This window comes from Wenjunlia tyrosinilytica (assembly GCF_014646055.1).
GTDB lineage: Bacteria > Actinomycetota > Actinomycetes > Streptomycetales > Streptomycetaceae > Wenjunlia > Wenjunlia tyrosinilytica.
In genome coordinates this window covers 1-52,850 of the sequence record NZ_BMMS01000040.1, presented here as the reverse complement: position 1 = coordinate 52,850, position 52,850 = coordinate 1, and the positions used below count along the sequence as shown (strand labels likewise).

Below are 52,850 nucleotides of genomic sequence, written 5' to 3'. Positions count from 1 at the left end.
ACCGACGCAGCCTTCGTGGGCTCGACGGTCTCGGACTCGGACACGTTCTCACTGGTCATCGATGCATCTTCCATGATCGGGAGCTACACCGAACGATTTACAGTCCCACATTCGGCAACCGTGCCGGCCTCTGCTCATCATGTAGGCGCCCGCTCCGATTGGCGGTCGGGTTTCGACTGATAGACCTTGGCCTGGTGAGCTGACACACCTCTCGCCTACACCAGCGACACCTCGCCGTCGGGCAGCCACCCCTCCCAGTACCCGTCCACGAGATCGAGCATCTGGGGCGGCTCGACCGTGGCCCGCTCCGACCTGAGCTCGGACACGGCCCACCAGCGGGCTTCGGGCCCCAGCATCCGGCCGGGCCTGTCCTTCCAGCTGCCGTCGGCGGGCAGTACGAGTACCACGTAACCGCGTTTGTCCACGTCGTCGACGGCGAACAACCGCCCAACCACTGGAGCGATACGAACCGGGGGCAGTTGCCGTCGGCGACGCAGAAACTGCATCGCGGCACGGCGAAACGTCGCGCCGGCCCGCATGGGCACTTTCGGTACGGTCCAGCAGGGGCCCGCCGGCTCCCGGCGCCGCACCAGCAGGATTCGTCCCGTCAGCGGGTCCAGGATGACCGGGAATACGAAGTTGTACGGTCCGGGGCGCCGGGCGGTCGTCATAGGTCCACCCTGCGGATAAGTTATTCGAATCGCACCCCGTCGGTGCCATACGGGTGGCACGAGGCGTGCAGCCGTACGTAAACGGCGGCATTGCGACCGTCACTCACATCGGTGGTATGGCGCCGATCGGCGATTCGACAGCGCCGGCGCATCCAAGATCTGCTGCATGGGAGCAACCCCTTCACGGACGCGACGCGCGGCCGTCCCCGGGCCGCGCGTGATGGATGCCGTCTTGCAGCCACTCGACGGCGAGTCGCTGGCCAGCTGGGTCAACGCCATGGCCAGGCACCGCGAGGTTGAGACTGCGGCGCTGCTTCGAGACCTTCATCTCCATCGGGACGGTGCGCTGTCCATGGCACAGACACGGTTGTCCGAGCCGGTGGCTCGCCGGGTGCACAGGAGGACGGGAGTGGGCGAAGCCGTCCTCTACGAGATGACACTCGCTCGCTACGCCGGCAACGCCCTCCCTCATCTGCCTCTCACCCCGTGGACAGACTCAGCAGCCGTCGCGCAGTGGAGCTCATCGGCCTGGCTTTCGGATCACCGAGCACGCTGGTGTGCCCCATGCCTGCGCAAGAATGACTTCCGCTGGCCACTGCGCTGGATGCTGCCGTGGACCTTCGCGTGCCTCGAGCATCGCCTCTTCCTGGCCACCGAATGCATTCGATGCCTCTCCCCGGTCCACTACGGACGGCACTCCACGCTTCCGCGGGTGTGCGATGCCAGGGTGGACGAGCGGCGGCACACGTAGGAGAGTTGCGAGTACCCGATCGCCCTCCACAGGCCCCTCCCGGTCACCGATGATTCTGTGCTCCTCCATCAGGAGAGGATCAACTCCTGGCTCGACGGGCGTCCGACGGCTGGCGAGAGGCAGTTCGCTTCCCTCACTGCCGAGATGATCATGCTCGTGACCCCGGCCATGATGCGGCGTCGCGGCGAAGACCCGGCACTCCTGTGCCATCTCCGGTCACGCTGCGGGCTGGGCCTGGCACAGGAACGCGCCCCGTGGACCAATCCTCTGAGAGTTGCCGCGGCAGCCTCCGTTGCAAATCGGCTACTGGGCTCCAACGCGTCGGCTTCCGAAGTGGCCAGGAGAATCGAGGACATGAGGTCCCTCGACTACCGAGAATCACCGTGGCGGCTGGACGTCATGGAGTGGGCTTACGGATCGGCACTCCGCCCGAATCCCTACGTCGACGAACTCGTGCGCCTAGGAGTGATCACTGTCGGCGCGTATCGACGTTACTGATCCAAGGCGAGTTCGTGGCCGGAAGCTCACGGTCGTCAGCCGAGGAATCCGTGATCGCTACCGGCCTCGTCGCGGGGCCTCACCGTCCCCAGCAGTTCCTGGCCGCCGTCCTGGGCCCCCGGGGCTGCGGCAAGACCACCTGCTGCGCAGCCGTCGGCTTACTACGCGCCGACGCGGGCACCGTACGGCAGGAGCGCCATCTCCCGGGCGTTCTTGATCGCTGCAGCGATCTGCCGCTGCTGCTGGGCGGTGACGCCAGTGACCCGCCGACTGCGGATCTTCCCGCGGTCGGAGATGAACTTCCGCAGCAGGTCGGTGTCCTTGTAGTCGATGTACGTGATATCGGCCGCGTCGAGGGGGTTGGGGCGGGACTTGAGCGGCTTGCGGGGGTCGTGTCGGCGGGCCATGAGTGTTCCTTCGTCAGTTCTGATTTCGGCTTGGTGTCTGATGCCAGGGCTACGAGACGGGGTCGAGGAGGGAGTCGAACACGGCCGCCAGGTGCTTCCACGCCTCGGGGCCCGCGGCGTGCTCGTCGTCGGTGAGCAGGCAGGACTCGAGAAGCTGTGCCAGGCCGTCGCGGTCGAGGCCGGGAGAGGTGAAGACGAGGTGCTGGCAGCAGTCGCCGTGCTCGGGGTGCCAGTCCAGGGCGGCAGCGGCTCGGCGCATGGGCGGCACCATGTCCCAGGCGGCGTCCGGCAGGGAGGCCAGCCAGGGTCCGGCGTTCTCCACGCACAGCGCGCCGCCGGCGGCATCCCAGGCGAGCAGGGTGTCGGGGCGGTCGGCGAGCCAGAACCGGCCGCGGCTGCGGGCGGCGGCGCAGCAGAGGTCTTCCAGTGCCTGGTAGAGGCGTTCGGGGTGGAAGGGGCGGCGGCGGTGCCAGACGAGGGTGGCGACTCCAGCTTCGTCTGCCTCTTGGGGCAGCAGGGCGCAGGCCGGGTGCTGGGCGGCGGCCGCCGCTTCCACGTCGAAGCCGTCGAAGGCCAGTTGGGCGAGTTCGCCTGATCCGGCGGGCACCCGGCGGGCGGTCGGGTGGAGCTGGGTAAGGAGTGCGCGGTCCTCGTCGTCGGCGTCATCGCTGTCGACGAGAGCGAGCACGGGCGCGTACTCCAGCTGACGGGCCCAGGTGTCGCCGACCGTGCGCTGGTCGGTGGCGGCAGCGGCGAGACCGACCTCGGCCAGGTCGTCGCCGTTAGCGAGGTAAGGCAGCACCAGCGCGGGGTCGACGGCGGTCATCACGTTGGTGAGATCGAGGGCGTCTCCGCCGTGCGCGACGACGACCTCTGCCATCGCTTTGGGTTCGACGGAGTCCCACAGCTCGACGATCGCGAGCCGGGTCAGACCGCCGGCGGCCAGGCGCTCCAGCTCTGGGACCAGGTCTTCGCGCAGCGCGCAGCAGGCGCAGTCGTTGACGAGCGGGGCATCGCCGTAGGACAGCTGGCCCGAGGAGTCGCGCACCAGGCGCCGCAACGTGCCTTCGGCCGCTGAGGCCAGGTCATGGTGGAGGGCGACGCTGCCGGGGACGGTTCGCAGGAGGCGGTCCACAACCTCCTTGCGGGCGTCGGAATGGAGCCCGCCGACGATCACGACGGGCAGCCGGGGCTGGTTCTGCATCAGTTCGCCCCGCGTCCGCCGTAGCGGCGCTCGAATCGCTCGACGCGGCCGGCGGTGTCCAGGACGCGGGCGGCGCCTGTGTAGAAGGGGTGGCTCACGTTCGAGATCTCGACGTCGACGACGGGGTACGTGTTGCCGTCCTCCCACTCGATGGTCTTGTCGCTGGTGGCGGTGGAGCGGGTGAGGAAGGCGGAGCCGGCGGCTTTGTCGCGGAAGACAACGGGGCCGTACGGGGGGTGGATTCCGGGCTTCATGGCGTGGTCCTTCAAGGCAGGGGTGATGGGGTCAGCGTTCTTCGCGGAAGTCGACGTGCTTGCGTGCGATCGGGTCGAACTTGCGCAGGACCATGCGGTCAGGATCATTCCGCCGGTTCTTGCGGGTGACGTACGTGTAGCCGGTCCCGGCGGTGGAGCGGAGCTTGACGATCGGGCGTACTTCGTTGCGAGCCATGGGCGCTAGTATATGACAATGGTTTCCATTTCCAAAAGGAAGCCGCTTGAAGAGAGGCAGGTAACACCTTGTCCGCCCAATGCCAACTGACCGGCGCCCAGCCGGGCTTCGGCAACAACATCTCCCACTCGCACCGGCGTACCTCCCGGCGCTTCGACCCCAACATCCAGCGCAAGCGGTACTGGCTGCCCAGCGAGGGCAGGCATGTACGCCTGACGCTCAGCGCCAAAGCGATCAAGACGATCGACAGCATCGGTGTCGAGGCGGCCGTGGCCCGTATCCGCGCCCGCGGGGTGAAGCTCTGATGGCCAAGCAGAGCAAGATCGCGAAGAACGACAAGCGCAAGGCAATGGTCGAGCAGTACGCGGCCCGTCGGGCCGAGTTGAAGGAGATCATCCGCCGCCCGCGCACCCCGGAGCCGGAGCGGGCTGCTGCTCTGGCAGAGCTCCGGCGGCAGCCACGCGATGCCAGCGCGACCCGGGTACGCAACCGGGACAGCGTGGACGGCCGGCCGCGGGGACACCTGCGGCGGTTCGGGTTGTCTCGCGTCCGTATGCGCGAGCAGGCCCACGCCGGATTCCTCCCCGGAGTCACCAAGTCGTCGTGGTGATTGTCCCGCCCTGGCGGGGGGATTGGCTGCTGCTGGCCGTGACTCGGCGGAGTCACGGCCACCAGCCCATCGGCTCGCAGTGGATGAGGGCGTGTCCGGCCACGGTTCAGATCTCGCGGAAGGTGGTCGCCGCAGGTCGCTTGTCCGTGTGGGCGGGCGTCACGAGCCTTCAGTCGACGGGTGGGGCCCTGTCGATGTACGGGATGGGCGGCTCAGCGATTCTCTGGACTGTTGCGACGTCCAGTGCCAGGGCTGCGGAGGTGGTGCCCAGGGCGCCGCGTGGGTGCCAGGTACCCGTAACTTTCACCCAGGTGTCGGCAGGTGGTGCCTTCACAGCGTGCATCTTTACGGTCAACGACTGCGAGTCGGCCGCACAGCAGGACACAAGGAGCCGGGTCAGATCCCAGGTCCCGTCCTTGCCCGGCGTGACAAACCCCTGCATGAGTACGGTTCGGCCCTTGAGGCTCTGCTCGTCGTCCTGTTGCGCCCGGGCGATGAATTCGGTCAGGGACAGCGGGGCGGGGCCGTGAGCGGGGAGTGGCTCGAAGCGGTCGTAGTCCTCCACGATTTTCGGGTTGTTGCGTGTCGCGGTGTAGGAGCCCAGGGCCGGTGGGGCGAAGAGGAGCAGTGCGAGCGCGGGCGGTAGGAGAAGCCAGGCGATACGAGGGCCATGGGAGTGGTCGTGCCCATGCGATGACTGGATGACGGCGTCGCTGTGGGCCCCGTCGTGACCTTGGCCCCGTTCGAAAAGAGCCAGACCATCGCGTCGAACGCCGATGAGCCCCAGCGCGCACAGGGCGAGGCCGGAGGCGACGAGGAAGGGTTGCAGCCCTTCTTTTACGTAGCGCAGGCCGATGTCGCTGAACAGGGATACGCGCAGGACCCCGGCGCCGGTCAGCAGGAGCAGCAGGGCCTGGAAGGGGCGTCTCACAGCAGCCACCACCCGACGAGGGCACTGCACACGATGGCGACCACCGTGGTGGCCGCCGAGAACCGGACGGCGAAGGCCCGGCCGAACGTTCCTGCCTGCAGGGCGATCAGCTTCACGTCGACCATGGGACCGACGACCATGAACGTCAGGCGGGCGGTGGGCGAGAAGCCGGTCAGCGAGGCGGCGACGAAGGCGTCGGCCTCCGAGCAGACGGCGAGGACGACCGCGAGCCCGGCGAGGAACAGCACCGACATCCAGGGCGAGCCGGAGAAGGTGTCCAGCACCGATCGTGGCACGGTGACATTGAAGGTGGCAGCGGCCATGGCACCGAGTACGAGGAACCCGCCGGCGTGCAGGAAGTCGTGCTGGAAGCCGAGCCGGAACTCCTCCCACCGGCTGTGCCCCTGCTGGTGGCCGGTGTGCCGGGCCGGCATCCGCAGCCACTCCGAACGCCCGAGCCTCAGCCACAGCCAGCCCATCGCCGCGGAGACGGCAAGTGAGGCGATGAGCCGGGCAGCCACCACCTCCGGCTTGCCCGGGAAGGCAACGGCGGTCGCGGTCAGCACGATCGGGTTCACGGCCGGAGCGGACAGGAGGAACGCAAACGCGGCAGCCGGTGTCACCCCCCGCCGGATCAGACTCCCGGCCACGGGCACCGAGGCGCACTCACAGCCCGGCAGCACGATCCCGGCCGCGCTCGCCACCGGCACCGCGAGGACGGGGTTGCGCGGGAGCGCCTTACTGAACGCATGCGCCGGTACGAAGGCGTTGACCGCTCCGGAGATCAGCGTTCCCAGGATGAGGAACGGAAGGGCCTGAACGGTGATGGCCACACAGACGGTCTGCCACGCACGGAAGCCGGGGTGAGACAGCCAATCCGCCGCTCCCGCGACCCAGGCGAGCCCGCCGATGATCAGTGCCGAGGCAGCGCCTGCGGCAAGGATGGACGTCGGCGCGGGGCGATCCGGGCCGGTGCCTGTCCCCGGCTGTCTGCTGGTGTCGACCCGCAGGTCTTTCACCAACCCGTCCGCTTCGTTCACGTCGGCTCCGGTCGTCTGAGAGAGGCATCACGATAACCGCGAGATGCGCTCATCCCGGAGATTGGCTGATGCTCGCCATCGTCGGACACACGGTCGAGCCGGCATGGTTCACCGCGCTCGTAGGGCGGGTGGGCGTACCGGGTTGGGCAGTGCCGTGGCTGCGACCACTGCCCAACCCGGTGGCTTCACATTTGCGGTACGAGTTCGGGGTGCTCGTGCTCGCAGGCGTCGTCGATGCTGTAGGTGTCCCACGCGGGGAACGGATCGGCGGCCTGGAGGCTTTCGCCATCCTCCATGAGGCAGTCGGCAACGGCGGCCTGAAGTGCCTCGGTGCGCAGGCCGGTACCGATGAAGACCAGTTCCTGGCCCTGTGCGCTGTCCGCGTCCCGGGCGCCGGAGGGTTCGAAGCGGGCGACGGAGCCGGCCTGTGACCACAGGCCGGTCACGCCCGGGCGGCTGGCCAGCCAGAAGAACCCCTTGGAGCGCAGGATCTGACCGAAGGTCCCGCTGTCGAGTCCCTCGGTGACGAACGTCCACAGGCGGCCCGGGTGGAAAGGCACCTGGGAGCGGAAGACCGTGCTGGAGATGCCATACTCCTCGGTCTCCGGGACGTGGTCGCCGTTGAGTTCCATGACCCAGCCGGGGGCCTGCTGGGCCCGCCCCAGGTCGAACAGCCCGGTACCGAGAACATCGCCGAGTTCCACGCGCCCGCTGGTGGCGGCCACGATCCGGGCCACCGGGTTGAGGCGGGTCAGGGCTGCGCGCAGCCGGTCGGCGCTCTCCGCATCAACGAGGTCAAGCTTGTTGACGACGATGACGTCGGCGAACTCGATCTGGTCCATCAACAGATCGCTGACGGTGCGCTCGTCGTCCTCGTGCTGGTCGAGTCCGCGCTCGGCGAGCCCGTCCCCGCCTTCCAGTTCCGGCAGGAAGTTGGCGGCGTCGACGACCGTGACCATGGTGTCGAGGCGGGCCAGGTCGCCGAGGGTGGCGCCGTCGTCGCGGGGGAAGGCGAAGGTCGCTGCGACGGGCCACGGTTCGGAGATGCCGCTGGACTCGATGAGGAGGTAGTCGAAGCGGTCCTCGCGGGCGAGGCGGTCGACCTCCTCGAGCAGGTCGTCGCGCAGGGTGCAGCAGATGCATCCGTTGGTCATCTCGACCAGGCGTTCCTCGGTCCGCGACAGTGCGGCCTCGCCGCCGCGCACCAGTGCGGCGTCGATGTTGATCTCGCTCATGTCGTTGACGATGACCGCGACACGCAGGCCCTCGCGGTTGCTCAGAACATGGTTGAGCAGAGTGGTCTTGCCCGCTCCGAGGAAGCCGGACAGGACGGTGACGGGCAGTCGTTCGGCCATGCCCGTCAGCCTTCGGGGCGCAGCAGACCGCGCTCGTACGCCTTGGCCAGCCGCTGCGGCACCAGATAGGCGACGCCGTCGACCGTGATCGGCACGAGCTGCGGCGTGCTCGCCTTCCACTGAGCGCGGCGGTGACGGGTGTTGCTGCGGGACATCTTCCGCTTGGGTACAGCCATGGTTCGGGTCCTCTCTGGGCGGCGCGACGCAGACGCTACATGAAAATGGATTCCATTTCTAATGCAGGCTTTGCGTCACTGAGGCATCGGGATCTCGAAGTGCACCGTGCCGACACCGGGACCGTGCTCACCGGTCGTCCGGGCGTCGAAGACCTCCTTGGCCAGGCTCCGCCAGAAGGCTTCGGCTCCCTCCACCTGGACATTGGTGTGCAGATAGATGCTGTCGTAGCCCGGGGTGGTGGCGGCGAAGTCGCATGCCCTGCGCACCAGGGTCCGCGCCAGACCGTGCCGCCGGTGCTCGGCTTTGACGTAGACCCGGACGATCTGCGCGGTCGTGCCCGGCGGGTAGCGCTCGGCGAGCCAGCGCGGGTGCGGCGGATGAGCGGGACCGACCGATCGCACGCCGGTCGTGGCCACCACCTCGCCGCCGTGCACCGCCACCAGCAGCAGATGCCGGGGGTCGTCCAGGTAGGTGCCCACGATGTCGACGACGTCGCGGTGCCATTCGGGTACGTAGCCGTAGCCGAACTCCCGGTAGAAGGTATCGAGCATCACGCGGCGCGCTCCCTCCATGTCGGCGACCGTGGCGGGGCGCACGGTGTACGCGGTGTGCGGGGGGTTCTGCTGGGCGTCGGTCATCGCGTAACTCCTTTTCGCTGAGAACTCATTCGTTGGGGACTCGGGGTGTCGGCAGGCCGGGGCCGTCGCAGTGCACATCCGTCACCGGGACGGTCCCGTCGACCAGGTACGCGGCGGCGGCGCTGTCCACGCACGCGTTGCCCCGGCTGGCGAACACGCCGTGCGAGTAGTCGTCGTGGAGGGTGACCAGGCGCGAGCCGGGCAGCCGCTGCCGTAGCTGCCGGGCTTCCTCGACGGGTGTGATGGGGTCGCGTTCGGAGGCGATCAGCAGCACCGGGGGCGCCTCGGGGCTGCCGAGCCGGGTGCGGTGGGCGGGTATGTGGTGCCAGTACGCGCAGGCCGAGGCTTCGATTCCGGTGACGACCGGCTGTGGGTCGAGTCGCCGCATTCGCCGGAGGTCGGCCGTGACGCGTCGCTGCTTGGGGCCGGGCCCGTCCGCGCACTTCACGACGCGGTTCGCGGACTCATAGGTGCGTGACGCAGCGCCGCCGAAGGGAGCGGCGGGGCGCAGGAGTTCGGTGCTGCCGTCGTGCAGGTACGCACGGATGCCTGCCGCGAGGCCCTCCCAGCGTTCCGTGCGGCCAAGCGCTCGGTACACGGCACGGTCGAACTCGGCAGGACCGAAGCCGTTCACGGGGCGGGCTGCGAGTCCTTGACGCGCCCGCCTGTAGGCGGAACGGACCTGACCGGTGCTGCCGCCGAGGCCGAAGCGCCTGTCGTACTGCGCGACCCAGGCGAAGAACACCTCGCGCTGGCGCAGCAATGCCCGGCTCTGCCTCAGGTCGAAGTCGTACCACCCCCCGGGGCCGACGACGCTGTCGAGCACCATGCGCCCCACGTGCTGCGGGAACAGGGCGGCATAGGCGGCGCCGTGGTAGCTGCCGTAGGAGACGCCCAGGAAGCCGATTCGCCGTTCGCTGAGTGCGGAGCGTATGGCGTCCACGTCCCGGGCGGTCTGAGTGGTCGACAGATGCTCCAGCGCGTCGCCGACGCCGGCCGCGCAGTCGTCTGCCATACGCCTCAATGAGTCGAGGTACGCCTTTTCCGCGGTGTGGCCGGACGGTACGGGCTCCGCTCCGGGGCTGTCGAAAAGGCCGCCCATCGGGCCACAGTCCGCGGGCGCGCTCTGTCCCGTGCCGCGCGGGTCGAAGCCGATGACGTCGTACGAGCGGCGCACGCTCTCGGGCAGCTTGGCTCGTTTGGTGACGGCGTACGCCAGCCCAGGGCCACCAGGCCCGCCCGGGTTCACCAACAGAATGCCGCGCCGCTCCTCGGGTGGCCCCGAAGCGCGTACGCGCGAGACGGCGATGCTGATGCGCTCGCCGTCCGGGTGTTCCCGGTCGAGCGGGACGCTCAGCCATCCGCACTCCACCCGGTCGGGGGCAGCCGGGACCGGCATGGACTCCGGGCAGGGACGAAAACGCAGAGATGGATCGGGGGTGGTGGTGGCGTGGACCGGGGCGGCAGGGATCAGGGCGGCGGCGGCCACGAGGGCGAAGAGCACGCCCCGGTGGCATACAGCGGGAGTCACGGGTCTCGCATTCAGAGAATCGACACTGGATCAGATGACAATGAAAACGATTGTCGATAACGTGTGGCCGCGTCAAGGCGGACCATCCCCGGACGGGTGCCGCCAACGCGTCATGCATCCAACCCGCGTTCTGAGAAGAGGAAGCCGTGGCCCACCTACTGTTGGTCGAGAGCTGGGTCGGATCGATGAGCAGGCTGCTGCCAAGAGCGATCCGCGAGGGCGGGCACGGGTTCACCTTCCTCACCCGCGATCTGCACCACTACCTGCGCTCCGCCCCTGAGGGCACCGGGCACCCGCTGCTCGCGGCACACAACGTGCTGTCTGCCGACACCAACGACATCGAGGCGTTGCTGCCCTTCGTCGAGCGCGCCCACGGTGCACTGGGTTTCGACGGGGTGATCACCTCCTGCGACTACTACCTCCCGACGGCCGCGCGGATCGCCGGACGCCTGGGGCTGCCGGGCCCCTCCTCCGCAGCGGTCGAGAACGCCTGCCGCAAGGACGCGACCCGCCGTGTCCTGGCCGATGCCGCAGTGCCGGGGCCGCGCTTCGCGGTCTGCGCGGACTGGGCCGAGGCCGCCGACGCGGCGCGGGAGATCGGCTACCCGCTGGTGCTCAAGCCCGTGGACCTGTGCGCCGGGATGTTCGTCCGACGCGTCGACGACGAGTCGGAGCTGACCCGCGCCTACAGGGCGCTCGCGGACTTCCCCGTCAACGCGCGAGGCCAGCGCCGCGAGCCCGTGGTCCTGCTCGAAGAGCTGCTCCGGGGGCCGGAAGTCAGCGTCGAGACCGTGTCGTTCGCCGGAACGGCGCAGGTGGTCGGGGTGACCGACAAGAGCATCGGCGGGGCGCCGGCCTTCATCGAGACCGGCCACATGTTCCCCGCGGCACTCGCTGCCGCTGACGCCCTGGCCGCTGCGGAGACGGCAGTTCAGGCACTGAAGGCCCTCGGACTGGACGAGGTCGTGGCGCACACCGAGATCAAACTGACAGCCGACGGCCCGCGGGTGGTCGAGGTCAACCCCCGCCCCGCCGGTAACCGCATCACCGAACTGATCCGTCATGTGACGGGGATCGACCTCGCCGCCGCCTGCGTCGACGTGGCCCTCGGCCGCGAACCGGACCTGCGCCGACGAGCCACCGGCCTGCGCAGCGCCGCCATCGGATTCCTGGTGCCGGACACCGGGGGAGTACTCGAGGCCATCGACGGCGCCGACGACGTCCGCACGGCAGCCGGCCTGCTGGAGCTCCAGCTTGCCGAGCCCGGCAAGGTCGTCAAGGCAGCGGGCAGCAACAACGAGTACCTGGGCCACGTCATGGCCGCCGACGCCGAGGGCCTCGGGGCCCGCGACCGGGTCGAGACCCTGCTCTCGGCACTCTGTCCGAAGGTGGTCGGCCGATGACACCCCCTGTGTCAACCTCACACCGCCTGAAGCCTCGGTGGTGGGGTTGTGAGACGTTGAAGTCCGCCGTGCCGGTCGGGCTGGTAGGGCTCGTGGTCGAGCCAGCAGCGGTGAATCACACGTATCCAGGCGCGGGCCAGGACGCGGACGGCGTGCGGGTGGTCCATGCCGCGGCCCCGGGCCCGCTGGTAGATGTCCGCCGCCCACGTGCTTTCGTGGCGGCTGTTGTCGGCGAACGTGGTCACCGCCTGGCGGAGGCGTTTGTTGCAGGCCCAGCGGTAGGACACCCCGCGCATGCGTCCGGACGCCTTGGTGACCGGGGCGACGCCGGCGAACGCGGCGACGGCGTCCGGGCCGTCGTAGGCGGTGCGGGAGTCTCCCCACTCGGCCAGGATCTGGGCGGCGTTGACCTGCCCGGCCCGCGGCAGCGAGGTGAAGATCCGTCCGTCGGGATGCTGGCCGAGGTGGGCGGCGACGGACCGGTCGAGGTCCTTCTTCACCGTGCCGAGGGTCCGCAGCACCGTGACCAGCGCGACGACCGCGTCACGGTCGGCCTCGGTCTCGGCTTCGCCCGTGACGCCGGCAGGGGCCGAACGCAGGCGTTTGACCAGGTCGGCGGGGCTGCGCCGGCCGCAGTAGGAGTGCTTGACGCAGAACGCGGCCATGCGTTTCTCACCGAGTGCGGCGGCGGAGGCCGGGGTCGGGTAACGGGTCAGGAAGTCCAGGGCGATCGGCGACTCCACGTCGGCGGACAGCGCCTTGGCGCCGGGCCAGAAGGCGTCCAGCAGCGAGCCGAGCATGTTGGTGGCCATGACCCGCAGCCGCACCACGTCGTCGCGGCTGCGGACCACGGTGCGCAGGGCCTTGGTCTGCGGGGTGAACGGGCGGGCCGGGCTGAGCTTGTGGTGGCGCAGCCGCAGGTACTCGGCGATGACCATGGCGTCGCCGGGGTCGGACTTCGCGCCGGACAGGACCTCGGCGTCCCGCCATGCCTTGATGGCGTTGGACTTCACCGGCACCACCGGATGGCCGGCCTCCAGCAACTGGTCGACGAGCCGTCCGTCGGGCCGTTCGATCGCCACGGGTATGTTCTCGGCCTGGCCGAGCCTGGCGAGCCGGCGGACCAGGTCGGCGAACCCGACGGCGGTGTGGGTGACGGCGAACTCGGTCTTCACGCGGCCGGCTTCGGTCAGGACGCACACCGCGTGCTCGGCCGATCCCCAGTCGATCCCGACGTAGTACGCGCTCTCGGGCAGTGCCACAGCTCTCCTCGTGCCTATCAGCGACAGGCCGGTGACGGAGCTGGTTCCCGGGCGGTCACTGACCGGCGCTCTGCGGCGCGTGCCTCTGTTGCCGGTCGACAGCTCCGGAAGAGCCGGGGGCGGCAGTGTCATCGGGGCCCTCACGAGGCGACCGCCACGGGCCGTCACCCCGGCTTTCACCGGCATCTAACCACGAGCACCCAACTGGCGCCCGTAGAAAGGATGGTGGACCAGTGACCGCCATCACCCACACGAACATCACCGCGGCCTCGTACGACGAACTCGTCGACCGCGTACTCCGCGGAGGTTTCGGACCCGACCCGAAGACCCAGCGGATCGCCGTGGCGTTCACCACGCGCCAGGCCGTACAGCATGCCGGGCGCAGCGGCGGCTACCGGAACGAAGTGCTCAGCCTGCGCCTGGCCGAAGCCGTGGGCTCGTGCGCGGTCGAGCCCGGTGGGCTCCCCGACAGCGCCGTCGACGACTGCGTCGGCGCGGACATCGCCCAGCTGCTGGCGCACGAACTGCTGCCGGTACGGGTGGCCGCACTGGACGCCTACCTGATGCACGTGCTTCCCCATGGTTCCGCGAGCGGCGCATGGCCGTGTCCGCTCCCCGCCGGGAGCTCACTGGAGAAGTCCCGGGCGAGAGCCGCGGCCGTCACCGGTCTGCTCGATGTCCCCCCGGGGGGCACCGTGCTCGTCGTCGGCGTGGTCAATTCGCTGCTGGAGGCGCTGCGCGAACGCGGTCTGGCGTACATACCCTGCGACCTCAAGGGCGGCACAACGGAGTGGGGCGAGCCGGTACGCACCGACGCACTCACGGAACTGGAACGCTGTGACGCCATCCTCGCCTCGGGCATGACACTCGGCAACGGCAGCTTCGAGCCGTTGCGGGAGCACGCACTGCGGCACGGCAAGCCGCTGGTGATGTTCGCCCAGACCGGCAGCGCGGTGCTGCCGCGCCTCATCGGCGCCGGAGTCAGCGCGGTGTCCGCCGAGCCGTATCCCTTCTTCTGGCTCGACGGCGGGCCCGGAGTTGTCCACCGCTACGGCGGCAGCGAGCGCTCCGGAGCCGCCCTGTGACCACAGCCGTCCTCAGCCCCGCGGGCAACCGGGAGCTGCTCGCCCTGCTCGGCCGGACACCCCTCGCCCGTGTCACCGTCGATCTACCCTGCCCGCAGCCCGGCTTCTGGGCCAAGCTGGAAGGTCTCGGCGTCGGCGGCATGAAGGCGCGAGCAGCCGTCTCCATGCTGCTCGGAGCCAAGGAGCGCGGCGAACTGCGCCCCGGTGCCCCGGTGGTGGAGTCCACCTCCGGAACACTCGGCATCGGGCTGGCCTTCGCCGGCCAGGCCCTGGGGCATCCGATCGTGCTGGTCGGCGACACGGAGCTGGAGCCCTCGATGCGACAGCTGCTGCGTGCATACGGCGCCCGGCTGGAGCTGGTCGACCGCCCGGCGGCCGAGGGCGGATGGCAGGCCGCCCGGCTGGCCCGGTTGCGCGAACTGCTGACATCGCTGCCGGAGGCCTACTGGCCCGATCAGTACAACAACCCCGACAACATCGCCGGTTACGCCTCCCTCGCCGCCGAGCTGGCCGTACAGCTCGACCACCTGGACGTGCTGGTGTGCAGCGTCGGTACCGGCGGCCACAGCGCCGGTGTGGTCGGACCGCTGCGCCGTCACTGGCCCGGGCTCCGGCTGATCGGCGTGGACGCCACCGGCTCGACGATCTTCGGCCAGCCAGCCAGACCGCGTCTGATGCGCGGCCTGGGCAGCAGCATCCATCCGCGCAACGTCGCCTACGACGCCTTCGACGAGGTCCATTGGGTCGGCCCGGCCGAGGCCGCGGACGCCTGCCGACGGCTGGCCGTCGGCAACTTCGTCAGCGGCGGCTGGAGCACCGGAGCCGTAGCGCTTGTGGCGGCCTGGGCCGCTCGTGTCCACCCAGGAGCCGTCGTCGCCACCGTCTTCCCCGACGGGCCGCACCGCTACCTCGGCACCGTCTACGACGACGACTTCGCCGCCGCCCACGGGCTCGACCCGGCCACCGTGGCCACCCGACCCGTCGAGATCCCCCATCCGCGGGCCGTGGAGGCCACCGGCTGGGCCCGCTGCCGGTCCGTCACCGACCCGCTGGAGCGCCGAACCCCACGTCTGGAAGAGAGCCCGTGAAGGTCAGTCAGCGCACCGTGCACTTCGAACTCACCGAGCCGCTGCGCATATCCCGCTCGACGATGGCGGCCCGCGACGCCGTCTGGCTGTTCATCGAATACGAAGGCCAGCTCGGCCGCGGAGAAGCTGTCACCAGCGTGTACTACGGCCTCGATGCCGACACACTCGGGCGACTGCTGCACTCGGAGTCCCAGTGGCTGGCACGCTTCGCCGAACCGGAGAGCGCCTTGGAGGCCCTGCGCACCGGAGGCCGGGAGAGCTCTCCGCCAGCCGTGACCGCGGCCGTCGAGTCCGCTCTGCTCGATCTCTTGGGCAAGCGCGCAGGCATCCCCGTCCACGCACTGCTCGGCGCCTCCGTCGCGCCTTCCGCCCCGACTGCCCGCACCATCGGCATCACGTCGCCGAGGCAAGCCGAAGCCCAGGCCGCCCGCCTGGTACGGGCCGGTTTCTCGGTCCTCAAGATCAAGGCCGGTTCCCCGGACCCCGCCGACGACCTGGAACGCGTGCGGGCAGTGCGCGCTGCGGCTCCCCACGCCCGGCTGCTCCTGGACCCCAATGGAGCCTGGACCGTTGACACGACGGAGAGGCTGCTGCCCCGCCTCGCGGAGCTGGGAATCGATGCCGTGGAGCAGCCGATCGCACCCGGCGACCCCGAGGCGCTAGCGAGCCTCGCTGAACGCTCGCCGCTGCCGGTCATCGCCGACGAGGACGCGGTCGGATTCGAGGACGCCCGCCGTCTCGCCGGGCGGGTGCAGGGCATCAACGTCAAGCTCGCCAAGTGCGGCGGCATCACCGCGGCCCTGCGGATCGCCGAACTGATCGCCGGCACCGGCACCGAGCTGATGCTCGGCTGTCTGACCGCCAGCACGCTCGGCATCGCCCCCGCCGTCCATCTCGCCGACCGAGCCCGGTGGATCGACCTCGACGGGCATCTGCTGCTCGCCCACGACCCGTGGACCGGCATCGGCGGCGCCGACGGCACCGTACGGGTAAGCCGCCACCCCGGCCTCGGCGTGCGCCCGCGCACCGAAGCGGAGGGTGAACGCGCGTGAGGACGTGGCACGAGATACGCGGCTTCCCCCTCGCGATACGGCTCCTCCTGGTCAACCAGCTTGGCGTCAACACCGGCTTCTACCTGCTCATCCCGTACCTCGCCGTGCATCTGAGCGAGGACCTCGGGCTGTCGGCCGCTGTCGTCGGCATCGTGCTCGGCGTACGCAACCTCAGCCAGCAGGGCCTGTTCCTCATCGGCGGATCGGCATCGGACCGGCTGGGAGCGCGCGGGGTCATCATCGCCGGATGCGCGCTGCGCACCGTCGGCTTCGGGCTCTTCGCCCTCGGCGACGGACTGACGGTGCTGCTGGCCGCGTCCGTACTCAGCGGGCTGGCCGGGGCGCTGTTCAACCCGGCCATACGTGCCTATCTCGCCCAGGAGGCAGGGGAGCGCAAGGCCGAGGCATTCGCCCTGTTCAACGTCTTCGCGACCACCGGCGCCCTGATAGGGCCGCTGCTCGGCAGCGCCCTGCTGATGGTCGATTTCCGCGCCTCCGCGCTCACCGCGGCCGGGATCTTCGCGGTGCTCACGATCGCCCAGGCCGTGGTCCTTCCGGCACGCCAGGTCACTCCGTCCGCGAACAGCGTCCTCGGGGACTGGCGAGAGGTGATCGGCAACCGCGGCTTCGTGGCGTTCGCCATTGCCATGGTCGGCATGTTCACCATGGAGAACCAGCTGTATCTGCTGCTGCCGGACGGCGCGCGCCGGGCGACCGGCTGGGACGGCGCGGCCGGCATCGTCTTCCTCGTCGGCACCCTCACCAACCTCTGGCTGCAACTGCGCATCACGCGGGCGCTGAAGAGCCGCGGCACCCGGACGAGATGGATCGGCGCGGGGCTCATGCTGATGGGGCTGGCCTTCATACCGCCGATGACGGTGGCGGGGGCCGGGACAGCGCACGGCGGTGTCGGCAACACGGTGCTCGGCGCGCTGCCTGTCCTGGCCGGGGCGCTGCTGCTCTACCTGGGCGCCATGATCGCCCAGCCCTTCGTGATGGAGCTGATCCCCCGCTTCGGCCGGCCGGAGCTCACCGGCACGTACTTCGGGCTGTTCTACGTGGTCTCGGGCATCGCCGCGGCCGTCGGCAACACAGTTGTCGGCTGGTCGATGGACGCCGGTGAGCGCGCGGGGGCGCAGTGGCTGCCCTGGGCATGCTGCCTGGCCTTCGGACTCGCCTCGGCCGCCAGCGTCGCTTGGCTGCACCGCCGACGAGTGCTTCCCGCCCACGTGGCGCCCGTACCGGTGCCGGTGTGAGGAGACCGAGATGAGAAACGCAAACCTGCTGACCGACAACCCGGTCCTGTACGAGGCCCGTTTCCCCGACGAGGTACGCCTGGCGGGGCGCTGGGCGGAGGACTGTCTGCGGCGGTACGGGGCCGGTCCGCGGGTCCTGGACATCGGCTGCGGCACCGGCCGTGACGCCGCGTATCTGCACGGGGCCGGCCGTACGGTCGTCGGCGCGGATCTGTCCGAGGCGATGCTGGAGCACGCTCGCGCGCACCATCCCGGTCCGGAGTACATCCGGGCAGACCTGCGCGGATTCGACCTCGCAGAACGGTCCTTCGACGCCGTGGTATGCCTGGACAGCGCCCTGCTGTACTGCCACACCAACGACGAACTCGACGGCTTCCTGACCTCCTGCCGCAACTCGCTGGCACCCGGCGGACTGCTCGTCGCGGAGATGCGCAACGGGGCCTTCTTCCTGGGCCGTACCGAACTCCTCGACACCACGTCCGTCAACGAATTGAGCTGGCAGGGCATCACCTACCGGTCCACCACCACCCTGCGCGTCGACCGAGCCGCGCAACTGCTGCGCCGCACCCGTGTATGGACCGCCGACGACGGTTCGCCCCCCGTCGAGCAGCGCTCCGCGTGGCGGCTGGTCTTCCCCCAGGAACTGCGCCATCTCCTCGCCGTGCACGGCTTCGAGGTGCTCGCCCTGTACGACGGGCCCGGTCCTCGTACGGAGCCGCCGTGGCGTGAGGGCGACCTGCCGGGCGCTACGGCCGATGCCGACCGGCTCCATCTCGTCGCCCGCCTCACGCGCGCCCACTGAAACCCACACGCCGTCGCCCCCCACGCCGATATCCGCTCACACAGCAAGGACACCCACATGAACCACGTCCCCGTCAACGACTCCCGGTTCCCCGGCCTGCGCCGCCGGGGCTTCCTCGCCGCAGCCGGAGGCGCGGCCGGACTCGGCGCGCTCGCCCTCGCCGGCTGCGCCGGCTCCGGCACCGCCGCCGACCCCGCCAAGGCAGACGGCAAGCCCAAGCGCGGCGGCCGGCTGCGCGCCGCCTTCGCCGGTGGCGGTGCGAGCGAGACCCTCGACCCGCACCTGGCCAACCTGTTCGCCGATGCCGCCCGCGCCAAGGCCCTCTTCGACAAGCTCGCCGACTACGGACCCGACCTCTCCGCACAGCCCCGGCTCGCCTCGGCCTGGGAGCCGAACGCGGGCCTGGACCGCTGGAAGGTCACCCTGCGCAAGGCCGCCTTCCACGACGGCAAGCCGGTAACCGCCCAGGACGTCCTCTACAGCTATCGCCGCATCGCCGACCCGGCGAAGGCGTTCCGGGCCAAGGCCTCGCTGGAGCCCATCGACCTGAAGGCCAGCCGCGCTCTGGACGAACGCACCATCGAGTTCGTCCTCAAGCGCCCGACCGCCGAATTCCCCAACGTGCTCGCCGCGTTCGGCGCCTACATCGTCCCCGCAGGCGCTCAGGACTTCGACAAGAAGCCGGTCGGCAGCGGCCCGTTCCGCTTTGTGTCCTTCGCGCCCGGCAAGTCCGCCGTCTTCAAGCGCAACGACGCCTACTGGGACGGTGCTCCCTACCTCGACGAGCTGGAGTTCGTCGTCGCCAACGAGGAATCGGCACGCGCCAACGCCCTGCTCGGCGGGCAGGTCGAGTACGCCCACGAACTCAACCCCGCCACCGCCCGCGCCCACGAGAACAAGGGGCAGATCCAGATCGTCCGGCTCCGCAACAGCGCCATGCAGGGCTTCGTCATGAAGACCGACCGGCCGCCGTTCGACGACAAGCGGGTCCGCGAAGCCTTCTTCCTGATCGCCGACCGCAAGGAACTGGTCGACGGCGCCCTCTCCGGCGCGGGCGAGATCGGCAACGACCTGTTCGGCAAGGGCTACGAGTACTACGCCGGCAGCCTGCCGCAGCGCGAACAGGACCTCGACCGGGCCCGCAAGCTGCTGAAGGAGGCCGGCGCCGAGAAGCTCAAGGTCACCCTCGACACCTCACCCGTCGCCTCTGGCTTCACCGAGGCCGCGGCGATCTTCCGCGACCAGGCCGCCAAGGCCGGAGTGAGAATCGAGATCAAAACCGGCAGCAAGGACAGCTACTGGAAGGACATCCTCGACTCCGGGACCCTGGCCTCCTACCGCTCCGGCGCCATGCCCATCGAGTCCCACATCTCCCAGCGCCTGCTCACCGGTTCGACCACCAACGCAACTCACTGGAGGCACAAGAACTTCGACGCCCTGTACCAGCAGGCACAGTCCACCAAGGACAAAAAGGACCGCGCCGCCGTCTACGAGCGCATGCAGCGCCGACTGCACGCCGAGGGCGGCTTCCTGATCTGGGGCTTCGCCGACTGGATCCTCGGCACCGCCCGCAGCGTCCGGGGCGTCGAGCAGAAGGCACCCGCCAACTCCCTCGACTGGGCGCGCTTCGACAAGGTCTGGCTGGCGTGATCGGACTACGGTCCTGGGTCGCCCGGCGGCTGCTGCTCGGCGTGGCGCAGACGGCAGCCGTCGTGCTGCTCGTCTTCGCCCTCACCGAGGCGCTGCCGGGCGACGCCGCCGTGGCGCTCGCCGGCGACCAGCCCGACCCGGAGCGGATCACGGCCATCCGCGAGGCGCTGCACCTGGACCGGCCGGCGTACGAACGCCTGGCGGACTGGGCGGCCGGGCTGCTGCACGGCGACTTCGGCACGTCCCTGGCCTCGGGGCGGCCCGTCAGCTCGTACATCGCGGACGGCTTCGGGCCGACCGTGCTGCTCGCCGTGCTCACAATGGGCCTGCTGGTGCCGGCCGGGGTCGGCCTCGGGGTGCTGGCCGCCCGCCACGAGGGCCGGCTCGCGGACCGACTCGTCAGCTCGGTGACGCTCGGCGTGTACGCGGTCCCGGAATTCGCCTTCGGCGTGCTGCTGATCACCGTGTTCGCCCTGCGTCTCGGCTGGCTGCCGCCGACCGCCGTCGGCTACGGCACCGATCTGCTCGCCCACCCCGCGGCGCTGGTCCTCCCCGTCCTCGTCCTACTGTCGCGGCCGGTGTGCTCACTGGCCCGCCTGGTGCGAGCCGGCATGATCGATGCGCTGGCTTCGCCGTATGTCGCCCAGGCCCGCCGCTACGGAATCTCCGGCGCCCGCATCCGTTACGCGCATGCACTGCCCAACGCCATCGCGCCTGCCGCCCAGCAACTCGCCCGGACGATCGACTGGTTGCTGTGCGGGGTGATCGTCGTGGAGGCGCTGTATGTGATCCCCGGGCTGGGAACGGTGCTGATGAATGCTGTCGCGGAAAGGGACGTTCCCGTGGTGCAGGGCCTCGCGGTCGTCTTCGGACTGACCGCCGTCGTCCTCAATCTGGGCGCCGACCTGGTCGTCCACCGCTTCTCGCCCCGGGCGGGGGTGGCGGCATGAAAACGCTCGCAGGCATCCGGCCGGGACGCTTCACGCTAGGCCTGGTGATCGTTGCCGTACCGCTCGCCCTCGCGCTGCTCGGGCCGCTGTTCGCGGGCGGGTCCTCCGGGCCACGAGCGCCCTCCTTCACGCTCGGCGGCGGACATTGGCTCGGCACCGACTTCGTCGGCCGGGATGTATGGCAGCAGGTACTGCTCGGTGGGCAGTCCGTGGTCCTCGTCGCTCTGGCCGCGACGGCTCTGGCCTACCTGGTGGCCCTGCCGCTCGGACTCATCAGCGCGCTCACCCACCGGACATGGCTCGAAGAGCTGCTGATGCGGCCCGTGGACGTGCTGCTCGCCGTGCCGTCGCTGCTGTTGATCCTGCTGGTGGCCGCCGTCTTCTCGCCGGGGGCGGTGGGCCTCTCACTGCTGGTGGCCCTGGTCAACTTCCCGGACGCCGCGCGGATCGTCCGGGCGGCCGCGGCCGAGGCGGCCTCTCGCCCGGCCGTCGAGGCGCTGCGTATGCAGGGAGAGACGTGGTGGCGCATGGCCGTCGGCTATGTCGGCAGGTCGATCGCGCGCACACTCGCCGCCGACGCGGGCGTACGGCTCACAGGTGTGCTCTACCTGGTGGCCACGGCGGCGTTCCTCGGCGTCGGCGTCGAGCCGGACGCCGCCGACTGGGCGGTGATGGTGGACCGCAACCGTACGGGGCTGTTCGTCCAGCCCTGGGCCGTGGTGGTGCCTGCCCTGCTGATCGTCGCCCTGACCATGGGGAGCAACCTGCTCTTCGACGCGGTACTGCAACGGAGGAAGCGGACGTGAACGCGGTCGCTGAGATCAAGGACCTTCACGTCGAGATCGACGGCCGGCCGATCGTCGACGGGGTCAGCCTTCAGGTCCGGCCCGGGAAAATCACGGCACTCGTCGGCGCGTCCGGCAGCGGCAAGACGACCACCGGCCTCGCGCTGCTCGGCGAGTACCCGGCGGGCGCCCGAGTGACCGGCGACGTACGCATACCCAACGGCCTCGTGGGATACGTACCCCAGCACCCCGGCGCCGTCCTCAACCCCGCACGCCGGGTCGGCGCACTGCTGCGGGACATCGCCCGCGACCAGGTGCGGAGCCTGCCCAGGCCCGAGCGCCGGGCTGCCGCCCGGACGCGTATCCTGCACGCCCTCTCCGCCGCACAGCTCCCGGAGGGCGAGTCCCTGCTTCGGCGCTATCCGCACCAGCTCTCGGGTGGCCAGCAGCAGCGCGCCGTCCTGGCACAGGCACTGCTGCTCGGCGCCAGGGTGGTGGTCGCGGACGAGCCGACCACAGGTCAGGACGCGCTGACGAAGCGGCGCATCGTCGACCAGCTGGCTGCGGTCGCCCGGCAGGGCATCGCCGTGGTCCTGCTGAGCCACGACCTGGACGTCGTCCGGGCCCTGGCCGACGAGGTTCTGGTCATGCGCGGCGGCCAAGTGGTGGAGGCGGCTCCCGCGGAGCAACTGTGGCTCGCCCCGCGACATCCCTGGACCGCCGAACTCCTGGCAGCGGACGGGAAGACGTATGACAGCCCGCCGACGCGCGAAGGACACACGGCACTCCAGGTACGTGGCCTCACCGCGCGGCACCGCGACGGCGCCGGTATCAAGGAGGTGGTGCGCATCCCCGAACTCACCCTCCGCGCCGGCGAGTGCCTGGCCGTCGTCGGCCGCTCCGGCAGCGGAAAGACCACGCTCGCCCGCTGTCTGGCCGGACTCCACCGGGACTACGCAGGCGACGTCCTGCTCGACGGCACCCCGCTCCCGCGCAGCCTGCGCGCCCGGACTCGTGAACAACTGGCCGCGGTCCAGTACGTCTTCCAGGACGCGAAGGCCGCGTTCGACGAACACCGACCGGTCCTGGACCAGGTGGCACGCACGGCGGTGCGGCTGCGTGGAACGGGCCCGCGAGAGGCTCTTGCCGAGGCCCTGAACACCCTGACCGGCCTCGGCCTCACGGAGGAGCTGGTGCGGCGCAGGCCCGGCCGGCTGTCCGGCGGCGAACTCCAACGGACCGCGCTCGCCCGGGCCCTGCTCGCCCGGCCGAGGGTGCTGATCTGCGACGAGATCACCTCCGGCCTCGACACGGTTACCCGACGCGGCCTCCTGGACACGCTCGCCGTCCTGCTGCGTGACCGACCCGAACTGGCCCTGGTCCTGATCACCCACGACCTCGACACCGCAGCGACTGCCGCGCGGATCGCCGTACTGGACGCCGGTGAGCTCATCGAGCAGGGACCGGCACAGCAGGTGCTCACCGCGCCGCGGCACGAGTTCACCGCTTCACTCGTGGCAGGCTCGACCCGCCTGGCACCGGATCTGCGTGGCAGCGCTTCTGGCCCTGTCGTCGGGACGCCCTACCTGGCATGAGTGACAGGTAGGCGCGAGTGGCATGTGTCCCAGCCGACTGCTGTCTCTCGCTCGTGTGGGAGCCAGGGCTGTGCGCCCGCCCGGGGGTACCCTGAGCGGCAACTGACTACCTCCGGTACTGATGCACGAAGGTAGGAGCCGGAGCCCCCTGCACCAGAGAAGTTCGCAGGCGCGCCCATATCGAGCCCTCCCCCCTGCATCCCTGTGCCTGGCTGTACCTGTCCTCGCCCCTGCGTCCTGGCAGGTACAGCCAGGCACAGGGATGCAGGGAATTGTGCGGTACCGTTCCGCCCCTTGCTCACTGGCGAGCGGCTGAGCGCCGCCGGTAGCGCACGACGAAATATGGTCCCGCCCTTCGCTCGAAGGGATGACCTAAGCGTGTTCAGTCTTGAACAATCAGTCCGCAGCCAGATTCCAACCGCCGTCGGCGTTTCCTGGCTCCCGGCTTCATACGTCCCGTCCGGGCCAGAGATCACAGTCCAGCGCCTTTTCCAGATTGGCAATGGTCAGAAGATCGGGCCAGGCATCCCCAGCGATCGCCTTGGCAATCGTGTAGCGGGCGACGCCGCTGATCCGCGACAGCTGGGCGACCGACCAGCCCTTGTCGTCAAGCGCGGCCTTGAGCCTGGCAGCCATGGCCTGGGCGACCCGCGCCCCGTGATGCTCCTCCATGACGGCCTCAGGCCACACGCCGCTGGCGCAGTAAGCGCGCGGCGGCAGTCGGCGGGCATCTCCTTGAGGCATGAGGTGAAGTCTGACCCATCCGGTCCTCCCCGGTCGCACGCAGTCGCCACTGCAGATACATGTTATTCGAATAGCATCCCGCCTGCTGGGGTGCTGGTCTGGCGACATGTGATGACTCAACGGATCAACTCGTATCGACCGAACAGTTCCCCCGCGGGGTGGAGCCGCGTCGGCGACGAGGTGCGTCGCGTGGTCCTGAAGGCCGATCCCCTGACGACCCTGAAGGCCCGCGAACTCATGGGAGCCCTGGCCCAGTTGGCACTCTTCTGCGACGGCGAGGGGCTGCCCGCGTCTGCTGACGTGTGGCTGTCGCGCGAGGTGATCGAGCGGTTCATCGCCGTCGGCTGTCCCCAGGTCAAGGAGTCGACCCGCGGGAACTACCGTTCCCGGCTCCTGCGCCTGCGTGAACTCGTCATCGGCGGCGAGTGCCGGACCGGCAAGCCCGCGGAGCTGTCCGCGTCCGGCGCGAACCCACCCTATGGCCCAAAGGAGCTCGCCGACCTGTGGGGTTGGGCCGGCGGGCAGCCCACGGACGAGCTCCGCTGGGGCTGCAAAACTCTGCTCGCGCTGGGCGCCGGTGTCGGGCTGGACTCACCGGAAGTCATCCCCCTGCGCGCACACGACGTCCGGCACTCCCCACGCATGCGCGGCCCGGTCGTCGTCAAGACCCGAGGCCCCAGACAACGGAGGATCCTCTGCCGCCGCCCCTGGGAAGCTGTCCTGGCCTCAGCCGCCGAGCGCCTGGAGACGCCGGGGGCCGCGAGCTATCTGTTCCGTCCCAACTGCCACAGCCGCGGCACCAACACGGTCACGAACTTCCTCGCCCGGACCAAACCCAGCCCGGGCAGCCCTCGGCTGCTCATGGGAAGGCTGCGCTCCACCTGGCTGGTCGACCTCTTTGAGTCCCACGTCCCGATCACGGTGATCGTCGCGGCGGCAGGCGTCGACTCCCTCCATGGCCTCTCCCGCATCCTTCCCTTCCTCAGCGGCATTCCGGCCGACGAAGCAGCTGCACTCCTGCGAGGCGACTGATGGGCGCCGACACCTCCGCGGGCACGGTCAAGGACCGACACGAGCGGCTGCTCGCTATGCGCGCCGAGCGCAAGCTCCTCAACGACGAGGAGGTCGAACCGGCGATCGAGGACGTGGACAACAGCAGCCTCGTCGCTCTGCTTCAGGAGTTCGTGCACCTGGACCGCGGCCGCCCCCGGAAACTCACTCCGCGCACGCTGCTGATCGGCCTGTACCTGAGTACCCAAATCACGGGAGGAAAGGTCATCTTGGAGCTCGTCACGGACATCCTGTTCTTCCGTCTCAGCCCACAGATGCGCCAGCGCCTGACCGTGCCCGACTATCCGGACCACGACCAGGGCTTCGAGGCGGCTTACGCCGTCGTGCGCCGCCTCTTCCACGCGATGCGTGCAGCCATAGACCCCTCTCCACTCCCGGCCAACAAGCGACTCTCCCGAGAAGAGGCACAGCGCCTGGCCGCAGATGGGGACCCAGAGCTCTTGGCCGCGCGGGAGCACAGGCTCGCGCTGTTCACGGAGTTCGTCCTGGATGCATCAGTACGCCCGCTGAGGGGCCTGATGAACGAGCTGTCCGACGGCTCACTGGCCGTGGACGCCACCCCGATCCGCACCTTCGCACGCGGCCGCAAGACCAACGGCCCCGAGCTCTCGACCGACCCTGACGCCGGCTGGTACGTCCGCGAAGGTGACCATCGCGACCCGGACACCGTCCCCGTAGCCGAGGCCATGCGCCCCGCTGCCAAAGGCAAGAAGGGACCCAAGCCGAAGAAAGGGCGGCGGAAGAAGCCCTTGCTCAAGAAGAGGGCAAAGTACCTCTTCGGCTACGACGCGGCCTTCGCCGTCACCAGGGACGCCCGCCATGACGGTGTACTCCTCGAAGACAACACCCCCAACCCGGATGTCCTGCCCGCTCTCGTACTCGGCGTCGCCCTGGACAAGCCCGGCCAGCGCCCCGCCTACAACGGGCTCAAGATCCTCAGCAGGCTGCGGGAACGCGGCTACAAACCCGGCTATCTTGCCGGGGACCTCGCCTACAACAACTCCGAGCCCAACGAGTGGCAACTACCCGTCCGCGCCCTCGGCTACAAGCCTGTCTACGACTACCGGGTCGACCAGCTCGGCCAACAGGCCGGGGCACACGGCGCGATCATGGTCGAGGGCACCTGGTACTGCCCCTCCATGCCGCAGCCCCTCATCGACGCCACCAAAGAGCTGTGCGACGAGCGCATCGACCGGGAAAACTGGCTCCAGCGCATTGAAGCCCGCAAGCCATACCGCCTCATGCCCAAGGAGCACGAGGACGCCGACGGCTACCAGCGCATGATGTGCCCGGCAGAGGCCGGGAAAGCACAGTGCCTCATCAAGCCGCACACTCTCGGCCGCGGTATCCACCTGCCCCTGGTGGACCCCGAGCCGAGCCCCGCAGGCCCCCTCAAGGTCTGCCGCCAGGGCAGCGTCACCCTCGCGCCAATCTCCGGTGCCAAGGACTGGCAGGCGCTCGAGTACGGGGACGAGGAATGGCAGAAGGTCTACTTCCGGCTCCGGAACAGCGTCGAGGGCTTCAACGGCTACGCGAAGAACCCCCTCGGCGAGGGCATCGAGGCGGCCGACTCCCGGCGTATCCGCGGCATCGCTGCCCAGACGATCCTCCTGGCCTTCCAGCTGGCACATGTCAACCGCCGGAAGATCAAGGAATGGGTGGAGACCCTCGCCCTCGACGGGCAGCGGCCACGCAAGCGCACCCATCACCGGCGCAGAACCAAGCCGCTGGGCAGGTGGACCCCCACCGGTTACCTCGCACCGACCGCCTAGCGATCAGCGCGAGCCACACCAGCTGAAGATCAACAGAAGATCAGGGCCCGCATCGTGATGAATGCCACGGTGTGGGTCCTTTCACGTAAAAACGCCCTCAGCGGCATCCCAGACGAGGCCGACGCCCGTCCGGACAACGAGAAACGGGCCCCACCAGGACTTTCGTCACTGGTCGAGACCCGTTTCATCGGTTTCTCGTGACTTGCTCCAGGAGCGCGGACGGCGCCGGAACGCCCCGCCGCCTCGTCCAGGACTCGCAGGCACACCCGGGCCGCGGATCGTGCTGCGCCGGGACTGGCGCGATGAGCCCCGGCTGATCGTACTGACTCTCCTGTTCGTGGTCCTCGTGCTGTTTAACGTCGCCGTGTTCTTCGGCAGCCACCCGGGCATCCACATGACGGTGAGACAGCATCATGCGGTGGAGATCGCCAGCGTGGGGTACACGGCGGTCTTCGGCACGATGGCTGCCTGGCTACTCGTCAGCCGCCGGCCCGGCATCATCATGTCCACGGAAGAGGTGGTGGTGCTCGACCAGCGCGGAACCCGCATCGTCTGGTGGCTGCAGCGCGGCTGAGCGCGACGCACTCAGCCGCCGTTGAATTGGACTGTCCGCTTCCTGGCGCCGCCGGCATAACTGGTGCGCGAAGCGCGGCGCCGGGCCGTCATCCGGTTCCAGCGGTGCACACGCGGCGGCGGGTGACCGAGCGACTGCCTCCCCAGGCCCAGGTCAGCGGGGCTGTTCCGGCGCAGGCGCGCAGGCCCCGGGCGGTGAAGCGGGCGGGGTCGTCACCGATCTCGGCGAACAGGCGTGCCGCGACCAGGGAGCCGCAGGCCGGAAAGGATCGGTAGATCTCGTGGTGGGGGTGGCGGGCGAAGGCCTGTGCGGTCTGCTCGGCGAGTGGCTCGGTGTGGGTGCAGGCGTGGCTGAGCGCGGCGAGGTGGGTGAGTGCGCGCTGCCCCATCGCGTCCTCGGTGACCGGGCGCTGCCGCAGACGGCGGGCGGCGAACAGATCCCGCAAGCGGGCGTCCTCGGCGCTGTCCTGCTGGGCGCGGGCCAGGATCGCCACCGCGGTCGCCTCGTCGGAGGTCTCGGGCAGCACCGGATGCCCGGGATTCATACGGATGATGTCGGCCAGCAACGCTGCGTCGGTGCGGTCCGATTTAGTCGCGGCGGCCGCGGTGACGCGCTACGACACCCGGCTGATGACACTCTTTGAATTCCAGGAAGCCTCATCAACCGCTGCGGCCTTCCAGACCGCCCTCGCCCTGCTCCTGCCCGGCCGGGTCAACGCCTTGGCGCGCTACAGGGCCCGCGTGGAAGGCCTCCTACGCCCGGGCACGACCGGCTGATGACGATCTGTGCATTTGGCTCTCTTCCGCAGTTTTTGATGACCGCGATCATGATGGGAATCCCGGCCGCCCCGGGAGTCAGCGCCTGATCGTGGGGCGGCCGCTCTCCAACGCGTTCCGTGCCACCTCCATGAAGGCGTAGCGGTATTCGCGTTTGGCGGGGCTTTGTTCGGACGCAGCGGTGTTGCGCATGCGGGTGTGCAGCGCCCTGGTGTAGTCATGGGCGGCCTGGGCTGTCTCATGTGCACAGGTCAACTCGACGGCTTTCTTCGCCAGCCACAGGTCGTGGAGCTTCTCGTCTGCGGGGTCTTCAGTAGTCGGGAGGCCAAGTTCTTGGCGATCCAGTATCAACTCGACGCGTTGCGCGGCAGCGAGGAATGCCAAGATGGCTTCTTTGCGCTCAGCGCGTTCTGTGTCCGTGCGTTGCCGCCGATCACGTTGCACCTCGACATGTGTCGCCAGGTACTGCCCTACGAGTGTCCCGGCAGTCCCGAGGAGAACACCGATCAGGGCGAGAACTGTGCTTCCAGTAACTCCGTCCATGACATACAGCCTGGTAGATGACTGCTGTGCCACAGGCGGGGTTCTTGCAAGCCGGCGTCTGCTTGAGCTCGGGGGCATGGGCGATGACTCCCCCGCCGTGGTGGGGCGCTCCGCCTCCGGGATGGGTACCGCTCGGGCCGCCGTCAACCATCCGCCCACCCCAGGGATGCCGACGTGAGTGGAGGCCGTTGGGCTGCCCCTGGCCAGGCTGGGCTACGGCGTGACGGAGGTCGTGGCGAGGCCGTGTTGTGAGCGGGGTGTTTTGGTTCCGGGCTTTTGGGGTTGGACGGTGCGGGGGTCGACGGCTTCGCCGGGGGCGCCTTCGCGGTAGAGGGCCCTCGGGGAGGCTGTCGCGGTCGTGGGGCAGGAGGAAGAACACGCGCCGCTTGTACAGGCCGCTGTCTGGGTCGGGCTCGGCCGTCTGGTCGAGGAGGGCGTAGCCGATCATGCGGCCGTCGCGGGCGTAGGGGGGCGGGTGCTGCGGCGTTTGGTCTTGTCCAGGGCCTGGCCGCGCAGATCCTCACCGACGACCACGAGGACGTCGCGAAAGTCCTGGAGCAGCCGGCGGCCGTCGCAGTAGGCCAGGCCCTCGATGCGCACCCCGCACCGGCCGGTGCGCACCCAGTGCGCACCACCACCCGTGTAGTGCGCACCGTGGCCGACGACGGTGCGCACCCGATGCGCGCCACGACGCACGATGCAGCGCACCGCGCACCCCACCGCATCGGATGCGCACCGGATACGGGCGGGCGCCGCTATCACACACCCTCTTGTCCACGGCCTGTTCAGCAGGCGCAGCGGGGCGGTTCAGGGGAAACGTGCCGGGTAGCGAACCTGGTCAAGGGGTCGGCCGGTCACTCAGTGCACAGGTGCGGGCGGTGCGCACCGACGCGATGCGGTTTGGTGGGCAACCACCGTGGCGCGCACGATGATGCGGCGCATCGTGGGGCGGTGCGCATCGGGTGCAGCGGGTGCGCGGGCATCGGGTGCGGCTGGTCGTTCACCACAGCCACGCGGTGGAGTGGCGCATGCGGGACAGGGCGCGCGCGTCGCGGCGCGCTGCCGCGCTGCCGATGCGGCTCTGCCGGGGGCGGGGCCGGCGGGACTGCCCGGAAGTCAGACGGCGGCGCCCTGCCGCCCTGAGCCGGTCGCGCTGCTCGCGCAGCTCCTTCTGCGCCTGTGCCTTCGGCTTTTGGGCCTTGCCCTCGGAGGGCTGGGGGCGCGGCCCAAACGCGGCATCCCGCTCGCGGATGCCCTCCCTCACCCGGGCGGCGAGGGCCTCGATCCTCTGCTCGTGCGGCGGCGTGGTCATACGGTCCTTCCTGGTGTGCTCCCCCGGCCCGGTACGGGCCCCGGGGACTGCTGGGTGTGCGGCGGCTTCGTCGGGGCAGCGGGTCGGGCAGGCGGGTCCGAGGCGGCGCGCTCTTTCACCCCGCCGCGGAGTCTGGCGGCAGTGAGGATGAACCGGCGGGTGTCCTCGGCTGCGGCAAGGTCGGTCGTCTGCTGCTTCTCCCGGCCGTGGTGCGATCCTTCGCGCGGCGGGGCGGCGGGAATTGCGACGGCGTGCGGCAGGGAACGGCTGGCCAGGCGGCGCGAGCGGCGAGAGGCCCGGACTCGGGTGGTGAGGGCGTCACCGGCGAGCCGGGCGCGCTCGTAGCGGGAGGCCGTGCGGTGCCGGGTCAGCGGGCGCACGACGGCCCGGCCGTCACTCTCGCGCGGGTACAGGTAGCGGAAGTCGGCGGTGAGCGCCCTGCCGACGGGGCGGGTGCAGCCGTCGACGGCGGCCCGCACGATCGCTTCGTCCAGGCCCGGTTCATGGCGGCGGCCTCGCAGCACGTACGTGAGGTGCCGACGGGCCTCGGCGAGCAGGTGCCGGTGCTGGAACGCCCCGCGCATCACGTACACCACGGCCACGGTCTCGACGGCGGCCAGGGCCAGGTCGACCACCGGCCGGACCCGGGCCCACACGGCGGTGGCCGCCGCCCGCGCCGTCTCCAGAAGCCGGTCGACGACGTCGGCGCCCACCGCGTGGACGGCGGACCTGCGCCACCGCTCCCGCAGCTCCGGCAGCGTGCGCGGGATCCCTTTGGGCGGCCGGGTCCTGTCCGCGGCGATCAGGGCCAGCTTGTAGCGGGCACGCTCCCCCGGCTCGTGCCCGTGGTCGCTCCGGTACTGCTGGAGCTGGTCCTCGTAGGCGTGCTCGATCTGCTGGCGGCGGGTGGACTGCCAGCCGATCAGCTCATGTGGGACACCGGCGATCTCCATGACCGGGCGCTTGCCGGGGGTGACCTCGCGCGGCTCCCACGCCACCCCGAGCCGGGCGGAGACCTCCTCCATGAACAGCAGGGTGTACAAGGCGTCGGCCGCGACGACATTCTCGAAAAGGTCGGCAGTCGCGAGGTTGCCCCAGGTCCCGTCCGGGCGGCGGACTTTGACGGACAGCACGGCGTGATCGTGAAGGAGCGGCCGTCCGGACCGGGATTCGTGGTGGCGGAACACGGCGACGACCAGCCCGTCCTTGACCGGCGCCTGGTGGCCGCCGCCGCTGCCCCACCGCACCCGGGCCACCGACTCCTCCAACCGGGCGAGCGTTCCGTCCCGGGCGATCTCGTGGCATTCCTCCAGCACGCGGCGGGTGGCGTCATCGGCCAGCGCCCACAGCGCATGGGCGGTCGGCGGCGCCCGGAACACCAGGTCCACCGCCAGCACCGGGGAGTCGATGTGCTCGATCGGCCGCGCCAGCACGGTCGCCCGCCGCACAGCCGCCGGGTCCGCTCCTGCTGCCTGGAGCTCACGCTCGATCCGGTCCGCGTCCGGGTGCCGGCCCTCCCCCAGCAGCAGCTCGGCCTGCCGCTCGGTCACGGTCTCGCCGGACGCCAGCCCGAGCGCGGCCGGGCCCCGCCCCGTCCAGCGCCCGGGCGGCACACCGGCCTCCTCCTGCGCGGCGCGCAGCGCCTTGCCCGCCGGACGGGGACCGTCACCGGCCATCACCCCGCGGAAGTAGTACCGCCACCCCGCACCCGCAGCCACCTTCGCAATACTGATCACCCGCCCAGCAGACACCTCCCATGCCCCGTCGAAGGCCGCCAACGGCGGCGCCTCCCGCCGGGCGGGAGGAAAACACCGAACCGTTACACTCCTCCCCCCGTCACGCGGTCCCCGGAGACAGCGTGCAAATGCTGCGCGACGACGCACCCGCCTCCGCCCGCCGGTCGAGCGGTCCACAGGGAGTGTCTGCCTGCCAGTCGAACCGGTCGCCGGTCTTCGCTCCTTCGATCCGTACAGCGTCCGCCCATCGGCCCCCTACCGACCCGTCTCTGCACAGAGCCGCGCCCCCCTCGAGCAGTTGGTCGGGCATCCAGCCGGTGACATCAAGGGGCGCGCCAGCCAGCGGACCAGGAAGAGCTCGAGGTAGTCGGCGGACCAGGCCGGGCCCGCCGGGCACCACGGGGCGAAGCGGTCGCAGAAGGTGACACCGAAGGCGCGCACTGCCGAGGCACATGCGTGCCGGCCCTGCTAGTCGTTGTTGCCTGAATTGCGGAGCCGGGCTTCGCGCTCCCGGATCCCCGCCGCGTCGTCATGCGGCCTGCGCGTCGTCGTGCCCATGGTCGTCTCGTGTGGGCCGGGGGTGGCGGCGCGCAGTTCTTCGCCGTAGTCGTCGTCGGCGGCCAGGCCAGGATCAGGTACCACTCGACGATGTCGTCCGGTGCGCCGTCGACCGCGGTGTCGCGTCCTCTCGCGCGCACTCTGATCCGGTAGTCCCCCGGGCCGTTGAAGGACAGCGGCGGGAAGTCGCGCTCCAGGTCGGCGCCCATCGCGCGTAGCTGGAGTTCGCCGGTGGTGAAGTGCAGGGAGACCTCGACCACCTCCTGCCAGTGGCGCAGGTCGGGGGCGGGTTCGCCGCGGTGGAGGCTGAGGGTGACTTCCACATCCGCGGTGTGGACGCCGGTGTAGACGGTGGCACGGTCGTCCTCGATCTGCTGGATCACGTCGGCAGGGAGGGTGTGGATCCCGTCTGCCGCTGGCGGTGGGGTTGGTGTGGTGGGCGAGGCGCTGGGAGAGTTGGGGCGAGCTGAGTGGGCAGGCGGGGTGAGGAGTTGGCGATGCCATCGGTGCGGAGCAGGCTGGGAGTGGACGTGTCCGTCGACTACTACGCGCTGTGCCTGGAGGAGGCAGATGACGAGCTGGTGCCTGTGCCGTGGCCGGATGACTGGGAAGGTGTGGGCGGCGGCGGCCCGTTCCTGACTGCCCGGGAGTGCAGGCTGGACATCGTCAGCGGCGGCCACACGCATACGGCGCGGGTGGAAGCCGAGATCTGGGACGCCCAACCTGATCCGGATGTGAGCACGCTCTGGGAGGCGCAGGCCGAGGCGGAGATCTTCTGCCCATCGGGGGAGTTGACGTTGAGTGGGCTTACCCGCCCGATGCAGAAGGTGCTGCACCTGGGTACCCCGGGCAGACGGTGGGGAGTTCGGGTGCACTGCGCCGGACGTGAAAATGTACACTGGGAGGCTCAGCTGGATGTGCCCCGGGGGGTGGAACAGTACCTGGTGCAGTTCTGGCCCCTCGGTGCCTGACGCGGGGTACGGTCCCGAGCGGGACCGCACCCCGCCTTCCGCTTCTCCTTGATGATCGCTTCTACTTGATGATCACGATGAAGGCGTCGTTGTCCTTCCCGTCGACGATCCTGGTCTTGCCGTAGAAGCTCGAGAGAAGTGCCCCTGCGGCACCGTTGTCCTTGCCGGCCAGGGGCATCGCCGAGAAGTGTCCTTCGGCGCTGACGGCTCGTAGGCGTGCTGCGCGCACCCTTCGTAGGTGACAGCGAACGGAAACTCATCGCACTCCTTGCCGCCCTGGGGACAGTTGCTGCCCCAGTACTTCTTGCAGACCTTGATGGCTTCCTTGCGGTTGTCGTCCCTGCGCTTCTCGTCGTGGTACAGGAGGTGCAGCGGGTATTTGAGGTCTGCGCCGGGCACGTGCTTCTTGCTGTTGACCGGCTTGGTCGTGCCCGGATGGGCGTAGGCCTTCTTGATGTGGTCGGCCACGGCCTTTTCCGGAGCGCCCTTCTTGGAGCGGTACCGCAGTGTCGCCACGAGGGAGAAAGCCCGCAGCCCCCTTCTGCTTGGCCGCGAGGTACTGCGCCTTGTCCCAACGGGGTGCGAGGAAGAACAGTTTGCCGCCTGGGTCCCCGCCCAGGACGTGGCCGGGCGGCGGCGTCACCTTGACCTCGGGCTGGTAGATCGCGAACACCAGGTCGTCCCGGCCCGAGCCCTGCTTGGGATTGAAGACCACGGTGTGCTGGAAGGTGGCCGGATGCTGGCTCTTGATCTCATCGAAGCTCTGCGCCCCTGGAATGCTGCCGCCCTCGTGGTACTTAGCTGCGGCCGGCCACTTCTGCGGAATCGTGATCTTCGGGTGATCATCAGGCCGCTGGTGACGGTCTCGCTGGTCTTGGTCAGATCGGTGAAGTAGTGCTGCACCTTCATCGTCCGGCTGCTCTTGGCGACCGTGCCCACGGACAGCATGACGAACTGGCTCTCCCCCACCGGCTCGTTGTCCTTGAGCCAGATCTGGGTGAAGGATGCGCCCGAGCACATCGTGAACCGGGACTTGGAGAAGAACTTCTTGTCGCTGCCGAGGCCCTTCCTGCACTCGGCCGCTGTCATCGTGTGCGACGGCTCGGGCCAGCTGACCCCCGACGGCCCGCGCACAAGCTGCGGCACAGGCTCCGACGCGGAAGGACGGGAGGACAGCCGCCCGTACCGGGCAGCCGGACCGACCGTCTCCATCGGCCCCACCGCGTCCCTGTCCGGGTCCCCGGCGACCTCGCGCTTGAAGGCCTCGTACCCGCCCTCGGCCTGCAGATCCTCCAGCGACGGCAACCGCGCCCCTGCAGGCCGCATGAAGGACTCCACCCGAAGCCCCTCCCCAGCGCCCGTACCGGTACTTGCTTGCGCCGTCGGCATCAGCGGTATCAGCGCGGCGACCGCTGCCAGCGCCACCACCTTCACCCGGCCGCAAATCTGATACTTCACGGACCCCCTCGAAGAGAACAACCGGAGTGCATGCGCGCCCCGGCAGCCCTCATGCAACCGGCCTGGCACCTTCACCTGAACGGCGATACGAACGTTTGCCCGAATCGCCCGTAGCTTTTGGCCGAGGCGAACCTCTTGCCCGTGCGGCTGTCCGCACACATAGGGCCGAGGTGCACGCGCCGCTGGCCGAGAAGCCGTACGGGCGACCTGACGGCCCTCGGTTTGGTGGGCCACTCCCCCGCCGAAGTGTCGGGTCCTGCGGGCCGCGAAGCCACTGTTGGGGGCGTGGCCTTGTGCTCGTGGGAAGCACAGGGTGGCGAAGGGGTGGGGTGGTGCGGTGAGTTCCTCCTCTCCGTGTGCTTGTTGTCCGCGGACAACAAGCTGGGGCGACATGCCTCCTGTGGGGTCTCCGAGAGCATCGGGGTGAGTAAGGTACCGCCATGACCGCGCCATACGACCCGAGTGATCGGGAAAGGTGGTAGCGAAGCTGCCCGCTGAGCTGTGCAAGGAACTCAAGGTCCGGGCCGCGAGTTGGGCAGGGACATCCAGGACGCCGTGACGGAAGGCGTGGAAGCTGGCGGAAGGCGAAGGACCGCCCTGTGGTCGACACCAGCGGCGGGGCCTCGTTCGCGACCTATCTGCCGGCCGGGCTCTACGGCAGCGTCAAGAAGGACTGCAAGGCCAGGAATGTCTCGTACAGCCAGGGCATCGCCCGGTCGGTCCGCCTGTGGCTCGACAGCAACCCGTCCCCCGGCCGAAGGCCCCGCGGGTCACCGGGGCCCGACGGATCGTCTTCGGGAACCAGAAGGCCCAGCACCGCGCAGGCCCTCGCGGAGTCCGAGCACCGCACCCTTTTGATCGACTACGACCCGCAGGGGCACCTGCCGAAGCAGTTGGGCCATCCGCTGCTCGACATCGAGGCACCCAGCCTGGCCAAGCACCTGCTCGCCGACTCGCAGCGGTGGCCAGTCCGTCAAGAGCCCACCTGAAAAGGGGGTACGGCGAAGGCGCGTGTCGCCCAGGGCAACACGCGCCTTCGCCTTGTGCTGAGCCTGCTAGTCGTCGTTGCCTGAATTGCGGAGCCGGGCTTCGCGCTCCCGGATCCCCGCGGGGTCGTCATACGGCATGCGCGTCGTCGTGCCCATGATCGTCTCGTGCGGGCCGGGGATGGTGGCGCGCCATTCTTCGCCGTAGTCGTCGTCGGCGGCCAGGACCGTGGCGGGGGCGGCGGGTGCCGGCCAGGCCTGGATCAGATACCACTCGACAATCTCCTCCGGTGCACCGTCGACCGCGGTGTCGCGTCCTCTCGCGTGCACTCTGATCCGGTAGTCCCCCGGGCCGGCGAAGGACAGCAGCGGGAAGTCGCACTCGAGGTCGACTCCCATCGCGCGCAGCTGGAGTTCGCCGGTGGTCGAGTGCAGGGAGACCTCGACCACCTCCTGCCAGTGGCGCAGGTCGGGGGCGGGTTCGCCGCGGTGGAGGCTGAGGGTGACTTCCACGTCCGCGGTGTGGACGCCGGTGTCCACGGTGGCACGGTCGTCCTCGATCTCGACCAGGCCGTTGGAGTGGACAGGCAGGTGCGGGCCCACCACCTGGTCGTCCTCCCGGATGAGGAACTGGTGGTACTGGGCGAACACCGGGCCGGTCACCCGCTGGATCACGTCGGCCATGCGGACGCCTTCCTGAAGGGGAGGGAGTACTGCGCTCTGTAGGCTACGGCTTGATCCAGTGACGAACCGGTCTGCGTCGATCAGGCGCCTGCTGTGCTCCTCGTTGCCGTCGCCCCTGCCAAGTCGAGGCGATGGTCGCTCGTCGTCCTTCATGGCGCGTGGGTGGAGCGGTGTCGCTCTCCTGGTGCGGTCTGTGGCCATCGGGATGCCGCCGTTTGCTTCCGTTGCCTGCCCCATGCTGCTTGCGACACCACGGTGCTTGTCACGGCTGACGAGGGCTGCCGGGGCAGCGACTTGATCACGCGTTCCGGCCCGACTCTCACCCCGATCCCTGGTCGAGACGCTGAAGCTACAGGCAGTCTGAGCTGCAAGATATAACGATGCATATTGCGTGAGATATACTTTACAAAGTTGCGTCACATGCAACTACCAATAGGTGCTTCTCTGCATCTATATATAGATGGAGTATCACAACGTAAAACAGCCTCATACATCTAACGTGCTCAATGTTGATGCATGTTGCTCTATAACTAGCGAGCTAGCTAGCTACGTTACTTGCTTACTTCATGCCTTACTTGCCCACTGGTCAGCTTCCTTGCGTACCTGCTACCCTGCAACCTTGTGTGCTTGCTTGGGTACTCGCGTACTAGACACTCAGCTGACGTCCCACCCGACTTGCTTGCCTGCGGCCTTGCCTCCGACCTGCTGAGTCAGTCAGTGCCTTGACTGACGTGTCAGCTTCCGACCGCCTTTGCGACGCATTGCGTTAGCGTCCGAACGTGCGATGGGTCGCCTTACTGTGCTACCTACACAGCGCCCTTGTTAGCGTGCAAGCTTGCGTACCTCCTCGCGCGCCGACGCAGTAACGAGCTTTGGATCGACCTACCTTGCCGATGCGCTCTCTCGCTTCTTGCCGACCGGACGGACAAGCGGCCGCCGTCGCTGCTGCGGTTCCTGTCCCACGAACGCTGCCGCCGACGAGCGGCGGCTCTACCGAGCAGGCTCGGCTCTCCGCTGTCCAGCGAGCTGACCGTCAGACCCGTCCGGTAGCGACCGGATCGGCTGCCGCGCGCGCCACTTCGCGTGCTGCCGGGCGATCTTCATCGGAAATCGCCCACCCGCCTAAGCTCTCGCGCGCGTCTGCGGCACTCAAGGCCATGCCTGCTGTTATCGTCGTGCCTCAAAGATCCTGTGACACGAGCCTAAGCACGGGGGGGCAACGTCGATGATCAGCAGATACTGGACAATTCGACATCTCAACACCCCGTGTCACGTGGCATCAAAGCAGCTAAGAATCCCAATTGGGACATGAAGGGGCGGCGAAGAGCATGCAGGTGCTGGTGGTGGCGAGCCAGAAGGGTGGAGTGGGCAAGACGACCACGACAGTCAATCTCGCGGCGAGCCTCGCGCTCTCTGGCCTTCGGGTCCTGGTGGTCGACCTCGAGCCTCAGGCGCAGGCCGGTGAGGCCTTGGGCCTGAGGATCACCAACGACGAAATCCAGCGATCGCTCGGTCTGGGCCTGCAGATGGCAGCGCAGGGAGCGATGCCCGACCTGCGTGCCCTGCGATTCGACCGGACCGAGCTGCTGGACGGGTGGGACTGCGACGGATCTCTTCATCTGCTCGCCTCGGAAGAGTCCACCATGAGCAACGCTCAGAACCTCGTGGTCGCCGGCGGCTACAAGGCGACGCCCATCCTGCGGCGCATGCTCATGACAGTGGCCGACGACTACGACTACGTCGTCGTCGACACCCCTCCGGCCATTCAGGGCCTGTCGACGGTGGGATGGGCCTCCGGGGACTGGGTTCTCACCGTGTGCAACCCGGAGTACGCCACCGTCAAGGGCGCTGTGACCCTGCGGGGATCGGTGAGATTCGTGTCCGAACGCACCCAGGGGGAGTGCACCCCCCAGTACCTGGGCGCAGTGCTGGACAAGTCCAACCCGCCATCGCAGTGGAGCGGTGAAGAGGTGGAAGTCCGCAATGGCATGGTCTCCGCCGGATTGCTGCCTTTCCTTACCGACATCCGAACAGACCGGCGGATCTCTTCCGCGTTCGGCGTGGGGATGCCGGCCGTCATCCGTCACGCCAACCACCCGCCGGGCAAGCTCTACGCGGCGCTCCTCAACGAAGTCATGACCCGCATGGACACTCCTCCAAGCACCTGGGAGACCGCGCCCGTGATCGATGTGGAGCCAACCAGTGTCTGACCACGAGACCGACGCACCACAAAGCGGACGCAAGAAGCCGGCGAAGAAGGCCGCCCGGGCCTTCCCGGCCCGCAAGCCGCCCAAGACCGCCGGAGTGTTCGACAGCGTCATCGCCGGTGCGGACCAGATCGCCGCCAACGCCTTCGCGGCCGGGGCCGCCCCCGCGGACGCCGCCGCGGCCCCCTTCACCCTTCCCGGTGGCGAGAGCCACGCATCCCTTCCCACCCAAGTCGCTCCGATGCCTCCCGCCGCGCCCGGGCACGCACCCGGCGGACCATCGGTGGTGCCGCCCGCCCCCAACCAGACGCCGGTACACGTTCATGGCGCTGCGCCCCCAAGTACCGTTGTTCCCGAGGTCGACGGGGACCAGGCGCCGCAGCCGCGATCGGGTGCCGACTCCGGCCGTCAGCAGTCGCAGTCGGCCGAGAGCGCGGCCGCGGCGACGCGCGAGCACACGCAACCGAGCAGCGACAGCAGCCAGTCGGCGTCAACCCCCCTCGCCAGGACCGGCGTGGCCTACGCGCCACGCAGGCGGAACACGCGTCGGGGGGAGTGGGCGCACCAGGCTGTGCGGGAGAGCTTCGCCGACGCCAAGATCGCCTCCAACACGTGGGGCATGCACGGATTTCGGATCCTTCCGGACGTGCTGGCCGGCCTCAAGAAGCGCCTGGCCCGCGACAAGCGCTCCTCGGGCAACACTCAGCTCGCACTGGGGCACTACATCGATGCCGCACTGCGGCACGCTCCTCAGAACATCGACGACCAAGTGGCCTGCGCCCAGGCGTTCCTGGCTGAACGCATGGGCTTCGTCGACGCCGGCCTGCAGTCCACGTACCGTATCGGCCCCGACGCGCGGGCCTATGCCTCGGAGCTCAACCTCGCGCTCCAGGAGGCGAACCACGGACGCAAAGGCCTCTACGTCATCTCCGCGGTCATCACCGAGCTGCTGCGGGCGATGGAGGCCGAGGGGGAGCTGCAAAGGCCGGCTCCGCCGCCTGCTTGACCGCATCGCCGCACTGAACAGCACATATACCGAAGGGTGTACCGGCCGATATCCCGGCCAGTGCACCCTTCATTGTCTTCTTCTCTATCCCGTATGCCGCATCGCTACAACATTCCCTCTAACGATCCAGCTAGCCATCGATCCCCCCTACGTGCCCACGTACGCACGGCCAGGCAAACCATCCATGTGACACCCGAACTCCCAAACGAGTGCAGCTATCGAACACACTGTCCTGGCTGGCCTTTTGACGGGAATGCCGCCCAAAGAGACACGCGGATGTCCTTGTGACACGCGGAAAGGTGCCGAGCTGCGGTAGGTTTCGATCAGCACACACGCCCGTCACCGAGAAGGAAGGGTGCAGATGTCGCGCGCGACCCTGACCACACACGCACTCCACGTCGCCGCAGGCGTCAGCGAGCACTGGGGATGGAAGGCCCTCAACGCCGGTGTGATCCACGAGCCCCACTCGGAGGACGACGTGATCGCCCTGCGGGTGTACGCATGCGTCTCCCAGATCGCCTGGCCGGGCGAGAAGCGCCCCAGAAGCGCCAAGCAGCAGCTCGAGCTCTGGCAGGAACTCGCGGTCCACACCGCACGCGAGGCGCTATCCAGCCACTCCACGACGCACGAGACCGCGATGTGGGTCCTCCCCGACGGCGTTCACACCGCCACCACACCCGGCGAACGAGCGGCGCTCGAGCTGGACGTGCTCTCCGGGCGGCCCGCCTTCCGCATCCCCATCGGCCTGTGGATCACCCAGCTCCCCGAAGCCCTCGCGAAGCTCCCCAAGCCCCGTATCCGCCGCTCGAGCAAGACAGACGCACCGGCAGCATGAACACCCAGAACCCCTGGCTCGGGCATCCCCAAAACCTCGCTGGGCGGCGTGGTGGATAGCAACTGCGAACTTTGCTGTCCACCACGCCGCCCAGCGGCGCATCGAGGAGCCGGGGCACCACCCCCGACTTCTCACAACAGCAGCCAGGCGTCCTCCAACGCCCTGACCTGAGAGGAGAGGTGCCAGACACAGCTGAACAACCCTGCGACTAAACCGCTCTGCCACAGCTACGACGCCGAGCGGCTAGTTCTTGTCTGCCTCTTTCCCGGTCACTAGCTCCTGGAGCACATCATAGCTGCCACTCCGGGGGTAGGTCTCGTGCTGCCTCCAACCGGCACCCGCCCCGCCCCAAACGCACCCGTTCACCCACCAATGCGTCGCACCGACCGCGTCCGCGTTCCGTGGCGTGTCATCAGCTCAGCCGCCTATCCCGACTCGGCGCTTGCGGTCTACATCAAAGTGAAGGCCCTGGCGATGCGGCCAGAAGCCTGCACCGCAGGAGTCGCCGTCCTGGCCGCCTACCTGCGGCTGAGCAAGCGCACGGTTGAACGCGGCCTCAGCGCCTTGAGCAACCCCGATCCTCACGACGGCGTCGTAGAACTCCTCAGCCAACGACGCACAAAGCCGGGCGGGCAAGGTACGACAGCGCTGCGCAGCCCGCGGAAGATGAACACCTCAGAACGCTTCGTCTGGGTACCGGTGGCAGCCGCCGACGACCTCGACCCTCGCCAACTGCGCGCCTGGGCCGCGCTCGCCTACGCCCAGGCCCAGAACATGCAGGTGTCCGAGAGCGAACTGGGGGAGCTGCTGCGACACCATCGCGGCTCGCGCGCAGGCCAGCCCGTGGGCGCCGCCTGCGCCGGCAGCACGGTCGACGCCCTCGAGGCCCGCGGCTGGCTCACCGTGCAGCGTCGCGCGGGCCGACAGGGCCGACACCTGTTCACCGTCGTCCAGCCCACCGGTTCGCCCTCCAAGACATCCATGACCGGCGACGACCCCAACGGCCCGCGGACCGCCACCGATGACCCACGTCGGGGTTCCGCCTCCGGTGGCGGATCGGGCTCTCCATCCGGTGGCGGATCCCTCGCGACTAAGGAAGACCACCTGACTGACCGACACGATCACGACGCCGCGGCGCCGTGCCCACCCGCCGCAGGCGAAATCCCGTTGAGTAGGCGGAACGTCCCCACGCTCGATGCCCGAACACCCCATGTCGCCGCGAGTTCAGCGAATCTCGCGCTCCGCGCGGCAGCCGCACCGCCCACCCCGACTCCCACCAAGCGCCCAAGCGCCCCTGGCGGACATCGCCGTCCATACACAGGCCCACCGCTCACGTACAACCCGAGGATCTCCTGGGTCCTCGAACCCCTCCGGTCCCTGATTCCGAGGACCACGGTCTACATCCAGCGTCAGATCGCCCGCGAAGTCGGTGCCCAGCTCGCCCTGGGGACCGAGCCCGCACGGCTGCGCGAACGGTTGCAACTACGGCTCGCCAGGACAGACCCGGCACAAATCAGCAACGTGGGCGGCTGGATCATCAAGGCCGCGCTGCCCCGCTGGGGCTGCTACGACCCCAAGTGCGAGTCAGGCATCCGGTGGGCCACTGGCCAGGCATGCCAGGTGTGCCTGGCCGAACGAGCCCACCGCAAGGCCGAGCAGTCGCAGCGAGCCGACCACGTGACCACCGCTGCGTCGAGCACGGAGCCGTGTGCGACGACCGACCCACAGGTCCCTGCCGAGGCCGGCCCGCAAGCCCCCACATCTGCGGCATCCAGGAGACTCTCTTCGTCAGGGGATGAAACCGCCTTCGCGGGGACCGCTCGTTGCCCGGACTGCGGCCGCCGCCAAACCGATCGCCACGGGCCTGCTCGATGCGGACCCTGCGCCGACGCCTGCACGCTCGGGCACATCGTCACGCAGGCCATGGACGCGGCAGGGCATGGCCTTACGGGCCGGGCAAAGCTCGACGCGGCCGCTGTGGCACGCGACGACGTGCTTCAGCACGCCGACAGCGCCCGCACGCGAGCCCGGGCCGCGGGACAGAACGAGAGCCAGCAGACACGTGCCGTCTTGCAGGCCGCGCGGAACCGGGTCTTCCACTGGGAGGCTTCCACTGTCCGACCAATGGTCGCCACCTGACGGTGTCCGCTCCCCGTCATGCGAAAAGGCCGCCGAATCGCCGAGAGGTGCCAGCGGACAACTGCCGGATCCCATCGCCGTTGCGGCACTGGGGGACCGCGGCACAAGCCCAGCCGACCTCCGTCGCGCCGAGGAAGCCGGCGTTGATGACACTCTTTGAATTCGGCCACCTGGTGCTCTGGGGTGGACCAAACCTGCTCTTTTGATCTCCCCACCCTTCGTGTGGTCTCGCTCGGCGTGTCGGGATGGGTTGCTGTGGTCGAGGAGAGTCTGCGTGAGCTACGAGTTCGGCCTGGTCGGGGGCCCGGATGCTCACGTGGGAGGAAGACGTGGACGCTCACGCACTGCGTCGTCAGGGTTGGACGATCTCGGCGATCGCGCGGCATCTGGGCCGTGACCGCAAGACGATCCGTGCCTATCTGAACGGCGAGCAGGTCCCGGGGCAGCGCCGTCGGACTCCGGATGCGTTTGTGTCGTTCCTGCAGTACTGCCGGCAGCGGCTGGCCGATGATCCGCATCTGTGGGCCTCGACCCTGTTCGACGAGGTCAGGGGACTGGGTTATGAAGGCCGGTACTCGACGTTCACCCGCGCGCTTCGCCGCTTTGAGGTCCGGCCCCACTGCGAGCCGTGCCATGCGGCGACCGGCCGGAACGTCTCGGTGATCGCGCATCCGCCGGGCGAGCAGATCCAGTTCGACTGGCTGGAGCTGCCGGACCCGCCGCAGAGCTGGGCAGTGGGTGAGCACGCGCACCTGCTGGTCGGGGCGCTCGCCCATTCCGGCCGGTGGCGAGCGGTGCTGGCAGAGTCCGAAGACTTCCCGCACCTGGTCCAGGCCCTCGACCGGGTGGTCCGCAAACTGGGCGGGACCGCGAGACGGTGGCGCTTCGACCGGATGGCGACGGTCTGCTACACCTCCAGCGGACAGGTCACCGCCTCCTTCGCCGCGGTCGCGAAGTACTACGGCGTCGACATCTGCCCGCCGCGTCGCGGCAACCGCAAGGGTGTCGTGGAGAAGGCCAACCATGCGGCCGCAAGGCGGCGTGATCAGCCCGGTGCTCTTGAAAATCGCTCTGCACGGGATGGAGACGGCTGCGGGAGTCCAGTACCGGCAGACCGGCCGCCGTGGCGGTGACACCATGCCGGGCTCCCCGCTGCTGGTGAGATACGCCGACGATCTTGTCGCCCTGTGCCATTCACGGGAACAGGCCGAACAGGTCAAGGCCCGGCTTGCCGAGTGGCTGAAGCCGAGAGGGCTGGTCTTCAACGAGGACAAGACGCGCGTCGTCCACCTCGAAGAGGGCTGTGACTTCCTCGGCTTCACCATCCGCCGCTATCACGGCAAGCTGCTGATCAAGCCGAGCCGCGAAGCCGTCAGACGGATCCGGAACAGGCTGCGCGCCGAAGTGCGGTCCCTTCCCGGGGCCAATGTTGCTGCGGTGCTGCAACGGCTCAACCCGATCATCCGGGGATGGTCCGCCTACTACCGGAATGTGGTCGCCAGCGAGATCTTCACCGCGCTGGACGACTGCATGTGGAAGCTCACCTACAAGTGGGCGACCCGCGCCCACCCGAACAAGCCCCGGCACTGGGTCACCGCCCGGTACTACGGCAAGTTCAACAAGTCCCGGCAGGACCAGTGGGTGTTCGGCGACCGCGACAGCGGCGCCTACTGCCGAAATTCGCCTGACGAAGATCGTCCGACACCAGATGGTCCATGGCTCGGCGTCCCCGGACGATCCTGCTCTGGCCACCTACTGGGCCGAACGGCGCCGCAACAGCGCACCACCGCCCATCGACCGCGCCACCCTGCGTCTGCTCCAGGCGCAGAACGGGCAGTGTCTGATCTGCCGGGGCCCGCTGCTGCACGTCGACGACCCGCCGTCCAGCCCCACCGAATGGGAGCGATGGCTGCGGGGCACCCGCCAGGCGATCACCGCCAGGAAGATCACCTATCGCGGGGTCGACACGTCGGACGGGGTGCAGCTCCGTCTCATCCACTCGACCTGTGGCACTGCACGTCTGTGAGCCCCTGGGGCTTGCTTGAGCCGAGCTGCGGGGAAAGCCCGCACGGCCGTGAGGGGGGACCGCCGCAGTAATGCGGCGGTCCTACCCGACTCTTCGCCGCCTACGCCTCAGCCAAGGGCCGGGCCCTGGTGGACCGAGAGCTGTATCTGCCCAAGTCCTGGATGTCCGACCGAAATCGCTGCCGGGCAGCGAGGATCCCCGACGAGCGGGAGTTCGCCACCAAGGGCGACCTGGCCAAGGCCATGGTGAAGCGGGCGCTGGCCTCACCACTGCCCATCGCCCGGGTGACCGCGGACTCCGCCTACGGCCAGGAATGGCGGTTGCGCCGCATGCTGGAGGAGGCCGGCGTCAGCTATGTCCTGGCCGTGCCGAAGTCCCAGCATGTCCACGCCCTGGGCCGCACCGACTTCGCCATCGCCCAGGCACCCGACGATGCCTGGGAGCGCCACTCCTGCGGCAACGGCGCCAAAGGCCCGCGCATCTACGACTGGGCCGCGGCCCGGCTGCCCGCCATCGACGACTTCGACGGCGATCAGCCCACCCACCAGCGATGGGTCCTGGCCCGCCGCAGCCCGGCCCGTCCGGACGAGGTCGCCTACTACCTCGCCTACGCACCCAACGGCACCGCCGTCGCCGAACTCGTGCGCGTTGCCGGGAGCCGCTGGCGATCGAGGAAGCCTTCCAGGCCGCGAAGAACGAGTGCGGCCTCGACCAGTACGAGGTCCGCCGCTATCCGGGCTGGTACCGGCACATCACACTGGCCATGCTCGCCCACGCCTTCCTCGCCGCCATGGCCTCAGCGGCAGCCGAAAAGGGGGCGGCAGAAACGGTTCCGGCGCTCTCGCGCCACTCACCGTGGCAGAAATCCGACGGCTCCTGGCAGTTGGCCGTCCCCCGGTGACACACCTGCGGCGCACCGGCCACGAACTGAACTGGTCGCGCTGGCGCAGGCACCACCAGGCCATCGCCAGACGCTGCCACTACCGCCGCCGCATCCGAGGTCACGAACTTCCACAAACTGACGCGGCGTCAGCCGAGTACACTCAGAAACACGGCTCTGCCCCGCAGTGATAGCGAACTGCGACTGGAGTACTAAGCGAAGCCCTCCGATGCGCAGTCGGGCCCGGCGGCCAGGCCCAGCTCGCCGCCGAGACCCGCAGGTCCGTCCACCGGCGTCAACGTCAGCCACACCCCGCCGGCGGCTACGTCGCTGGCCCACACGTCCGCTACATCCTCGAATGGAACCCTTCGAGTTTCTGATCAATAAGCAGGAACAGCTGACCAAAAGCCGGAGGACTGCTGGGGGTGATGGCGGGGAGTTCATCCGAGTTCGGCGTGGTCGTGGATGGCTGCGGTATCGGACCGGACGGTCCGGGTCCCGCTGCCGGGCGGGCTTTCGTCCGAGCGGGCCTTGAGGTCTTCGACGTTCACGGCCGGAGGCCGTGGCGTCGTGTGCTGCGAACAGTGCACTGCGCCGAGGTCGATGCCGGTCAGGTCGGCGGTGCGCAGGTCGGCGTGGGTGAAGGTGTCCAGGACCGTGTGGACCGAGTCCGTGTCGAGAGCGGGTGGTTCCCGGAGGAGCGCCGGACCGATGGCCCGGCATCCGGGTTGTCAGACCTTGATGACCTTGACGGCCGGTCCGCAGAGCAGGCTGATGTCCTCGGGGTCGGAGGCCAGGACGGTCACCGGTCCTGGCGCGGAGCGTGCGACGGCGGCGAGGACGGTATCGATGGTGTTCGTGTGGCCGCTGAGGTGGTGGCCGCGCAAGAGTGCTGCCGCTTGGTCGGTGACGTCCTTGGTGACGTCATGGACGTCGATCCGGGACAGTGCCCACCGGATGCGGGCGGGGTGGATGCGTTCGTGGTCCGCCTCGAGGGTGGTCATGGCGGTCGTGGCCACACGGATGCCCTCTTCCAGGGCTGCCTGGACGAGGGCCAGGACGGCGCGGTCCTTGAGGTAGAGCTTGGACAGGCCCTCGCTGTCGAGAAGGAGCGTGCCGGGCATCAGGCTGCGGCACCGCCCGAGTCACCTCGATCGTGGCGCAGCACGGCGCGGGCCGCTTCGATCTCCTCCCGGGACAGCGGGTCGTTGTGGGTCTCGAAGTCCGCGACGATCTCACGAAGCCTGTCCATGGCCACACGCTGCTCCAGCGCCTCGGCCACGTAGGCGGAGAAGCCGCCGGGGCCCACATGGGTGCGTACGGTTTCGGCGAGGTCTTCGGGAAGACTGATGGAGTACTTTTTGCTACCGCCCATGGTCCTGATCCTACCAGAGGTAGGAAAAGTGATCGAATTTGAGCGCCCGACGACCGCAAGATCGACAACCTCGCCGACATCCTCGTCACCGAAGAAGGTCGCGGATCCTGAACCCGGGCAAGAGAGCTTGCCGGGTTGGCCTCGCCCAAGGAGATGATCCTGTCCAACTCGCGCAAGTACTACCCCGGCATCGGACTGCTCGCCGACGAACAGGACACCAGATGAGCTCCCTGATCAGCGAGGACGAACTCCTCCACGAAGACCAACTCGTCTGGCTCGAGGACCCCACCGACCTGGACTACGTGCGCCAGAGCCTGGACCGCCTGCCCACCCGCCGCGGCAAACCCGCCTACCACCGCGACGGACGCATGATCGGCTACGCCCGGCTCGCCCCCCAGGCCAAACCCTCCCGCTCCTCCGGCACCTTCCGCCGCCGCGTGTTCTGGCTGCTGCCCCACGACCGCGACAGCGACCCGCAGGGCCTGTACGCCACCGGCGCCCCGGCCGAAGCCGTCGACCCACGCACCCTGGCCGCAGGCAGCAAGGGCCGCAAGACCGAACGCTCCGAAGGCGGCCCCCCTCCTCAGCCATGCAGGAATTGGGGATAACACTGCCCCTGTGATCCGGCCCGCACTGACCATGCAAGAGGTGACTCGCAGGCGGTGAGGCGGCCTTCCAGTGCACCTGCGCCGACGGCTCGGGTAGCAGCGCACCGCATCATGCACCTATCGCTTAGCTGCTGCCCCAGAATTCCCTTTGGTCCTGCCATTCATCACTTGTTTATCGCCGCGCATTAGTTTCCCTGCGTCCCATCCGCCTCATTTGAGGAGAGAGATGAACAGGAGATTGCACAGGCGAGTTGTTCAGTTGGCCGCAGGAATCGCCCTGCTCTTCGGCGCGTCGCTCACTGCAAACAGTTCCGCGCAGGCTGACGCCTCGAGTGGTCTTCCGTCTGTGGCGAGCACAGATGCGCGGTCAAGCGTCACCACCTTGACCGCTGCACAGCGGGCAGATCTTCAGAGCCAGGTCGACGAGACACTCAGCACTACAGCCGGTGGCGTCCAGATCAGCGCCAACGAGATTGCATGGAACGGGGGCGAGCCGATCCTCACGCTGCCGCTGCCCGGCCAGGAGCAGGCGCCGGCGGCGAGTCCGGCGGCCCGCGACCTCATGGGCTTCTCGGCTGACGACGCCACGCCTGATGTCAACTGGCACAAGTGCCCGGCAGGCGGGGATGACAACCGTTGGTACTGCTTCTATGAGAACTCGAACTTCGGTGGCCGACGGCTGCAGTGGAACTGGGCGCATTGCCAGGACCCGATCGCGTTCGATGACTACGGCTTCGCACGGAAGGCGAGTTCCTGGGTCAACACAACCCGCAACATCGACCACTGGGGTATGAAGGTGGAGGTTTACAGTACATCTGTCCGGCTGTGGGTGGAGAACCCCTGGAGCCAGGTTGCCTACGTAGGCGATTCGAAGAACGACAGGGCAATGCACGCCTTCGCCTGCCGCCTGTGATCACTTAGCCTCGAAGTTTCGTGACGGTCCGCCGACGGAGTCGGTGGACCGTTTTCGTGCCGTGGGCGAAGGCTGTGCAGGCCCAGGGCCCGAGTGTCGCCTCGGGGTGGCGCCGGGTTCCACTGCTCCGAGCGTTGAGCTGCTGTCGTAGGGACGGGAATCCGTTGGTCAGCCGGGGTTCGGCAGGAGTGCGAGCCGCTCGAGAGCTGTGGTGATGTGGCTGGTCCAGGGCCAGTGCCGGGCCAGGCGGAGGATCCGCCGACGGCCGGTGGTCACGAGTTGTCCGGCCGTGGTGAAAAGACGGAGCCGCAGTCGGCGGGGCTCCCGGAGCCTGGCCGTGCCGGTCAGTGCGAGCATCGGCATCCAGGCCAGCAGGTCCAGTGCGATCTGCACGATCTCCAGCCAGATCCGGTTCTGGGCGGTGCGGTGCAAAGGGAGATTCCGCAGGCCGGTGGCCCGGGCAGCCCGGATGCGGTCCTCGGCGCGGGCCCGCAGCCGGTGACGGAGCTCGAGTTCGGCGATCGGCCGGCCGGGGGTGTTGGTGGCGAAACAGGTCAGCCGCATGCCGTCCGCGTCCGTGAGCCTCAACTGAGCTCCAGGGTGCGGCCGTTCCTTCCGAACGATCAGCCGCATGCCCTTCGGCCAGCCGTCCAGGACATCGCCGGTGAGTTCGGCGACCCAGGCGCCGTCACGGATCCCGCCGTCGGCCTCGACGGCGGGCGTCCAGGCCGACGCCGGAACCTTCAGCACGTGCTGGTGGATCGTGTCCGTGATCACCATGCCGACCGAGTAGGACAGCCACCGTCCTCGCTGGGCGAGCCAGGCGACGAAGTCGTGGGTGCCGCCCGCGGAGTCGGTGCGTATCAGGGTCTGACGTCCGCGCCGGTACTTCTTCGGCAGTTGAGCCAGGGCCGGTTGGGTGGCGGTGATGTGGTCGGCGGCCGTGTTCGAGCCCGCGTTCCCCGGCCTGAGCAGGGCCGCCACCGGCTCACCGGTGCCGCCCGGTCCGTGGTCGACGAACCCCATCAGCGGGTGGTGACCGTAGGTTCTCTTCCACGTCGGTGCAGCGTCCTCCTTGTCCGAGTGCGCGGTCACCAGCACCCCGTCGAGATCGACGGTCACCGCCCTGCCCGCATCGGGCGCTTTCCCGTCGGCCAACTGCCAGGCCCGCTGGCGTGCTTCGGCCCGCGCGGCACGGATCGCCCGCAGAGCTTTCTCTCCGGAGGCTGCGAGGGTGTCGACCAGGCGGGAGACCGTCGGGTCGGAGGCGACCGGCCCGAACACGGCGGGCTCGGCCCGCAGCATGCCGACATCGGCCAGGCAGTCCCCGCCCAACGCGACCGCCAGTGCGACGTCCAGGAGGATCTTCCCCGGATCATGGACGGCCCGGGGTTTGCGCCACGGTGCCAGCGCCGCGGATATCGCCTGGTCGAGGCCGGTTCTACGGACCGTCTCCACCAGCAGGACCGAGCCAGCCTGCGAGACCACCTGGAGGCCGTCTCCTGGACACGGACACGCGGGTACGACGCGATAGGCTCTCTCACCCGGAAAGTGCTCTTTTCCTCGCAGCCAACAGGACCCTCAGCAAGTCCTGTCGTTGCAGGTCAAGAGCACTTTCTGTGTTTCTGATCAGCCTGCGGACAGGCCACCGCATGAAAGCGCGAGGCTAGCCGCAGCGGCCTGCGCGCGCCGGCACCGACGAAGAGCGGGTGCGCGCAGGCCCGCTCAGCATGACGAGCGGGCCTTGCCTCCGGTGTGGAAGTGGTCCGGTTGTGGGGACGCTCTATCGTGCACGCCGGTGAAGCGATTACGGATCCGCAGCTGAATGATCTCGGCGCGCTGGTCGAAGATCTTCGCCTCGGGGCGTAATTGCGCGGCGCTGTCGGACACAACCTGGGTGATGCCAGGCTGTGGGGAGGGCTGGGTGCGCACAGGTGGATGAGTGGGAGCGGTTCGAGCAGGCCTTCCGCGGGTGTTACCGGCAGGTGGTGCGGTTCCTGTGGCGAAGACTGCCTCCGCAGGCCGTTGAGGACGCGGCTTCTGAGGTCTTCGTGATCGCCTGGGAGCGTTGGGGGACGTTGCGCGGTGACCCGCTGCCCTGGCTGTACGGGATCGCTCGCAGGGTGGCCGCGAACGCCGTGAGGGCGCAGGAGCGTTCTGCCCGCCTTGAAGGCCGGCTTCGCGGGAGCGGTGTTGCGACGGTGCCCGGGGTGGATGGGCAGGTGCTGTCCGCTCTGGGGGCCGTGGACGTCCTGGGGCACCTCTCGGCCCGGGACCGGGAGGTGCTCATGCTCGTCACATGGGACGGGCTCGATGCCGGGCAGGCGGCAGGGGTGCTGGGCTGCAGCCGCGGCGCCTTCTTGGTGCGGCTGCATCGGGCACGGCGTCACCTGGAGTGCGCCCTGGCGGATCCCGGTGATCCTGTGCCTGAGCGGGAGTCGGAATCTGCAGATGGGAGTGTCGGGCGATGAGAGACATCGAGCGGGTGCGGGAACTGCTGCCCGCACAGGCTGATCCGGCGTCGAGCTGCGGTGCGGGCGCCGCGCTGTCACCGCGCGCCGAGGACGACCTTGACGCGCTGCGGCGCACGGCAGCCTGCGTGCGTGAGGTCCGCCCCGGGCTCGTCACCCGCCGCCGGATCCTGGTCAGCGCGGCAGCCGCCACCGGCGCAGCCGCAGCCACCGTCGCCGGGTACCAGCTGCGACCTGCGGCGCAGCCAAGGACACGAGCGACTGCCTTTACGCCTGCGGTTCTGCACTACGTGCCGTTTGCGGGACGGTCGGCACGCGAGGTGCTGCTGGACTTCGCCGGTCGTGTGGAGAAGTTGCCGTCCGAGACCGCCGATGGGCCGTATCTGTACCGGAAGGAATGGGGATGGTGGCTCAACACGGCGGGGGATGTACCGGGGGGAGTGGCCAGCGTGGCCGTGCCGACGGTTACCGAATCATGGGTCAAGGCGGACGGCTCCGGACGTCAGCGCAGCGCCTACGGCGACCCGATCTATCCCGACGCGAAGCAGAAGCGGGCCGCTGAGCGGGCGGGCCTCATCGCCGGCAAGGGGGTCAAGAACAGCATGTACGGGCCGGGGAAGTTCCCGCGGCAGCCCGAGATCGACGCCTGGCGCAAAGTGGGGCCCCTGTCCACCGACCCCGCCCGCCTCGCCGAACAGCTCAAGAAGGTCTCCTGGGACGGCGGGCACATCATCAACGGCGTGGCCGCCATGCTGGACTACGCCTCACGCTCCGGCCCGGTCCACCCGCAGCTGCGCGCGGCCGCCCTGCGTGTGCTGGCCGACAGCCGGTCGGTCCGTGTGGCCGGTACAACGTCGTGGCAGGGGCACAAGGCCATTGCCGTCTACCAGACCCAGACCTGGCACGGCAGTACCCAGCGCGCCTCCGTACTCTTCGATCCCGCCACCGGCTGTCCCATGGGCAGCGAGGATGCCCTGTTCGGCAATGCTCGAAAGCTGAACGTGAGCGTGCCTGCCACCCTCGCGGTCAGCGAGATCCTCAGCAGCGGCCACACACACACAATTGACGGAAGGCCCTGAACATGCCCGAGCGCAGGTATCCGAGGCCATCCTGGGCGAAGTCAGCCGGCCTGCCCGGCGTGGCGCGCGAAGAGATCGCCCTCCCCACGCCGGAGCACTTGATCAAAGATGTGCGCGAGGGCGTCGAGGCAGGCCGCTATCAGCGGGGGGAACTCCTACCTCCTCGAGAAGAACTCCAGTCCCTGTACCGACTGTCCGCAGCCGATGTAGATGCCGCCATCCGCCTTCTTCGACGAACAGGGCTTCTTCAGCTGACCGACGAGTACGAGGACACCTACTTCATCGAGACGCGAGGCGAGCATTGGCCAGAAGGCACTGGCGCAAGCTCCACCGAACCGGGCCATGGCGCGCTCCGCTGGCGGCCATGGAAGTGGCATCGCGGACGATGATGGCGATATTTGGATTTGGTTCAGGCAAGATTCTTGTGGAGCGTGACGGAGCGCCACGTGGATCACGCCAGGAGAACTCGCTTGCGCAGCAACGGGAGTCCGGCCCGGTCGAACATCTGTCGCTTCAGGGTCTTGAGTCTATTAGCCTCGAAGTTTCGTGACGGTCCGCCGACGGAGTCGGTGGACCGTTTTCGTGCCGTGCCGCCATCGCATGGCTGCCGCTCTGCTTCTCAGGATGACGTGTGCGGTGNCGCCAAGGCGGTGACCACGGCGGGCGGGATGGGGGAGAACCGCTTGGACAGTACCCCGCGGGTCGCTTCCATCAGGCGCCGTGCCTGCGCGGTCGGGGCGCCGTGTCGGGCTTCGTAGTCCGACTGCCAAGAGGTCCAGGCCTCGTAGGACGGGGGCAGGTGGCGCAGGCGCATGCGTTCACCCAGGTGTGCATAGAGGGTATGAGCGGCCACCTTCTCCTGGGGGGTTGTGGGGCGGTGGCCGTAGCGGTCGATCCAGCTGATGGGCTCGGTGAGGAAGACGCCCAGGACGTAG

At 69.0% G+C, this 52,850-nt stretch carries 55 protein-coding genes and 5 pseudogenes; 33 read left to right on the top strand and 27 right to left on the bottom strand.

All coding sequences use genetic code 11. The annotated features are described in order from the left end of the window. Positions 1-180 (top strand): hypothetical protein (locus tag IEY86_RS37020; RefSeq protein ID WP_229698931.1); only part of this gene is annotated, 180 nt, incomplete at its 5' end. 35 nt (positions 181-215) lie between these two features. Here the strand turns inward: IEY86_RS37020 and IEY86_RS31555 are convergent. After that, positions 216-671, bottom strand: coding sequence for an NUDIX hydrolase (locus tag IEY86_RS31555; protein ID WP_189135339.1), 456 nt, complete (start codon positions 669-671; stop codon positions 216-218). 166 nt (positions 672-837) lie between these two features. On the opposite strand from IEY86_RS31555, the gene IEY86_RS38280 reads away from it, so the two are divergent. Further along, a complete protein-coding gene (locus IEY86_RS38280) occupies positions 838-1,422 on the top strand; it encodes a TniQ family protein (protein WP_373287117.1) in 585 nt (194 codons plus the stop codon). Positions 1,423-2,081: 659 nt separating this feature from the next. On the opposite strand, the gene rpsR is transcribed toward IEY86_RS38280, so the two are convergent. Genes rpsR through rpmG form a run of 4 tightly spaced genes read right to left on the bottom strand, consistent with a single transcriptional unit; the run spans position 2,082 to position 3,981 of the window. Next, on the bottom strand, positions 2,082-2,327 hold the full coding sequence (gene rpsR, locus IEY86_RS31545) for a 30S ribosomal protein S18 (RefSeq protein WP_189135337.1): 246 nt from the start codon (positions 2,325-2,327) through the stop codon (positions 2,082-2,084). Between the two features lie 49 nt (positions 2,328-2,376). Beyond that, positions 2,377-3,531: a CobW family GTP-binding protein gene (locus IEY86_RS31540; protein WP_189135336.1), complete on the bottom strand. Its 1,155-nt coding sequence runs from the start codon at positions 3,529-3,531 to the stop codon at positions 2,377-2,379. Then, positions 3,531-3,785: a type B 50S ribosomal protein L31 gene (locus IEY86_RS31535; RefSeq protein WP_189135335.1), complete on the bottom strand. Its 255-nt coding sequence runs from the start codon at positions 3,783-3,785 to the stop codon at positions 3,531-3,533. The genes IEY86_RS31540 and IEY86_RS31535 overlap by 1 nt, the downstream gene beginning before the upstream one ends. A gap of 31 nt (positions 3,786-3,816) precedes the next feature. Beyond that, positions 3,817-3,981: a 50S ribosomal protein L33 gene (gene rpmG / locus IEY86_RS31530; RefSeq protein ID WP_189135334.1), complete on the bottom strand. Its 165-nt coding sequence runs from the start codon at positions 3,979-3,981 to the stop codon at positions 3,817-3,819. Between the two features lie 68 nt (positions 3,982-4,049). Between rpmG and rpmB the strand changes: the two genes are divergently transcribed. Beyond that, complete coding sequence (rpmB, locus tag IEY86_RS31525; RefSeq protein WP_189135333.1) at positions 4,050-4,286, top strand: 50S ribosomal protein L28; 237 nt, start codon at positions 4,050-4,052, stop codon at positions 4,284-4,286. Then, positions 4,286-4,591 carry a 30S ribosomal protein S14 gene (gene rpsN / locus IEY86_RS31520; protein ID WP_189135332.1) on the top strand — a complete coding sequence of 102 codons (306 nt, stop codon included), beginning with the start codon at positions 4,286-4,288 and terminating at the stop codon, positions 4,589-4,591. The genes rpmB and rpsN overlap by 1 nt, the downstream gene beginning before the upstream one ends. A gap of 169 nt (positions 4,592-4,760) precedes the next feature. Here rpsN and IEY86_RS31515 read toward each other — a convergent pair whose 3' ends face one another. The 6 genes from IEY86_RS31515 to IEY86_RS31490 form a co-directional block, all read right to left on the bottom strand. Further along, positions 4,761-5,522, bottom strand: a complete 762-nt coding sequence (locus tag IEY86_RS31515) for a TIGR03943 family putative permease subunit (protein WP_189135331.1) — start codon at positions 5,520-5,522, stop codon at positions 4,761-4,763. After that, positions 5,519-6,544: a permease gene (locus IEY86_RS31510; protein WP_373287118.1), complete on the bottom strand. Its 1,026-nt coding sequence runs from the start codon at positions 6,542-6,544 to the stop codon at positions 5,519-5,521. The genes IEY86_RS31515 and IEY86_RS31510 overlap by 4 nt, the downstream gene beginning before the upstream one ends. Before the next feature lie 203 nt (positions 6,545-6,747). Then, positions 6,748-7,917 (bottom strand): GTP-binding protein, encoded by a 1,170-nt coding sequence (locus tag IEY86_RS31505; protein ID WP_189135330.1) that lies wholly within the window; start codon positions 7,915-7,917, stop codon positions 6,748-6,750. A 5-nt stretch (positions 7,918-7,922) separates the two neighbouring features. Further along, positions 7,923-8,093 carry a 50S ribosomal protein L32 gene (gene rpmF / locus IEY86_RS31500; RefSeq protein WP_189135329.1) on the bottom strand — a complete coding sequence of 57 codons (171 nt, stop codon included), beginning with the start codon at positions 8,091-8,093 and terminating at the stop codon, positions 7,923-7,925. Positions 8,094-8,168: 75 nt separating this feature from the next. Further along, positions 8,169-8,732 (bottom strand): GNAT family N-acetyltransferase, encoded by a 564-nt coding sequence (locus tag IEY86_RS31495; protein WP_189135328.1) that lies wholly within the window; start codon positions 8,730-8,732, stop codon positions 8,169-8,171. Between the two features lie 25 nt (positions 8,733-8,757). Continuing rightward, on the bottom strand, positions 8,758-10,263 hold the full coding sequence (locus IEY86_RS31490) for an alpha/beta hydrolase (RefSeq protein ID WP_189135327.1): 1,506 nt from the start codon (positions 10,261-10,263) through the stop codon (positions 8,758-8,760). A 146-nt stretch (positions 10,264-10,409) separates the two neighbouring features. On the opposite strand from IEY86_RS31490, the gene IEY86_RS31485 reads away from it, so the two are divergent. Further along, positions 10,410-11,666, top strand: a complete 1,257-nt coding sequence (locus IEY86_RS31485; RefSeq protein ID WP_189135326.1) for an ATP-grasp domain-containing protein — start codon at positions 10,410-10,412, stop codon at positions 11,664-11,666. A 17-nt stretch (positions 11,667-11,683) separates the two neighbouring features. Here the strand turns inward: IEY86_RS31485 and IEY86_RS31480 are convergent, their stop codons facing one another. Then, entirely contained in the window at positions 11,684-12,928 is a 1,245-nt protein-coding gene (locus IEY86_RS31480; RefSeq protein WP_189135325.1) for an IS110 family RNA-guided transposase, read from the bottom strand. A gap of 233 nt (positions 12,929-13,161) precedes the next feature. Between IEY86_RS31480 and IEY86_RS31475 the strand changes: the two genes are divergently transcribed. The 9 genes from IEY86_RS31475 to IEY86_RS31440 are packed head-to-tail and all read left to right on the top strand — an operon-like array spanning position 13,162 to position 23,191. Then, entirely contained in the window at positions 13,162-14,013 is an 852-nt protein-coding gene (locus tag IEY86_RS31475) for a Rossmann-like domain-containing protein (RefSeq protein ID WP_189135324.1), read from the top strand. Beyond that, the gene (locus IEY86_RS31470; protein ID WP_189135323.1) at positions 14,010-15,101 is read left to right on the top strand and encodes a PLP-dependent cysteine synthase family protein; all 1,092 of its coding nucleotides are present in this window, start codon (positions 14,010-14,012) and stop codon (positions 15,099-15,101) included. The genes IEY86_RS31475 and IEY86_RS31470 overlap by 4 nt, the downstream gene beginning before the upstream one ends. Beyond that, positions 15,098-16,153 (top strand): dipeptide epimerase, encoded by a 1,056-nt coding sequence (locus tag IEY86_RS31465; RefSeq protein ID WP_189135322.1) that lies wholly within the window; start codon positions 15,098-15,100, stop codon positions 16,151-16,153. Before IEY86_RS31470 ends, IEY86_RS31465 begins: the two co-directional genes overlap by 4 nt. Further along, positions 16,150-17,409, top strand: coding sequence for an MFS transporter (locus tag IEY86_RS31460; RefSeq protein ID WP_189135321.1), 1,260 nt, complete (start codon positions 16,150-16,152; stop codon positions 17,407-17,409). The genes IEY86_RS31465 and IEY86_RS31460 overlap by 4 nt, the downstream gene beginning before the upstream one ends. 10 nt (positions 17,410-17,419) lie before the next feature. Further along, on the top strand, positions 17,420-18,211 hold the full coding sequence (locus IEY86_RS31455; RefSeq protein ID WP_189135320.1) for a class I SAM-dependent DNA methyltransferase: 792 nt from the start codon (positions 17,420-17,422) through the stop codon (positions 18,209-18,211). Between the two features lie 57 nt (positions 18,212-18,268). Beyond that, positions 18,269-19,861, top strand: a complete 1,593-nt coding sequence (locus IEY86_RS31450; protein ID WP_189135319.1) for an ABC transporter substrate-binding protein — start codon at positions 18,269-18,271, stop codon at positions 19,859-19,861. Next, complete coding sequence (locus IEY86_RS31445; RefSeq protein WP_189135318.1) at positions 19,858-20,811, top strand: ABC transporter permease; 954 nt, start codon at positions 19,858-19,860, stop codon at positions 20,809-20,811. The genes IEY86_RS31450 and IEY86_RS31445 overlap by 4 nt, the downstream gene beginning before the upstream one ends. Then, positions 20,808-21,617 carry an ABC transporter permease subunit gene (locus IEY86_RS37015; protein ID WP_229698929.1) on the top strand — a complete coding sequence of 270 codons (810 nt, stop codon included), beginning with the start codon at positions 20,808-20,810 and terminating at the stop codon, positions 21,615-21,617. The genes IEY86_RS31445 and IEY86_RS37015 overlap by 4 nt, the downstream gene beginning before the upstream one ends. Then, positions 21,614-23,191: an ABC transporter ATP-binding protein gene (locus IEY86_RS31440; protein ID WP_229698928.1), complete on the top strand. Its 1,578-nt coding sequence runs from the start codon at positions 21,614-21,616 to the stop codon at positions 23,189-23,191. Before IEY86_RS37015 ends, IEY86_RS31440 begins: the two co-directional genes overlap by 4 nt. Positions 23,192-23,638: 447 nt before the next feature. On the opposite strand, the gene IEY86_RS31435 is transcribed toward IEY86_RS31440, so the two are convergent. Beyond that, on the bottom strand, positions 23,639-23,863 hold the full coding sequence (locus tag IEY86_RS31435) for a helix-turn-helix domain-containing protein (RefSeq protein WP_189135316.1): 225 nt from the start codon (positions 23,861-23,863) through the stop codon (positions 23,639-23,641). A 261-nt stretch (positions 23,864-24,124) separates the two neighbouring features. Between IEY86_RS31435 and IEY86_RS31430 the strand changes: the two genes are divergently transcribed. The 3 genes from IEY86_RS31430 (at position 24,125) to IEY86_RS31420 (ending at position 27,352) form a co-directional block, all read left to right on the top strand. Next, positions 24,125-24,967: a hypothetical protein gene (locus IEY86_RS31430; RefSeq protein ID WP_229698927.1), complete on the top strand. Its 843-nt coding sequence runs from the start codon at positions 24,125-24,127 to the stop codon at positions 24,965-24,967. Beyond that, entirely contained in the window at positions 24,967-26,778 is a 1,812-nt protein-coding gene (locus IEY86_RS31425) for a hypothetical protein (protein ID WP_229698926.1), read from the top strand. The genes IEY86_RS31430 and IEY86_RS31425 overlap by 1 nt, the downstream gene beginning before the upstream one ends. 280 nt (positions 26,779-27,058) lie before the next feature. Continuing rightward, on the top strand, positions 27,059-27,352 hold the full coding sequence (locus IEY86_RS31420) for a hypothetical protein (RefSeq protein WP_189135315.1): 294 nt from the start codon (positions 27,059-27,061) through the stop codon (positions 27,350-27,352). 88 nt (positions 27,353-27,440) lie between these two features. On the opposite strand, the gene IEY86_RS31415 is transcribed toward IEY86_RS31420, so the two are convergent. After that, complete coding sequence (locus IEY86_RS31415) at positions 27,441-27,917, bottom strand: transposase (RefSeq protein WP_189135314.1); 477 nt, start codon at positions 27,915-27,917, stop codon at positions 27,441-27,443. A gap of 10 nt (positions 27,918-27,927) precedes the next feature. On the opposite strand from IEY86_RS31415, the gene IEY86_RS31410 reads away from it, so the two are divergent. After that, positions 27,928-28,128 (top strand): hypothetical protein, encoded by a 201-nt coding sequence (locus IEY86_RS31410; protein WP_189135313.1) that lies wholly within the window; start codon positions 27,928-27,930, stop codon positions 28,126-28,128. A gap of 78 nt (positions 28,129-28,206) precedes the next feature. Here IEY86_RS31410 and IEY86_RS31405 read toward each other — a convergent pair whose 3' ends face one another. The 6 genes and pseudogenes from IEY86_RS31405 to IEY86_RS31385 form a co-directional block, all read right to left on the bottom strand. Beyond that, entirely contained in the window at positions 28,207-28,512 is a 306-nt protein-coding gene (locus tag IEY86_RS31405) for a hypothetical protein (protein WP_189135312.1), read from the bottom strand. Between the two features lie 372 nt (positions 28,513-28,884). Beyond that, positions 28,885-29,010, bottom strand: a pseudogene (locus IEY86_RS38275) (DUF6009 family protein); the annotation flags it as partial. 105 nt (positions 29,011-29,115) lie between these two features. After that, on the bottom strand, positions 29,116-29,379 hold the full coding sequence (locus tag IEY86_RS38270) for a hypothetical protein (RefSeq protein WP_373287116.1): 264 nt from the start codon (positions 29,377-29,379) through the stop codon (positions 29,116-29,118). 292 nt (positions 29,380-29,671) lie between these two features. Then, a complete protein-coding gene (locus IEY86_RS31395; protein WP_189135311.1) occupies positions 29,672-29,983 on the bottom strand; it encodes a hypothetical protein in 312 nt (103 codons plus the stop codon). Further along, positions 29,980-31,719: a MobF family relaxase gene (gene mobF / locus IEY86_RS31390; RefSeq protein ID WP_189135310.1), complete on the bottom strand. Its 1,740-nt coding sequence runs from the start codon at positions 31,717-31,719 to the stop codon at positions 29,980-29,982. The genes IEY86_RS31395 and mobF overlap by 4 nt, the downstream gene beginning before the upstream one ends. A 468-nt stretch (positions 31,720-32,187) precedes the next feature. Continuing rightward, positions 32,188-32,361 (bottom strand): hypothetical protein, encoded by a 174-nt coding sequence (locus IEY86_RS31385; RefSeq protein ID WP_189135309.1) that lies wholly within the window; start codon positions 32,359-32,361, stop codon positions 32,188-32,190. 446 nt (positions 32,362-32,807) lie between these two features. Here IEY86_RS31385 and IEY86_RS31380 point away from each other — a divergent pair, with 446 nt between their 5' ends. Then, on the top strand, positions 32,808-33,248 hold the full coding sequence (locus IEY86_RS31380; protein WP_189135308.1) for a hypothetical protein: 441 nt from the start codon (positions 32,808-32,810) through the stop codon (positions 33,246-33,248). 61 nt (positions 33,249-33,309) lie between these two features. Here the strand turns inward: IEY86_RS31380 and IEY86_RS37010 are convergent, their stop codons facing one another. Both IEY86_RS37010 and IEY86_RS31370 read right to left on the bottom strand, forming a co-directional pair. Beyond that, positions 33,310-33,477, bottom strand: coding sequence for a hypothetical protein (locus tag IEY86_RS37010; RefSeq protein WP_229698925.1), 168 nt, complete (start codon positions 33,475-33,477; stop codon positions 33,310-33,312). A gap of 410 nt (positions 33,478-33,887) precedes the next feature. Continuing rightward, positions 33,888-34,706, bottom strand: coding sequence for a hypothetical protein (locus IEY86_RS31370; RefSeq protein WP_189135306.1), 819 nt, complete (start codon positions 34,704-34,706; stop codon positions 33,888-33,890). A gap of 599 nt (positions 34,707-35,305) precedes the next feature. On the opposite strand from IEY86_RS31370, the gene IEY86_RS31365 reads away from it, so the two are divergent. Continuing rightward, positions 35,306-35,695, top strand: coding sequence for a ParA family protein (locus IEY86_RS31365; RefSeq protein ID WP_229698924.1), 390 nt, complete (start codon positions 35,306-35,308; stop codon positions 35,693-35,695). 66 nt (positions 35,696-35,761) lie between these two features. On the opposite strand, the gene IEY86_RS31360 is transcribed toward IEY86_RS31365, so the two are convergent. Then, positions 35,762-36,376: a hypothetical protein gene (locus IEY86_RS31360; protein ID WP_189135305.1), complete on the bottom strand. Its 615-nt coding sequence runs from the start codon at positions 36,374-36,376 to the stop codon at positions 35,762-35,764. Between the two features lie 1,328 nt (positions 36,377-37,704). On the opposite strand from IEY86_RS31360, the gene IEY86_RS31355 reads away from it, so the two are divergent. The 8 genes and pseudogenes from IEY86_RS31355 to IEY86_RS31325 all read left to right on the top strand — a co-directional run. Then, on the top strand, positions 37,705-38,586 hold the full coding sequence (locus tag IEY86_RS31355) for a ParA family protein (protein WP_189135304.1): 882 nt from the start codon (positions 37,705-37,707) through the stop codon (positions 38,584-38,586). After that, a complete protein-coding gene (locus IEY86_RS37005) occupies positions 38,579-39,589 on the top strand; it encodes a hypothetical protein (protein WP_229698923.1) in 1,011 nt (336 codons plus the stop codon). Before IEY86_RS31355 ends, IEY86_RS37005 begins: the two co-directional genes overlap by 8 nt. A gap of 361 nt (positions 39,590-39,950) precedes the next feature. Beyond that, the gene (locus tag IEY86_RS31345; RefSeq protein ID WP_189135303.1) at positions 39,951-40,424 is read left to right on the top strand and encodes a hypothetical protein; all 474 of its coding nucleotides are present in this window, start codon (positions 39,951-39,953) and stop codon (positions 40,422-40,424) included. A gap of 372 nt (positions 40,425-40,796) precedes the next feature. Then, complete coding sequence (locus IEY86_RS31340) at positions 40,797-42,563, top strand: hypothetical protein (RefSeq protein WP_189135302.1); 1,767 nt, start codon at positions 40,797-40,799, stop codon at positions 42,561-42,563. 308 nt (positions 42,564-42,871) lie between these two features. Beyond that, the gene (locus tag IEY86_RS31335; protein WP_229698922.1) at positions 42,872-43,696 is read left to right on the top strand and encodes a hypothetical protein; all 825 of its coding nucleotides are present in this window, start codon (positions 42,872-42,874) and stop codon (positions 43,694-43,696) included. After that, positions 43,587-44,111: pseudogene (locus tag IEY86_RS37000) on the top strand (reverse transcriptase domain-containing protein); the annotation flags it as partial. The gene IEY86_RS31335 and the pseudogene IEY86_RS37000, both read left to right, overlap by 110 nt. A gap of 160 nt (positions 44,112-44,271) precedes the next feature. After that, the gene (locus IEY86_RS36995; RefSeq protein ID WP_229698934.1) at positions 44,272-44,589 is read left to right on the top strand and encodes a hypothetical protein; all 318 of its coding nucleotides are present in this window, start codon (positions 44,272-44,274) and stop codon (positions 44,587-44,589) included. A gap of 89 nt (positions 44,590-44,678) precedes the next feature. Continuing rightward, positions 44,679-45,490, top strand: a pseudogene (locus IEY86_RS31325) (IS701 family transposase); the annotation flags it as partial. Between the two features lie 710 nt (positions 45,491-46,200). On the opposite strand, the gene IEY86_RS31320 reads toward IEY86_RS31325, so the two are convergent. After that, the gene (locus tag IEY86_RS31320; RefSeq protein ID WP_189135301.1) at positions 46,201-46,593 is read right to left on the bottom strand and encodes a DNA-binding protein; all 393 of its coding nucleotides are present in this window, start codon (positions 46,591-46,593) and stop codon (positions 46,201-46,203) included. Then, positions 46,593-46,844 (bottom strand): hypothetical protein, encoded by a 252-nt coding sequence (locus IEY86_RS31315; protein WP_189135300.1) that lies wholly within the window; start codon positions 46,842-46,844, stop codon positions 46,593-46,595. The genes IEY86_RS31320 and IEY86_RS31315 overlap by 1 nt, the downstream gene beginning before the upstream one ends. A 221-nt stretch (positions 46,845-47,065) precedes the next feature. Here IEY86_RS31315 and IEY86_RS31310 point away from each other — a divergent pair. Both IEY86_RS31310 and IEY86_RS31305 read left to right on the top strand, forming a co-directional pair. After that, positions 47,066-47,466, top strand: a pseudogene (locus tag IEY86_RS31310) (DUF6009 family protein). Between the two features lie 368 nt (positions 47,467-47,834). Next, positions 47,835-48,365, top strand: coding sequence for a peptidase inhibitor family I36 protein (locus IEY86_RS31305; protein ID WP_189135298.1), 531 nt, complete (start codon positions 47,835-47,837; stop codon positions 48,363-48,365). Between the two features lie 168 nt (positions 48,366-48,533). Here the strand turns inward: IEY86_RS31305 and IEY86_RS31300 are convergent. Together IEY86_RS31300 and IEY86_RS31295 are read right to left on the bottom strand one after the other, a co-directional pair. Beyond that, positions 48,534-49,909: pseudogene (locus IEY86_RS31300) on the bottom strand (IS1380 family transposase). A gap of 181 nt (positions 49,910-50,090) precedes the next feature. Further along, positions 50,091-50,255 carry a hypothetical protein gene (locus tag IEY86_RS31295; RefSeq protein ID WP_189135296.1) on the bottom strand — a complete coding sequence of 55 codons (165 nt, stop codon included), beginning with the start codon at positions 50,253-50,255 and terminating at the stop codon, positions 50,091-50,093. Between the two features lie 44 nt (positions 50,256-50,299). Here IEY86_RS31295 and IEY86_RS31290 point away from each other — a divergent pair, with 44 nt between their 5' ends. Genes IEY86_RS31290 through IEY86_RS31280 form a run of 3 tightly spaced genes read left to right on the top strand, consistent with a single transcriptional unit; the run spans position 50,300 to position 52,304 of the window. Beyond that, positions 50,300-50,836, top strand: coding sequence for an RNA polymerase sigma factor (locus tag IEY86_RS31290; protein ID WP_189135295.1), 537 nt, complete (start codon positions 50,300-50,302; stop codon positions 50,834-50,836). Beyond that, positions 50,833-51,915: a CU044_5270 family protein gene (locus IEY86_RS31285; RefSeq protein ID WP_189135294.1), complete on the top strand. Its 1,083-nt coding sequence runs from the start codon at positions 50,833-50,835 to the stop codon at positions 51,913-51,915. The genes IEY86_RS31290 and IEY86_RS31285 overlap by 4 nt, the downstream gene beginning before the upstream one ends. 59 nt (positions 51,916-51,974) lie before the next feature. Continuing rightward, complete coding sequence (locus tag IEY86_RS31280) at positions 51,975-52,304, top strand: GntR family transcriptional regulator (protein ID WP_189135293.1); 330 nt, start codon at positions 51,975-51,977, stop codon at positions 52,302-52,304. Positions 52,305-52,850 lie beyond the last annotated feature (546 nt).

Excerpts from the sequence above, each read along its gene's own strand:
- IEY86_RS31320 (WP_189135301.1), bottom strand. The coding sequence starts at position 46,593 with ATGCCCGGCACGCTCCTTCTCGACAGCGAGGGCCTGTCCAAGCTCTAC.
- IEY86_RS31285 (WP_189135294.1), top strand. The coding sequence starts at position 50,833 with ATGAGAGACATCGAGCGGGTGCGGGAACTGCTGCCCGCACAGGCTGAT.
- IEY86_RS31335 (WP_229698922.1), top strand. The coding sequence starts at position 42,872 with ATGCTCACGTGGGAGGAAGACGTGGACGCTCACGCACTGCGTCGTCAG.
- rpsR (WP_189135337.1), bottom strand. The coding sequence starts at position 2,327 with ATGGCCCGCCGACACGACCCCCGCAAGCCGCTCAAGTCCCGCCCCAAC.
- IEY86_RS31315 (WP_189135300.1), bottom strand. The coding sequence starts at position 46,844 with ATGGGCGGTAGCAAAAAGTACTCCATCAGTCTTCCCGAAGACCTCGCC.
- IEY86_RS31345 (WP_189135303.1), top strand. The coding sequence starts at position 39,951 with ATGTCGCGCGCGACCCTGACCACACACGCACTCCACGTCGCCGCAGGC.
- IEY86_RS37015 (WP_229698929.1), top strand. The coding sequence starts at position 20,808 with ATGAAAACGCTCGCAGGCATCCGGCCGGGACGCTTCACGCTAGGCCTG.
- IEY86_RS31450 (WP_189135319.1), top strand. The coding sequence starts at position 18,269 with ATGAACCACGTCCCCGTCAACGACTCCCGGTTCCCCGGCCTGCGCCGC.
- IEY86_RS31340 (WP_189135302.1), top strand. The coding sequence starts at position 40,797 with ATGCGTCGCACCGACCGCGTCCGCGTTCCGTGGCGTGTCATCAGCTCA.
- IEY86_RS31540 (WP_189135336.1), bottom strand. The coding sequence starts at position 3,531 with ATGCAGAACCAGCCCCGGCTGCCCGTCGTGATCGTCGGCGGGCTCCAT.
- IEY86_RS31505 (WP_189135330.1), bottom strand. The coding sequence starts at position 7,917 with ATGGCCGAACGACTGCCCGTCACCGTCCTGTCCGGCTTCCTCGGAGCG.
- IEY86_RS31455 (WP_189135320.1), top strand. The coding sequence starts at position 17,420 with ATGAGAAACGCAAACCTGCTGACCGACAACCCGGTCCTGTACGAGGCC.
- rpsN (WP_189135332.1), top strand. The coding sequence starts at position 4,286 with ATGGCCAAGCAGAGCAAGATCGCGAAGAACGACAAGCGCAAGGCAATG.
- IEY86_RS31435 (WP_189135316.1), bottom strand. The coding sequence starts at position 23,863 with ATGGAGGAGCATCACGGGGCGCGGGTCGCCCAGGCCATGGCTGCCAGG.
- IEY86_RS31425 (WP_229698926.1), top strand. The coding sequence starts at position 24,967 with ATGGGCGCCGACACCTCCGCGGGCACGGTCAAGGACCGACACGAGCGG.
- IEY86_RS31535 (WP_189135335.1), bottom strand. The coding sequence starts at position 3,785 with ATGAAGCCCGGAATCCACCCCCCGTACGGCCCCGTTGTCTTCCGCGAC.
- IEY86_RS38280 (WP_373287117.1), top strand. The coding sequence starts at position 838 with ATGGGAGCAACCCCTTCACGGACGCGACGCGCGGCCGTCCCCGGGCCG.
- IEY86_RS31495 (WP_189135328.1), bottom strand. The coding sequence starts at position 8,732 with ATGACCGACGCCCAGCAGAACCCCCCGCACACCGCGTACACCGTGCGC.
- IEY86_RS31395 (WP_189135311.1), bottom strand. The coding sequence starts at position 29,983 with ATGACCACGCCGCCGCACGAGCAGAGGATCGAGGCCCTCGCCGCCCGG.
- IEY86_RS31355 (WP_189135304.1), top strand. The coding sequence starts at position 37,705 with ATGCAGGTGCTGGTGGTGGCGAGCCAGAAGGGTGGAGTGGGCAAGACG.
- IEY86_RS31360 (WP_189135305.1), bottom strand. The coding sequence starts at position 36,376 with ATGGCCGACGTGATCCAGCGGGTGACCGGCCCGGTGTTCGCCCAGTAC.
- rpmG (WP_189135334.1), bottom strand. The coding sequence starts at position 3,981 with ATGGCTCGCAACGAAGTACGCCCGATCGTCAAGCTCCGCTCCACCGCC.
- IEY86_RS31555 (WP_189135339.1), bottom strand. The coding sequence starts at position 671 with ATGACGACCGCCCGGCGCCCCGGACCGTACAACTTCGTATTCCCGGTC.
- rpmF (WP_189135329.1), bottom strand. The coding sequence starts at position 8,093 with ATGGCTGTACCCAAGCGGAAGATGTCCCGCAGCAACACCCGTCACCGC.
- IEY86_RS36995 (WP_229698934.1), top strand. The coding sequence starts at position 44,272 with ATGGTCCATGGCTCGGCGTCCCCGGACGATCCTGCTCTGGCCACCTAC.